The sequence below is a fragment of the Paenibacillus barengoltzii G22 genome, from assembly GCF_000403375.2.
In the GTDB taxonomy this organism is placed as follows: Bacteria; Bacillota; Bacilli; order Paenibacillales; family Paenibacillaceae; genus Fontibacillus; species Fontibacillus barengoltzii.
On the sequence record NZ_KE159655.1, the window covers coordinates 584455 to 642125 of the forward strand.

Annotated in this window: 53 protein-coding genes, 1 tRNA gene and 1 pseudogene (2 of these 55 only partly in view); 10 read left to right on the forward strand and 45 right to left on the reverse strand. The window is 50.7% G+C overall.

Annotated elements, in window-relative coordinates; translation table 11 throughout:
* On the forward strand, positions 1-41 hold the 3' portion of the coding sequence (locus tag C812_RS20410) for a family 4 glycosyl hydrolase (RefSeq protein WP_016314545.1). 1357 nt of this gene lie to the left of the window's left edge; 41 of the gene's 1398 nt are visible here — the last part of the coding sequence; its start codon lies off the left edge, out of view; the stop codon is at positions 39-41.
* Positions 42-340: 299 nt separating this feature from the next.
* On the opposite strand, the gene C812_RS20415 is transcribed toward C812_RS20410, so the two are convergent.
* From C812_RS20415 to rpsF, 25 genes are all read right to left on the reverse strand, one after another.
* Positions 341-1147 carry an MBL fold metallo-hydrolase gene (locus C812_RS20415; RefSeq protein WP_016314547.1) on the reverse strand — a complete coding sequence of 269 codons (807 nt, stop codon included), beginning with the start codon at positions 1145-1147 and terminating at the stop codon, positions 341-343.
* Positions 1148-1156: 9 nt separating this feature from the next.
* Complete coding sequence (gene yycI / locus C812_RS20420; RefSeq protein WP_016314548.1) at positions 1157-1906, reverse strand: two-component system regulatory protein YycI; 750 nt, start codon at positions 1904-1906, stop codon at positions 1157-1159.
* Between the two features lie 330 nt (positions 1907-2236).
* Positions 2237-3619 (reverse strand): YycH family regulatory protein, encoded by a 1383-nt coding sequence (locus C812_RS20425; protein ID WP_016314549.1) that lies wholly within the window; start codon positions 3617-3619, stop codon positions 2237-2239.
* Positions 3616-5439: a cell wall metabolism sensor histidine kinase WalK gene (gene walK / locus C812_RS20430; protein WP_016314550.1), complete on the reverse strand. Its 1824-nt coding sequence runs from the start codon at positions 5437-5439 to the stop codon at positions 3616-3618. The genes C812_RS20425 and walK overlap by 4 nt, the downstream gene beginning before the upstream one ends.
* 1 nt (position 5440) lies before the next feature.
* On the reverse strand, positions 5441-6160 hold the full coding sequence (gene yycF, locus C812_RS20435) for a response regulator YycF (protein WP_028539288.1): 720 nt from the start codon (positions 6158-6160) through the stop codon (positions 5441-5443).
* 251 nt (positions 6161-6411) lie between these two features.
* Positions 6412-7959: a M23 family metallopeptidase gene (locus tag C812_RS20440; protein ID WP_016314552.1), complete on the reverse strand. Its 1548-nt coding sequence runs from the start codon at positions 7957-7959 to the stop codon at positions 6412-6414.
* Between the two features lie 243 nt (positions 7960-8202).
* On the reverse strand, positions 8203-8901 hold the full coding sequence (locus tag C812_RS20445; protein WP_016314553.1) for a hypothetical protein: 699 nt from the start codon (positions 8899-8901) through the stop codon (positions 8203-8205).
* Between the two features lie 174 nt (positions 8902-9075).
* The gene (locus C812_RS20450) at positions 9076-10362 is read right to left on the reverse strand and encodes an adenylosuccinate synthase (protein WP_016314554.1); all 1287 of its coding nucleotides are present in this window, start codon (positions 10360-10362) and stop codon (positions 9076-9078) included.
* A gap of 354 nt (positions 10363-10716) precedes the next feature.
* Positions 10717-12384 carry a methyl-accepting chemotaxis protein gene (locus tag C812_RS20455; protein WP_051135034.1) on the reverse strand — a complete coding sequence of 556 codons (1668 nt, stop codon included), beginning with the start codon at positions 12382-12384 and terminating at the stop codon, positions 10717-10719.
* 107 nt (positions 12385-12491) lie between these two features.
* The gene (locus C812_RS20460; protein WP_016314556.1) at positions 12492-14153 is read right to left on the reverse strand and encodes a pyridoxal phosphate-dependent decarboxylase family protein; all 1662 of its coding nucleotides are present in this window, start codon (positions 14151-14153) and stop codon (positions 12492-12494) included.
* Positions 14154-14515: 362 nt separating this feature from the next.
* The gene (dnaB, locus tag C812_RS20465) at positions 14516-15877 is read right to left on the reverse strand and encodes a replicative DNA helicase (protein ID WP_009223372.1); all 1362 of its coding nucleotides are present in this window, start codon (positions 15875-15877) and stop codon (positions 14516-14518) included.
* A gap of 1 nt (position 15878) precedes the next feature.
* Positions 15879-16322 (reverse strand): 50S ribosomal protein L9, encoded by a 444-nt coding sequence (gene rplI / locus C812_RS20470; protein WP_009223371.1) that lies wholly within the window; start codon positions 16320-16322, stop codon positions 15879-15881.
* The gene (locus tag C812_RS20475; RefSeq protein ID WP_016314557.1) at positions 16319-18301 is read right to left on the reverse strand and encodes a DHH family phosphoesterase; all 1983 of its coding nucleotides are present in this window, start codon (positions 18299-18301) and stop codon (positions 16319-16321) included. The genes rplI and C812_RS20475 overlap by 4 nt, the downstream gene beginning before the upstream one ends.
* An 11-nt stretch (positions 18302-18312) precedes the next feature.
* Positions 18313-19233, reverse strand: coding sequence for a DUF2232 domain-containing protein (locus tag C812_RS20480; RefSeq protein WP_016314558.1), 921 nt, complete (start codon positions 19231-19233; stop codon positions 18313-18315).
* 6 nt (positions 19234-19239) lie between these two features.
* A complete protein-coding gene (locus C812_RS20485) occupies positions 19240-19542 on the reverse strand; it encodes a MazG-like family protein (protein ID WP_028539295.1) in 303 nt (100 codons plus the stop codon).
* 88 nt (positions 19543-19630) lie between these two features.
* Positions 19631-20056: a CBS domain-containing protein gene (locus C812_RS20490; protein ID WP_016314560.1), complete on the reverse strand. Its 426-nt coding sequence runs from the start codon at positions 20054-20056 to the stop codon at positions 19631-19633.
* 169 nt (positions 20057-20225) lie between these two features.
* Positions 20226-21314 carry an LCP family protein gene (locus C812_RS20495; RefSeq protein ID WP_016314561.1) on the reverse strand — a complete coding sequence of 363 codons (1089 nt, stop codon included), beginning with the start codon at positions 21312-21314 and terminating at the stop codon, positions 20226-20228.
* 284 nt (positions 21315-21598) lie between these two features.
* Entirely contained in the window at positions 21599-22639 is a 1041-nt protein-coding gene (locus tag C812_RS20500; RefSeq protein WP_016314562.1) for an ABC transporter ATP-binding protein, read from the reverse strand.
* On the reverse strand, positions 22636-23664 hold the full coding sequence (locus C812_RS20505) for an ABC transporter ATP-binding protein (protein ID WP_016314563.1): 1029 nt from the start codon (positions 23662-23664) through the stop codon (positions 22636-22638). Before C812_RS20505 ends, C812_RS20500 begins: the two co-directional genes overlap by 4 nt.
* Positions 23631-24647, reverse strand: a complete 1017-nt coding sequence (locus tag C812_RS20510; protein WP_016314564.1) for an ABC transporter permease — start codon at positions 24645-24647, stop codon at positions 23631-23633. The genes C812_RS20505 and C812_RS20510 overlap by 34 nt, the downstream gene beginning before the upstream one ends.
* Entirely contained in the window at positions 24644-25615 is a 972-nt protein-coding gene (locus C812_RS20515; protein ID WP_016314565.1) for an ABC transporter permease, read from the reverse strand. The genes C812_RS20510 and C812_RS20515 overlap by 4 nt, the downstream gene beginning before the upstream one ends.
* 128 nt (positions 25616-25743) lie before the next feature.
* Positions 25744-27483 carry a peptide-binding protein gene (locus C812_RS20520; RefSeq protein WP_009223361.1) on the reverse strand — a complete coding sequence of 580 codons (1740 nt, stop codon included), beginning with the start codon at positions 27481-27483 and terminating at the stop codon, positions 25744-25746.
* A gap of 633 nt (positions 27484-28116) precedes the next feature.
* Entirely contained in the window at positions 28117-28386 is a 270-nt protein-coding gene (rpsR, locus tag C812_RS20525) for a 30S ribosomal protein S18 (RefSeq protein WP_009223360.1), read from the reverse strand.
* Positions 28387-28407: 21 nt separating this feature from the next.
* The gene (ssb, locus tag C812_RS20530) at positions 28408-28881 is read right to left on the reverse strand and encodes a single-stranded DNA-binding protein (RefSeq protein WP_016314566.1); all 474 of its coding nucleotides are present in this window, start codon (positions 28879-28881) and stop codon (positions 28408-28410) included.
* Between the two features lie 40 nt (positions 28882-28921).
* Entirely contained in the window at positions 28922-29206 is a 285-nt protein-coding gene (rpsF, locus tag C812_RS20535) for a 30S ribosomal protein S6 (protein ID WP_009223358.1), read from the reverse strand.
* Between the two features lie 331 nt (positions 29207-29537).
* On the opposite strand from rpsF, the gene C812_RS20540 reads away from it, so the two are divergent.
* The gene (locus tag C812_RS20540) at positions 29538-29735 is read left to right on the forward strand and encodes a YjzC family protein (RefSeq protein WP_016314567.1); all 198 of its coding nucleotides are present in this window, start codon (positions 29538-29540) and stop codon (positions 29733-29735) included.
* 274 nt (positions 29736-30009) lie between these two features.
* Here C812_RS20540 and C812_RS20545 read toward each other — a convergent pair whose 3' ends face one another.
* From C812_RS20545 to C812_RS20560, 4 genes are read right to left on the reverse strand one after another with little or no spacing between them, the layout of a single operon-like run.
* Positions 30010-31326, reverse strand: coding sequence for an MBL fold metallo-hydrolase (locus tag C812_RS20545; protein ID WP_051135036.1), 1317 nt, complete (start codon positions 31324-31326; stop codon positions 30010-30012).
* Positions 31326-33002 (reverse strand): ABC transporter permease, encoded by a 1677-nt coding sequence (locus tag C812_RS20550; RefSeq protein WP_036626225.1) that lies wholly within the window; start codon positions 33000-33002, stop codon positions 31326-31328. Before C812_RS20550 ends, C812_RS20545 begins: the two co-directional genes overlap by 1 nt.
* A 4-nt stretch (positions 33003-33006) precedes the next feature.
* Positions 33007-34137 (reverse strand): ABC transporter substrate-binding protein, encoded by a 1131-nt coding sequence (locus C812_RS20555; protein WP_016314570.1) that lies wholly within the window; start codon positions 34135-34137, stop codon positions 33007-33009.
* Between the two features lie 34 nt (positions 34138-34171).
* Positions 34172-35302, reverse strand: a complete 1131-nt coding sequence (locus C812_RS20560) for an ABC transporter ATP-binding protein (protein ID WP_016314571.1) — start codon at positions 35300-35302, stop codon at positions 34172-34174.
* Positions 35303-35506: 204 nt separating this feature from the next.
* On the opposite strand from C812_RS20560, the gene C812_RS20565 reads away from it, so the two are divergent.
* A complete protein-coding gene (locus C812_RS20565; protein WP_036626234.1) occupies positions 35507-36412 on the forward strand; it encodes a LysR substrate-binding domain-containing protein in 906 nt (301 codons plus the stop codon).
* Between the two features lie 129 nt (positions 36413-36541).
* Positions 36542-37403: pseudogene (locus C812_RS20570) on the forward strand (hypothetical protein).
* A 107-nt stretch (positions 37404-37510) separates the two neighbouring features.
* Here C812_RS20570 and C812_RS20575 read toward each other — a convergent pair.
* The 4 genes from C812_RS20575 to C812_RS20590 all read right to left on the reverse strand — a co-directional run bounded on the left by C812_RS20575 (position 37511) and on the right by C812_RS20590 (position 39148).
* Positions 37511-37601, reverse strand: a tRNA-Ser gene (locus C812_RS20575).
* A gap of 70 nt (positions 37602-37671) precedes the next feature.
* A complete protein-coding gene (locus tag C812_RS20580) occupies positions 37672-37914 on the reverse strand; it encodes a DUF951 domain-containing protein (RefSeq protein ID WP_016314575.1) in 243 nt (80 codons plus the stop codon).
* Between the two features lie 67 nt (positions 37915-37981).
* Positions 37982-38860: a mechanosensitive ion channel family protein gene (locus C812_RS20585; protein WP_016314576.1), complete on the reverse strand. Its 879-nt coding sequence runs from the start codon at positions 38858-38860 to the stop codon at positions 37982-37984.
* Positions 38861-38914: 54 nt separating this feature from the next.
* Positions 38915-39148, reverse strand: coding sequence for a putative Se/S carrier protein (locus C812_RS20590; protein WP_036626237.1), 234 nt, complete (start codon positions 39146-39148; stop codon positions 38915-38917).
* Positions 39149-39298: 150 nt separating this feature from the next.
* On the opposite strand from C812_RS20590, the gene yyaC reads away from it, so the two are divergent.
* Positions 39299-39907 (forward strand): spore protease YyaC, encoded by a 609-nt coding sequence (gene yyaC, locus C812_RS20595; RefSeq protein WP_016314578.1) that lies wholly within the window; start codon positions 39299-39301, stop codon positions 39905-39907.
* Here yyaC and C812_RS20600 read toward each other — a convergent pair.
* The 12 genes from C812_RS20600 to rpmH all read right to left on the reverse strand — a co-directional run bounded on the left by C812_RS20600 (position 39879) and on the right by rpmH (position 51806).
* Entirely contained in the window at positions 39879-40379 is a 501-nt protein-coding gene (locus C812_RS20600; protein ID WP_016314579.1) for a DUF4446 family protein, read from the reverse strand. The two genes, yyaC and C812_RS20600, sit on opposite strands and share 29 nt — an antisense overlap.
* A gap of 28 nt (positions 40380-40407) precedes the next feature.
* On the reverse strand, positions 40408-41571 hold the full coding sequence (locus C812_RS20605) for an aminotransferase class V-fold PLP-dependent enzyme (protein WP_028539971.1): 1164 nt from the start codon (positions 41569-41571) through the stop codon (positions 40408-40410).
* A 151-nt stretch (positions 41572-41722) separates the two neighbouring features.
* The gene (locus C812_RS20610) at positions 41723-42568 is read right to left on the reverse strand and encodes a ParB/RepB/Spo0J family partition protein (protein WP_016314581.1); all 846 of its coding nucleotides are present in this window, start codon (positions 42566-42568) and stop codon (positions 41723-41725) included.
* Entirely contained in the window at positions 42561-43322 is a 762-nt protein-coding gene (locus tag C812_RS20615; protein WP_016314582.1) for a ParA family protein, read from the reverse strand. The genes C812_RS20610 and C812_RS20615 overlap by 8 nt, the downstream gene beginning before the upstream one ends.
* Positions 43323-43602: 280 nt before the next feature.
* Positions 43603-44427, reverse strand: coding sequence for a nucleoid occlusion protein (gene noc / locus C812_RS20620; RefSeq protein WP_016314583.1), 825 nt, complete (start codon positions 44425-44427; stop codon positions 43603-43605).
* Between the two features lie 314 nt (positions 44428-44741).
* On the reverse strand, positions 44742-45464 hold the full coding sequence (rsmG, locus tag C812_RS20625) for a 16S rRNA (guanine(527)-N(7))-methyltransferase RsmG (RefSeq protein ID WP_016314584.1): 723 nt from the start codon (positions 45462-45464) through the stop codon (positions 44742-44744).
* Between the two features lie 3 nt (positions 45465-45467).
* A complete protein-coding gene (mnmG, locus tag C812_RS20630; protein WP_016314585.1) occupies positions 45468-47354 on the reverse strand; it encodes a tRNA uridine-5-carboxymethylaminomethyl(34) synthesis enzyme MnmG in 1887 nt (628 codons plus the stop codon).
* Positions 47355-47443: 89 nt separating this feature from the next.
* The gene (mnmE, locus tag C812_RS20635; RefSeq protein ID WP_016314586.1) at positions 47444-48823 is read right to left on the reverse strand and encodes a tRNA uridine-5-carboxymethylaminomethyl(34) synthesis GTPase MnmE; all 1380 of its coding nucleotides are present in this window, start codon (positions 48821-48823) and stop codon (positions 47444-47446) included.
* Between the two features lie 646 nt (positions 48824-49469).
* The gene (gene jag / locus C812_RS20640) at positions 49470-50207 is read right to left on the reverse strand and encodes an RNA-binding cell elongation regulator Jag/EloR (RefSeq protein WP_016314587.1); all 738 of its coding nucleotides are present in this window, start codon (positions 50205-50207) and stop codon (positions 49470-49472) included.
* Positions 50204-51103: a YidC/Oxa1 family membrane protein insertase gene (locus C812_RS20645; RefSeq protein WP_016314588.1), complete on the reverse strand. Its 900-nt coding sequence runs from the start codon at positions 51101-51103 to the stop codon at positions 50204-50206. The genes jag and C812_RS20645 overlap by 4 nt, the downstream gene beginning before the upstream one ends.
* A 75-nt stretch (positions 51104-51178) precedes the next feature.
* Positions 51179-51529: a ribonuclease P protein component gene (gene rnpA, locus C812_RS20650; RefSeq protein ID WP_009223342.1), complete on the reverse strand. Its 351-nt coding sequence runs from the start codon at positions 51527-51529 to the stop codon at positions 51179-51181.
* A gap of 142 nt (positions 51530-51671) precedes the next feature.
* Entirely contained in the window at positions 51672-51806 is a 135-nt protein-coding gene (gene rpmH, locus C812_RS20655; RefSeq protein ID WP_009223341.1) for a 50S ribosomal protein L34, read from the reverse strand.
* Positions 51807-52184: 378 nt separating this feature from the next.
* Between rpmH and gnd the strand changes: the two genes are divergently transcribed.
* The 5 genes from gnd to dnaA form a co-directional block, all read left to right on the forward strand.
* The gene (gnd, locus tag C812_RS20660) at positions 52185-53084 is read left to right on the forward strand and encodes a phosphogluconate dehydrogenase (NAD(+)-dependent, decarboxylating) (protein ID WP_016314589.1); all 900 of its coding nucleotides are present in this window, start codon (positions 52185-52187) and stop codon (positions 53082-53084) included.
* Positions 53085-53213: 129 nt separating this feature from the next.
* Positions 53214-53885 carry a GntR family transcriptional regulator gene (locus C812_RS20665; protein ID WP_016314590.1) on the forward strand — a complete coding sequence of 224 codons (672 nt, stop codon included), beginning with the start codon at positions 53214-53216 and terminating at the stop codon, positions 53883-53885.
* A 164-nt stretch (positions 53886-54049) separates the two neighbouring features.
* A complete protein-coding gene (locus C812_RS20670; protein ID WP_016314591.1) occupies positions 54050-55411 on the forward strand; it encodes a GntP family permease in 1362 nt (453 codons plus the stop codon).
* A gap of 55 nt (positions 55412-55466) precedes the next feature.
* Complete coding sequence (gene gntK, locus C812_RS20675) at positions 55467-57023, forward strand: gluconokinase (protein WP_016314592.1); 1557 nt, start codon at positions 55467-55469, stop codon at positions 57021-57023.
* 519 nt (positions 57024-57542) lie between these two features.
* Positions 57543-57671, forward strand: the 5' end (the start) of a protein-coding gene (gene dnaA / locus C812_RS20680) for a chromosomal replication initiator protein DnaA (RefSeq protein WP_016314593.1). Its footprint extends 1218 nt past the window's final position; the window shows 129 of its 1347 coding nt (coding positions 1-129); it begins with the start codon at positions 57543-57545; its stop codon lies off the right edge, out of view.

Sequence of the window (57671 nt, forward strand, 5' to 3'; positions counted from 1 at the left end):
TGAACAACACCAAGGCGTATTTGCCAGGGTGGGAACTATAATACAAAGACCGCCTGAGGGATGCCATCCCAACCAGGCGGTCTTCTTGTCTTCGCAATTAGTAAATGTAAATGTACGCGAAAAATCAAATACAATTCGCCATTTTCGGCGATTTCGACCGAATCTATTCGATTTTTCATACACATTCTCGCCTCAGAAGGGCAATCGACCGAATTCTATATGAAAAATCGAGTACAATTCAACGTTCTCCTCGATCCGTAACACAATCTACTCGAAAAATCATATCGATTTCAGCGAAAGCCCCCGCTTGACACTTGTCAGCCACCGATCCTCCCGCCGCCTACCGTTCGCTTACCACATCCCATGGCGTCGGCCGATCATAGTACGTGTCGCATAGCTTGAACTCACTGTCTTTGAAGAAGCAACCGCGATCCTCCATGGCGCTGCGAACCGCCATCCTGGCTAGATCAAGCATATTGTGCTCGCGGCTGAGGTGAGCCAGATACGTCCGTTTCAGACGGCCGTTCAGAATTTCGCTCATCAGTTCCCCGGTCGCGTCGTTGGACAAGTGACCCAAGTCGCCGAGGATGCGCCGCTTGATGTTCCACGGATATCGTCCCATCCGCAACATCTCGATATCGTGGTTCGCCTCAAGCACCAGCACATCGGCATCATATATTGCTTCCTTCACCTTGTCGCTGGCATAGCCCAGGTCGGTGCATACGCTCAGCTTCTCCTTGCCGTCGTAGAAGTTGTAGCCCACCGGCTCGGCAGCGTCATGCGAGATGGCGAACGACTCTACGCGAAGCGAGCCGAAATCACGGGTTTCCCCGGTCCCCAGGATACAGCGTTGGTCATCCGCGAGGTTCCCAATCGCCTTTTCCATAGCGGCCCACGTCTTCTCGTTGGCGTATACCGGCAGATTGTATTTTCGCGCCACCGCACCTAAACCTTTGATATGGTCCGAATGCTCATGCGTAACCAGAATGCCTGTCAAATCCTGCCCGCTTACCCCGCGCTCCATCATCAGCTCCTCGATGCGTTTGGCGCTAAAGCCGGCATCAATCATCAGTGTGACTTCCCCATTGGCCACCAGTGTTGCATTTCCCGTCGAACCGCTCGACAGCACCGAAAATCGGATCCCCATAGTCTCCCATTACTCCTTCGTTTTCTCTGTATTCGGACTAATGACATCACCGCTGATGCCCTGTACGTAATACTCCTTACCGCTCTCCAGCATAAATCGCCACGCCGGAGCTGCCGGCAGATGCGCGTCCGAATCGAACACCTCGCCGTAATAACCCAGTTCAACCTCCGTGACCACCGAGCCTTCCGGCAAGAAATTCTCAATCAGGTTGCCCAGCGCCTTGGAGGCGGAGAGCACACGCTGCGGCTTCTCCTCCTCCGGATAACTGATCTCAATCGCCCGACGCTGGTACGAAATGATCTTCTGATTGCTGCCTAGCAGCTTAAGCTCGATTTTGAAAAGCGGCCATTTCCCGTCCACCAGCGGGTGCAGAACGAACACGTCGGCGCTGCTCGCTACTTCATCATAGCGGTAATCCCCGATGTCCGGGATGCTGCCCTTGAGTGCAGCTGCTAACTCCCGCGGCGAAAAAATCAACCTGCTGTCCACCGGCACCGGCAACTCGACCATCTTGCCGCTTTGCGCATCGTCTAGGAAACGGTAAGCGATTTTGGGCAGCTCCGGCGTTTCCGTCGGAATTTTGGCCAGCACGCGAATGTTCTTCTCGTCCATTGCCTGCTGCGTGTTATTTTCCAGGGCGGTGATATCCAGGTTGGAGTCGGCCTGCTCCCGCAGGTCGTTCCACAGTTGATAACCCAACACCAGATTCAGCAACAAGAAGGCGTAAATCAACACGTTTTTCGCCCGTCCCCAATCCATGGTTCCCCCCCCCTTTCGTTAAAATCATGTTCACATCAATTTAACGGACCGTAGTGACGTTAATGATGGTTTTCCCGACGATTTCCCAACCGAACGGACTCCAGTGACCTTATTGCCCCTCAAGTGAAGTACATTGCTATCGTATCAACCGAATAGCGTCTTCTGGGGCCGTTAGCGTGAAGAGCCATCAAGTTTTCGTCCTAATAACGGCGCCTGAGTCCGTTAGAAGAACGTGTTTATCGTCTACATCTCAGACCTACACTACCTTCACCCTACCACCAGCACCAACCATGAACATCTGCCTCGGCATCACACAACCCCATGGGAGCACTAATTCGCAGCCGTGCTGGAGCCATCCCCAGCTTCGTCAGTCTCATCAGCTTCCTCCACATCTGCTCCTGCCTTCTCCACCGCTTCCAAGGTGAGCACCCGAGTCGCACCGTTGCTGAGCTCAACAACCCAAGTTGGCTTCAACAGCAGCCCTTGCTCGGTGAGTGAGGGCAGGTAGGCCGGATACAAGTTAGCAATACGCGCTTCCGCCTTCAGCGCCGCGATGCTCTCCCGCAACGCCTTGCCGCCGGGCAGAGAGACGACTTTCTTCTCCCAATTGCCGCCGGAGCCGTAAATCAACGACCGTTCATAGCCGGTGATGGTGCCTTGACGCATTTCCAACGAGATCGCTCCGTAATGGAACGTCGACAGGTCAAGGATCGGGAATGAGCCAAATTGCCCTGTGCCGTAATACTGCTGGAACACCACCCGATGCTGGTCTTCCTCAACGCCTTCCGTCGTTTGCTCCAACCGGTAAGTTCCATTCCAGCCGCCATGTTGGTTGACGAAGTCAATCGCCGACAGCACGTTCTTGCTTGGGCTGTTCTCGCCCGCTGAAGGTGCGGCCGGATCGGTGTAGTTGATCCAGTTTCGGTTCTGCTTGACCTGAAGGCTGCGTTTACTGTCGGTGTAGATTTCGGAGCCGTCTTTCTCCCGGATGTACCGGGTGATGCTCGGATCAAAGAACAAGCTTCGCTGCATCTGCTCCGTCGTATATAACCCGATGTTCAAGCCGGTTTCAACCAAATCAATCGACTTCTCGGGGACATAATACCCATCCGTTAACGTGTACGGCACCCAATCCTTACCGAAATCCACCTGTTGCTGCACGTCCTGCACCGTCAAGTCGGCTTTCGTTGCCTCGTAGACCACATCGCCTCGCGAGCTAAAGAAGAACACCCGCACCTGGTCGTCGCTGCCCGAGTTAAAGATCATCAACCGGTTCACGCTCTCCGCGTCAAACAACGGGTCCGGTGCGATCTGCATCACCTTCTGCAGCAGCTCCACAGGAACGCCTCCGCCAAAGTCCAGTTCCACACCGATATTCTGACTGCGAATTTCCGTCCATTTCATATTATCGATGTCATAGCGCTGGAACCCATCAAACTGACGGCCCTTCAGCCGACTGTAAATCAACTTGTAGAATGTCGAATCCGGATAGAACACAGTGTGCCGTTCCTCGCCCAAATGCACGACGATTTGCGCCGGAAAGAGCATCGCATCCGCTTCCAGGGTTGTCCCCATGTTCTCCGTACGGATATAGTCACTCCCGGACTTAACCACCGGATTGCTGCCCGGCAACTGATAGATAAGAAAATAACTCTGTACCAAACTGCACGCGACCAGCAAGGTCAGCGTCAGCGATTTGACCTTCTCTTTCACTGCGCTTCACCTCCTGGCTTCTCCGCCGGCAACGTAAAAGTCACCTTCGTCCCTTTGCCCAATTCGGACTGCAGAGATATGGTCCCGCCGTGGGCTTTTACGATTTCCCGGGCAATGGATAGGCCGAGGCCCGTCCCGCCCATATTCCGTGAACGCGCCTTATCCACGCGATAGAACCGTTCAAAAATCCGGTCCAGGTCCTTCTTTGGAATCCCGATCCCGTTATCCTGCACTGAAATGGCCAGTTGGCGGTCATCGGTTAAGCGAGCTTCTAGCGCTATGACGCCGCCCTCCGGCGTATATTTCATCGCATTGGAGAACAGATTGTCCAGCACTTGGTCAATCTGGTCGCGGTCAATCCAGGCCGTGTCCACGTCACTGGCAATAAACAACGTGGGCTTGATCTCTTTCTCCTGCATCTGAAAAGAAAACCGATCCACCACATCCTCCAGCATCTCCATCACGTTCGTCGGCTGCTTTCGCAGTTCGGCCTCATGCGAGTCGAACCGCGACAAATGCAGTAGATCTGTGACCAGACGGATCATCCGCTCGGTCTGGCTCTGAATCACGGACACGAACCGCGGTCCAAGCTCTGGATCCTCCATCGCGCCATCCTCCAGCGCCTCGGTATAGCTCTTGATCGTCGTCAGCGGCGTCCGCAGCTCATGCGATACGTTCGCGACAAACTCCCGCCGCGACGCCTCCAGCTTCTCTTGCTCGGTAACGTCCTGGAGGACGGCGATCGTGCCAATGATCCCGATTTCCCGCCGATGGATCGGTGTAAACGTCACCCGGATCAGGAAGACGTCACCGTCCGGCCCGGTATTCTCCAGGATCGTCGAATGCATCGTTCCTTGCTCCAGCACGTCCCGCTCCTCATCTGGGAGGTTCAACAGCGACATGATATCGGCCCGATCGAGATCCTTATCCGATGTCCCCAGCATCTCGCTCGCACGCCGGTTCATCAGGATGACCCGGCCGGTCTCGTCGGTGGCGATCACCCCGTCGCTCATGTTCGTGAGGATCGAAGCGAGCTTCTCCTTCTCTTCCTCGTTCTGCGCCAGCGCATCGCGCAGCCGGCTGGTCATATAGTTAAACGCCTTGCTAAGCTGACCGATCTCGTCATTGCCAAGCACCGGCATTTTCTGATGGAACTGCCCTTCGGCCACCGCCGTCGCCCGCCGCGTCAGCTCCTTAATCGGCGAGGTGATCGTATGCGCCAAAATCACGCCCAACACCGCCGTTAATCCCAGCGCCAACAAGATCCCGGAGATAAAAATATTGTTGATCCGCTCCATCGTACTGTACAGCTCGCTCATCGACGCGGCAATGTAAATGGCGCCAACGATCTTTCCGCCGCTGACGACCGGCTTGGCGACGACCTTCTTCCGGACGTTGTCCTCGTCGATGATGTACTCCTCATTATCGCGGATGCCTTGCAGGGCCCGGCTCACCACCGTCTGCGTGTTCTTCGTGCCCACGTAATCGGCATGGGACGGCTTGGACGTCGTCAGCACCTTGCCGCTCGCATCCAGCACCTGAATCTCGGCCCCGCCGATATTAAACAAGTTGTTAACCAATACACGCAAATTCTCTAACGATTCCTCCGCCGACTCTCCAGTCACGCCCAGGTTTTGTGCCGCCAACACGGAGAGCAGCTCCGCTCGCTCCTGCAGCTCCTTGGTGAAGTTGCTGGTCAGCGAGGTCTTCATCGCGCTCACGAAATACACCCCGATCAGCTGCATGGCAATCAGGATGAGCAGCACGTAAATAATAATCAGTTTTGCCTGGATCGTGCGAAAAAAAGAGGGCAGATTCATTCTAGAGTCCACCCGCCTTGGAGCTCCGCATCATATACCCCAACCCGCGCCGCGTCAAAATGTATTCCGGCTTGCTGGGGTCCTTCTCGATCTTCTCGCGCAAGCGGCGAATCGTCACGTCCACCGTGCGAACATCACCAAAATACTCAAAGCCCCATACCGCTTGCAGCAAGTGTTCGCGGGTCATCACTTTACCGGAGTTCTTCACCAGATAATGCATTAGCTCAAACTCCCGGTGTGTCAGGTCCAGCGGCTCGCCGTTCTTATAGACCGTATACATATCCGTGTCGATAAACAACTCGAACAGACTGATGCCCTGCTTCGTGTCCTCTGCACCTTCGGCCGCCGCGGCAGCCTTCTGCTGACGCCGCATCTGCGCCTTCACTCGAGCTAACAGTTCGCGGGTACTGAAAGGCTTGGTCACATAATCGTCAGCGCCCAGCTCTAGGCCCAGCACCTTATCGATCTCTCCGTCCTTCGCAGTCAGCATGATGATCGGAGTCTCGAGCTTCGCCCGCACCTCCCGGCATACGTCCATTCCATCCTTGCCAGGCAGCATCAAGTCGAGCAGAATCAAATCCGGTTGTTCGGAGAAGGCCAGCTGAGTGGCCTCAATCCCGTCGAAGGCAAGCACGACCTCATAGCCTTCTTTCTCCAGGTTAAATTTTAAAATATCCGCAATGGGTTTCTCGTCATCCACGACTAGAATTTTTCCTTGCATGAATCAAGTTCACCCCAACTTTCAGCCATGGGCTTTTGCTCCCTCTATCTTACCATATCTGGCACCGCATCAGCTATCTTCGGAGACGGTAACGATTGACTGCACGCGTTCATCTCCTCCCTGTATACCTATTGCCCTTATTTCCACCGCCTGATGCAACGGGATAATCCTCAAAGAAAGGGAGCCAAAACCTATACCCGCCAAAATCCACAAAAAAAGCCCATCTCCCTTACAGGAGACGGACTCACATCTTATAGATATTTCAACGGATTCTGAATGCTGCCGTTCTTATGAATCTCAAAATGCAAATGCGTGCCGGTCGAACGCCCGGTGCTGCCCATGACGCCAATCTTGTCGCCCTTCTCGACGACTTGACCTTTCTTCACGCTGATTTTGCTTAAATGACCGTACAACGTTTCATAGCCATTCTTGTGGTCGATGATGATGCAGTTGCCGTAACCCGATTTCGTCCCAACGAAGGAAACGACGCCGTCATCGGCGGCTAAGATGCTGCGGTTGGAGGAGACCAAATCAACGCCTTTATGCGTCCGTCCCCAACGTTCGCCGTAACTGCTTGTCATTTTCGCGCTGGATACCGGCCAAGCAAACTGCCCGGTGCCCTCACCCAACACAACCTTCGTGCCGCGTACAACGATCTTCGGCGAAGACTTCTTCGTGACTTCCTGGCCCAGCCATTCTTCATTGACCACGATGCCGTTTTCCTTCGTGATCCTGTACTCCATGGTCTTGAGGCCGCTGGAACCTGGAGAAATCACTTTCGTTTCTCCTGCGCGCATACTGGCATTCTTCTTAATGATCACCTGCGGTTCCGTAACAATTTCCTCTGTTACATGCTCCACCGTACGAACCGTTAGGGCCGGCTGCACCGCCTTCACGTTGAGCAACGTTCCAATTTGCAGCGTCAGCTCTTCAATCCCGGGATTGTTCGCAAACAACTCCTTCTGTGACACACCAAAACGGGCCGCGATCGACGAGATCGTATCCCCTTCCTGGACTTCATATTGAATTGCTGCCTCGTCCCCTTGAAGGATCTTTCGTACCGCTTCCTCTGGACTCATCACCTTGTTCGGATCGGCCTTGATCTCTCCCTGATTCACGTCTTCAGCGATTTCCACCGTTTCCAACGTTGCGCTGGAGGCCTTTGTTTTCGCTTGGGCTGACTTACTCCCGCCAGTTCGTTTCACTTTAGCAGCCAGCGTGCTGACAGCCACATCCGGTGCATATTTCGATTTCACCTGTTCCAGAACCTCTCGGGCGGCCGCCTGGTCCTTCACCACGGCGATCACTTTGCCGTCCACCTTCAGCTCCACACCTTTGGCGTACCCGGTTAGCATCCCGTACAGCTCGTCGAGCGTAGACTCCGCATCCACGTCAGCCTTGTAGGCCTGCTCCGGCTTGATGGTGATGCCCTCGGTATTCACTGCCATCTCCACATCCGGATATTTTTGCTTATATTCCTGCTCCTTACGTGCAATCAGAGCCTGTAATTGCGATTCACTTGCGATCGTGCCAATTTCTTTCCCGCCGACGTAAACCCGGTAATAAGATACCGTATTCGCCTTAACGTATTGCTGGCCTCCCCAATAGACCGCTCCGGCAATGACAACCACAGCGGCTCCGGCTAAGACAAGCTTGCGGGGCTTAAGAAGATCACGCCATTTTCGCCTGCTCTCTGGTTCGGATATCTCTGAATCGTTTTCCGGGCGGCTGTGTTGCTCTTGCGTCCGAGAATCGTTCACGCGCCACAGCTGCCAGCGTTTTCCCGTAAAACCTTTCATACCGATCTCCTTTTATCCATCGACTCGATTCGACTTGAAATGGTTTCAAAATTTTAACCTTTAATCACTATTGATTACTTTAACACAGTGGGGTGAAAATTATCAACTTTCGGTCAAAAGCAAAGAACCCGCTTAACAAGCGGGTTCTCACGGTTTGGTCAGTAAGCAAGCTAGTTTATTGAATTTACAATCCTGTGAATGTTAGCGCTGACATTCCCTTTAGATCAGGCAATTAAAGCGATTTTATTTTTTTAACAATTCCATGACCTTGGCGTATTCCGTTTTATCCAAATGTTTTGACAGAACCTGTTCAATGTTAATCATTTCCGTTTCCGTCAAACCACCTTCCAGGGCGACAGTCAACATTTGCATTTCCTCTTGTGGCAGCTTCTTCATAAGGATCGCAAAAATTTCCTCCTTCTGCTGATCCGGCAGTTCCTTCTTCTTGGCCACGAGATCATCCGGCGTCACGACCACCTGCTGATCCTCGCCCATTGCTTCTCCGCCACTCATTCCGCCCATCACCGGCAAAGCATCCTCCGGTGCATTTTCATCTGTGGTGTTGGCGTCCTTCCCCTCCGTGCCTGGATCTTTGCCGCTAGCCGGGGTTCCATTCGTCCCCGTTGTCGCCCCCCCGGAGCTACCACTCTCTCCACTGCCGCCAGAGGATGAATCCGCCACATCGTCCTTCGTCTTGTCCGCACGGTTGTCTACTTTATCCTCACCTTTTGCCTGATCCGTACGGTTTGAGGCACCGCCTAGTCCCAGCATGCCCTTCATCATCCCGCTAAAGCTAGGAGCTTCTGCGGTGATCGGCAGGTTATAACTGCTGAGTAAAGATTGGATATACGAATTGACGATATATCCCGTTGTGGCCACAGTTAATAAACTAACCGCTACGATCGTTACGCATAATTTCAAGATCCATCCGAACCATTTCATCGTTTGTATCCTCCCACTGCCTAAGAATCTAGTCTCTCAACCTTCAGTATGGACGGCAAAACCAGATTTCAACCTAAGCAAGGAACCGAAACTCGAAAAAGAAACCGCCGACCGAGGATGAACACATCGCTCGTTCGGCGGTTTAGAAATCGTCTGAATCGTCTATCTATTGAATTATTCGTAGATTGGCAACACCTGATTGGTTTGACTGCGGTTACGGCCAACCGAGAAAATCGCGATAGGCACACCGGTCAATTCCGAGATCCGGCGGACGTAATTCCGGGTTGTTTCCGGGAGATCCTCCAGCGTTTTCGCACCCGAGATATCCTCCGACCAACCTGGCATTTCCTCATACACCGCTTCGCATTCAGCAAGCACCTTGAGACTAGCCGGATAGTGGGTAATGATCTCACCGCGGTATTTATAGCCAGTGCAGATTTTGACGGTCTTGAGACCGGTCAACACGTCCAAGGAGTTCAGCGACAGCCCGGTCAAGCCGCTGACGCGGCGCGTATGGCGGACTACCACGCTGTCGAACCAGCCTACCCGGCGCGGACGCCCGGTAACCGTTCCGTATTCATGGCCCGTCTCACGAATCATGTCGCCCACTTCGTCGAACAGCTCGGTCGGGAACGGACCGTCGCCGACACGGGTGGTGTATGCTTTCGCCACCCCGATGATCTGATGAATTTTCGTAGGTCCTACGCCGCTGCCGTTGCAAACCCCGCCGGCCGACGGATTGGACGAGGTTACGAACGGATAGGTCCCTTGGTCGATGTCGAGCATGACGCCTTGCGCGCCCTCGAACAACACCTTCTGTCCGGCATCGATCGCATTGTTCAAAACCACCGACGTATCCGCGACGTACGGACGCAGGATTTCCGCATATTCCAGATACTGCTGCAGCACTTCCTCTACGTCCAGCGGCTGCCCGCCGTAAATGGTCTCGATCAGATGGTTCTTCTCCTTCATGATGTGACGCAGCTTCGTTTCAAACTCCTCTGGGTCCATCAAATCCGCGATCCGAATCCCGTTGCGGGAAGCTTTGTCCATATACGCCGGCCCGATCCCTTTCCCGGTCGTTCCGATCTTGTTCTCTCCCTTACGTTCTTCCTCCAGCTTATCCAAGACCAGATGATACGGCAAAATCACATGCGCCCGGTCGCTGATCACAAGATTCTTCGTGCTAAACCCGTTCTCTTCCACGTAGTTGATTTCATCGATCAGGGCAGCCGGGTTGATCACAACCCCATTGCCGATCACACAGCGTTTATTTTGATTAAAGATGCCTGACGGAATCAAGGTGAGTTTGTACTTCTTGCCGTCGATCAGAATGGTGTGACCGGCGTTGTTACCGCCTTGATAACGGGCCACCACATCGGCGCTTTCCGCCAAGAAATCCGTGATTTTACCTTTACCTTCGTCTCCCCATTGCGTTCCTACAACGACTACCGTTGACATGTACATTCCCCCGCTTGGTGCGTCAAGCACCTGTATTTGAACATTGCAAAAGACAGCCTTCGTCTTGCCGATGGCTTGCCGCCATCCTTAGGCTGATCCGACATTTTTCCATAATTGTACGCGCTCACAAACGCGCTGCTAACGTTAATCCGACCATCTATCGCTTTAACGCAGCAATACCAGTTTAACAGTCTCCATTTTTAAAGTCAAATTAAAAAGCGAACGATGCTTCTGTTTAATTTTACAAATGTTCGGAATTCCTGTTTTCAAAAAAGAAGATGCCTCGCCGAATCCAGGCAGAGCCTAGATTGGCAAAGGCACCTTCGGATCACTGAAACAACACGCAAATCTTGCTTAAATTTTAAAAATCGCCACAGCCTGCTGCAAATTCTCAGACAATACCGAGAGCTGGCGAATCGCCCCGGCGATTTCCTGCATGGCTGCGCTTTGTTGTTCAGACGCGGCTGCGACCTCCTCGGAAGAAGCGGCCTGCTCTTGGGTCACGCCGGAAATTTGCTGTACCGAGGCGGAAATGCTGTGATAGGAGTTTTCCACCAGCAGCAACGACTGCAGCAGTTGATCGGTGCGGGCCGAGAAATCGCTGATGCCCTGAAAGATTTCGCGGAAATTTTGATGTGTCTTGCTCATCCATTCCTGGCCCTCTTCAATTGCCCGGCTGCCTTCGCCGATGCTTTCTATAACGAGTCGGCTGTTTTCCTGCGTCCCGGCCACCAGTTCGGTAATCGACGAGGCGGCTTCAGCCGATTGCTCTGCCAGCTTGCGGACTTCGCCGGCGACCACGGCAAAGCCGCGACCCATTTCGCCAACGCGCGCCGCTTCGATGGAGGCATTCAACGCCAACAGATTCGTCTGCTGCGCGATCTCCGTAATCATATTGATCACTTCGCCGATCTCTCGGGAGTGATCCTCCAATTGTCCGGCCATCGTTTCCGAGTGTTGCATGACCTGTTCGATCTTGTTCATATGACGCAGTGTCTCGTCCACCATGTTTTGGCCCTCGGACGATTGCTTGCTGACCTTCTCGGCAATGGACTGCATCGTGTTCACATCGGCGACAACGCCGCTTAACTGTTGTTGGATTTCCTGCACCGAGGCGGAGCTATGAGTGATCGATTCCACGACCTCGTTAATGCCTTCACTCATATTGTTCATCGAAACCGCCACCTGCTGCGCGCTTTCGCTGGACTCTTTAGCAACTTGCATCAACTGGGCGCTGGTTCCCGATACCTCGAGGGACGAAGCGGAAATATGACCGATTAACTGTTTCATATTCGAACGCATCGTATCAAACGCCTCCGCCAACCGACCGACCTCATCGCGGCTGCGAATTTCGATCTCCTGGGTCAAATCCCCGGTCGCAAAACGATCCGTCACCTGCACCAGCGTTCGGATCGGCTTCGCAATCGTTCGGCCCAGCAGATAAGCGAACAGCAAGCCGATGACGAGAACGAGAATGGTGATCACGGTGCTGTACCGCAGCACTGCAGAGGCGGTTTCCGGGATGACAGAGGCATCAAGATCGATCCCCAGCAGCCCTGTGGTCGTACCGTTTGCATTTTTTAATGGAACAAATATCGATTTATGTACGCCAAACTCATCTTTATAAATGCTGCTAATCGTTTCTTGGTCGTTGGTAATGGCCTGTTTCATCTCATCAGAAAACGGATACTCCATATTATAGTCGCCTTCGGTGTCAGACAAAGCGATGATACGCTCCGTGCCGCCGTCATTGGACAAAATATACACGTTCTCCAAATTGTATAATTCCTTCAGCCGGTCCATCGCTTCACGGGTTTCTTGATACAGCGGGCTGTCGGTACCGTCGATTTCCAGCTTATTGCCTTCAATCCGCTCCAATTCGCTTTGTACGATGCGGATATTGCTCTCCAGCCGGTGATCCAGCTCGTTCTTCAGCTTGCCGCTCAGCGTGGAATTCACGATGGTGAGCAGCCCGATGAAGCAAAGCACCGCGATCAGGAGCAAACCTGTCGTACCTAACATGATCTTTGAAGAGATATGTCCGAACAGTAAACGTTTTATTTTATCTTTCACTGCGAGTTCATCTCCTGGATTGATTAATATGTTGCGGTCATTGTTTAGGTCATTGCTTAGTTCACTGCCGGTACGCCAGATGCTTCACATACCTCAGTTATGCATTCCTTCAAATACTGCACGACTTCATGCACATGCTCCGGCCGGGTATGCGGCGAAATCACGAAAAATTTGCTCACGTACAGCGGAATCTCCCGCCCTTCGGACGAGCCCACCAACAGATGTTTCTTCGTATCACCAAAGAACATCCGGTCGCGACGTTCCCCCAGTTTCTCGAACAACCGCTCGTTAAGCTGGTTGCTGCGCTCGATCTCCCGTGCGGAGCACGTCCCCTCGATTTCGTCGGCAAACCTCGGGCTTCCCGGCAAATAGATGCGAATCAGCGTAGAGATGCCCGGATTGTCTGGATTCGCAATGTCCGCCTGCGGAATTTCTGCTATCAGCTGCTCGCGGAACACCCGGTTCACTTCCAGGAACTGCCCCAACAAGCGCTGATACCCTTCTGTACCAAAGGACAGCAACAAGCTGTACATGCTGATCGAACTTGCCATCCGGGAGCATTCCAACGTATAGCCGGTATGGTATTCGCCATATCCCCGGTGACCTACGTACGGCGTATCCTCCGCATCCAGATCCATGAGCTTGAGATCGGCCGCATTTTTCAAGAGGAACAAACTGGAGACATACGGAGCCTGGCCCAGCTTCTGAAAATCAAAGCACAGGGAATCCGCGAGCGAGAGCATCTGCATTTTACGCCGGATCGGCTCCAGCATGGCGAGAACGCCTTCACTGAACCCCAGCGGATTTTGTTCCATATCGTAGTCATTAAAGAAGGCAAAGAAACCGCCAAGGGCAGAATCCGCATGGATATGCGGGCATGGCAAACCAAACCGTTCCGCGTTTTCCTCCGCGGTAGCACGAATTTGGCTGATATCGTCAATCCCAATCGCATCCGTCGTTCCGGTTGTAGCTACGATATATACCGGCACGCCCCCCATTCGGGAAACGGTCTCCAGTTTCCGTTTCAAATCGGCAATGTCCATCGAGCTGTCAGGTAAAGTTTTGACCTTCACCAGTCGATCGCTGCCCAGCCCGGTAGCTTCCACCGATTTGAGCAAGCTGTAATGGGCTGCCTCGGAACAGAAAGCGAACAGGTTGTTGGGAACCCCCCGCTTCAGTGCGTCCGGCACCGCTTTGGCAATCGCAATACGCAGACCGGAAAAGACTGCTCCCTGCCCGCCCCATGTCGTATATCCTCCACTGGTTGCCGCATCGTAGCCAACCAGCTTGGACATCATGGCGATGACCCGAACCTCTGCTTCGGCACCGGCTGGCCCATAGACATCCCAAAGGTTGTTCCCATTGACCAACATGGCCGTCAGCATCCCCAGCATGCCGGGAATCGAAGCCATCGGCAAAATATTCGTAAAAAAGTATTTCGTATGATAGGGATGGGCGTGCAGTAACTTGAGTAACTCTTCGTTGACATTTTCCATCGGAGCACCTTCTTTGGGGATCACGCTTTCCGCCGCCAGCCGGCCGTAAAAATTGGCATCCCGCCGTTTCTCCCCTTTCAGGTTAACGCCATCGGGATCCTTCAACTCATCCACGCCGCGAACCAGTTGTTCGATCAGATCTAACATTCGCTTCCGCTGTGCCGGATTTCCGTCTTCACTTGGGAACCAATCCCGCACATCTGGCTTGCCGTTCATTTCCATCTCCATCCTCTCCCCCATTTTATTTTTCTACTGGATTACGAGCCCCAAGAAGCTTGACCGATCAGTGAGTTGAAACTTATAATTACACCCTCTTTCCGCAATTTTCATTTCCTTACAGTTCTAAATTATACAGACATTCCTTAACGCGTACAGATAAGTCTCAGGCATATATTCCATGATATGGAATGTGTCGAAAATTGTTTAGATTTCTGTTTTAATCCCCTAGATTGTCCCATAATTGTCCCATAGATGAGAATGGAAGGTTCGATTGTTTAACTCGAAATCTATCCCAAACACGAAAAAAAAGGACTGACGAAGATCGTCAGTCCTTGGATCAAGAGGATTCCTGTTCTCAGTTCAGCCTAACCTGCGAACGCATCCGCATGCGCCCGCTCATAATTGGCGAACTTGTTAAAGTTCTTCAAGAACACCAACTCAACGGTCCCTACTGGGCCGTTCCGTTGTTTCGCTATGATGATTTCGATAATGTTCTTCTTCTCGGTTTCTTGGTTGTAATAATCGTCCCGGTACAGGAACGCTACGATATCGGCGTCCTGCTCGATGGAACCCGATTCCCGAAGGTCAGACATCATCGGACGCTTGTCCTGCCGCTGCTCAACGCCCCGGCTTAACTGAGACAAGGCGATCACGGGCACTTCCAGCTCCCGGCCAATTTGCTTGAGGGTCCGGGAGATTTCCGAGACCTCCTGCTGCCGATTCTCGCCGGGTTTGCCCCGGCCTTGGATCAGCTGCAGGTAGTCGATCACGATCATGCCCAGACCGCGTTCCTTCTTGAGCCGGCGGCATTTCGCCCGGATATCCGCCACGGTTACGCCAGGGGTATCGTCAATATAAATCTCCGCTTCCGACAAGGCCGCAATCCCCATCGTCAGCTTCGCCCAATCGTCATCGCTCTTGAAATCCCCGGTCCGCATTACGCTGGCATCGAGGTTCGCTTCGGCGCAGATCATCCGCTGCACCAACTGAGCTGCGGACATCTCCAGACTGAAGATGGCCACGGTTTCTTTCGCGCGTACGGCGACATTCTGGGCAATGTTCAAGGCAAACGCCGTTTTACCTACGGAAGGGCGCGCCGCAACGATAATCAAGTCACTGCGCTGGAAGCCCGCCGTCATGCGGTCCAAATCAACGAACCCGGAAGGAATCCCGGTGGTTGTCCCGCGGTTCTGATGCAGCGTCTCAACGCGCTCGAACACTTCCATCAGCACATCGCGAATCGGGATAAACCCGCTGCCCGAACGGCGGTTGGAGATCTCCAGAATACGTCGCTCGGCATCGCTCAGCATGTCGGCCACATCTTCGCCGCCGGCATAACCGTCGCTGACGATTTGCGTAGCCGTACGAATTAAGCGCCGCAGCATCGATTTCTCTTCGATGATCCGCGCGTAATAATCCACGTTGGCTGCCGTCGGTACGGCATGAGCCAGCTTGGCCAAATAACTGACGCCGCCGATCTCCTCCAGCTCACCGCGGTCCTTCAGCTTGGCAGTTAACGTCACAAGGTCAATCGGCTTGCCTTCCTCGCCGAGTTGAACCATCGCTTCAAAGATTAATTGATGAGGCTTATCGTAAAAATCCTCGGTCCGCACCCGCTCCATCGCGGTAATAAGTGCCTCCGATTGCAGCAGCACTGCCCCGAGTACCGCCTGCTCTGCTTCTAGATTTTGCGGGGGGATCCGGTCAAAAAACAGATCGCCGCTCATCTTATTCCTCCGTCACTTGAACCTTCAACGTCGACTTCACTTCGGGATGCAGCTTCACCGGCACTTGTGTTACGCCCAGCGTCCGGATCGGGTCATGCATTTCAATTTTGCGTTTATCCAGCTTCACGCCGGCTTTCTCCAGCGCTTCGGCAACCTGCTTGCTCGTAATCGCACCAAACAAGCGGCCGCCTTCTCCGGCTTTCGCTTTCAGCTGCACGGTCATCTCCTCCAGCTTCTTGCCGAGTTCGATGGCCTCTTCCTTCTCCTTCTGCTTCCGCTTCTGCTCCGCTGCTGTTTGCTGCTCCAACGTCTTCACATTCCCTTCGGTGGCCGGACGCACCAACCCCCGGGGAATCAGGAAGTTTTGCGCATACCCTTCGGAGACGTTTTTGATTTCTCCCTTTTTCCCTTGACCTTTGACATCTTGCAAGAAGATCACTTTCATTCGAACAACCCCTCTTCCTTCTCTATTTCATCCAGCACGGCGAGCAGTTTCTTCTCTGCTTCCGCCTGGGTGCCTTCCAATTGAACAGCTGCATTCGTTAAATGTCCGCCGCCGCCCAGCCGCTCCATGACCACCTGCACGTTCATGTTCCCCAGCGACCGGGCGCTGATGCCAATTAAGCCGTCTGGCCGCTCGCTGATCACAAAAGACGCCAGGACGCCGGTCATATTCAGCAGCGTATCCGCGACTTGAGCAATTAACATCTGTGGAATTTTGCGATTCGGCTCCGTCACCGCCAAAGCGATATGCCCGTGTATCATTCGGGCATGCTTGATGATATCGGCCTTGGCGATGTACTCCTGCAAATCTTCCTTCAACAATCGCTGCACCATCACCGTGTCCGCTCCATTTCGGCGGAGGAACGCTGCGGCCTCAAACGTCCGCGAGCCGGTATGAAGCGCGAAATGCTTCGTATCGACGGTGATGCCTGCGAGCAGCGTCGTCGCTTCCAGAGGGCTCAGCTCCACCTTCTCGTGAATGTACTGCAGCAGCTCGGTGACGAGCTCGCAGGCTGAGGAAGCATAAGGCTCCAGGTAGACGAGCACCGCGTCGGTTACAAATTCCTCGCCGCGGCGGTGGTGGTCCACGATGACGACGCGGCTTGCTTCTTCCACAAGCCGAGGCTCCATCGTCATGGAAGCCTTATGCGTATCGACAAGTACGAGCAGCGTGTGCTCGGTCATCAAATGCATGGCTTGCTCCGGCGAAATAAACCGCCGGAGCAAGGTCTCTTCTTTGCCGATGCGCTCCATCAGGCGCTCGATCGCCGGGTTCGGGCCATCCAGTACAATGTGGGCCTCGACCTTGTACATATCGGCAGCCTTCAGCACGCCGATGGAGGCGCCGATCACGTCGAGGTCCGGCACGCGATGGCCCATGATGATGACGCGGTCGCTCTCCTGCATCAAATCGCGCAAGGCATGCGCGATGACGCGGGCGCGGACGCGCGTCCGCTTCTCTATGGCGCCGGATTTCCCGCCATAGAACGAGAGCCGCTGACCGGCCTTGACTGCGGCCTGGTCGCCCCCGCGGCCGAGCGCCATATCCAAGCTGGACTGGGCGAGTTCGCCCAGCTCACTGAAGCGCTCGGCGCCAAAAGCGAGGCCGATGCTGAGCGTAATCGGCACCTTCAGGTCCGCGGTCATTTCGCGGACCTCGTCCAGAATGACGAACCGGCTCTGCTCGAGTTCGTCCAGCGATTTCTGATTCAGAATCATCAGATATCGCTCAGAGGACAGTCGCCGCAAGTACACGCGGTACTGTTTGGCCCATTCCGTAATCGCCGTCGCCACGCGAGCGATTAAGGCGGTGCGCTGCTGGTCGTCCATGCCCTGGGTGGCCTCATCCAGATTGTCCAGCAGCACGATCCCCAGCGCAGCCCGTTCGTCTTCGTACCGTCTGCGCAGTACCGCCAGCTCCGTCATATCATGGAGATAAATGATGCGCTCGTTCGCATCGACGGTAAGCTCATAGTAACGCTCCCCGACCATGACTTCTGCCGTGGTCCGAGCGCCCGCCGCATCCTTCTTGTCCCGACTTGGCAAGGGGAGCTGCGGCAGCAGCTCGGACAGCGGTTGGCCCACGACGGAATCTTTGTCGTACATGCCAGCCACGAACTGATTATGCCACTCAACTGTCCGTTCTTCGCTATACAGGATCAAACCAAACGGAAGCTTACTGACAGCCTCGCCTTCCACCCGTTTGATCCGGTAATTCAAATCGGTCACGTAGCGAATCAGCTCTTGGCGGAACTGCCGCTCCGCCCGCAGCATGCTGAAGGTCAGCACACTCACGAGACATAAGCAAACCAGTCCCAGGATCCAATTAAAGAAGGAGACGAAGATGACGAGCAGCAACTGGAGCATGAACATCCATACGGTCTGGTAACCGTACCAACGTTTTTGCAAAACATTTGGCATGCCTTCTCACCCTATCGTCTTGGTCTCGTAATCATATCCCGCAGCGGGAATGCAATGTCCAAAATCCCCACGATTCGAAGCGGCGGAATAAACAACAGCGCTACAATGAGCAGAATCGGAATCACCGGATTCCACTTGCGATGGTAGGCGGCAAAGAAGAAGAAGCTTGCCGTTTGCACCATGAAGAGAAATTGCAGCAGCGGCATCAGATTCAGCACAATCGTGCCCAAGAATCCTTGGCTTACTGCTTCTCCGCCAAACCACTGCAGCAATACGCCGATCAAATAGTACCAAATCAGCGAACGCGGCAACCGCCAATCACGGATCGGCGGCATCTTCGGCACCGCATGACCCAAGCTGGACAACGTAGGCCGGGAGATGGCATGGGCTACTGCAGCCATGAGCAGTGAGCAGACGATCATCGTAAAGGGAATCATCCGCACCGTCAAGCTGGAGAATTGCTGGCTCATCTCTGGCGACCAGACAATGGTGCCAGTCAACGAGCTGTCAGCGACATTCGTGAACGGAGCCATCGCCGCATTCACCAGGTCCTCAATCGCATTCGCCAGATTAAAGTTGAAGAAGACGGTGCTGATCAACAGTACCAGCAAAAACTCCAGCAAAATGGTGCCGGCTCCCGCCATGACCGTGCGGAACGCCGGGCTTCTTTTCTTATATAAATAGCCCATCACGATCGAAGGAACAATAAAATAGACGGCCTGCAACAAGATCAGCGGGCCGAAGATCAATGCAACCGCCAGCCAGACCACCGCGACGTGCACAAGAAACGCTCTTGTCGACAAGGTGGTGTACAGCAAAATACCCGGCACGATCAGAAAAAACATCGTGATCACGGTCAGCGGAGTTGCAAGTGACAACAGAAGCAGCAAATATACGGCGCTCCAGGCCACCGATGTCCAGCGTAACTTCAAATGGGTTCACCTCTTAGACATATGTTCTTCCAGGGTAGAAATATCTTGATACCAATCCTCGAGCTGGTGACCCTCCTGCTTATGTTTTCTCAGTTTCTCCAAGATACTGTCATCCATATCCCGATAGGAAACACCGAGTCTCCGCCCCAAAATATAACTGCTGACGATAAGGCTGGCAAGACTGTCCGTTACCCGTGTCGTGCTGCCTTCCCATAATGCCTTAAACAAACGGGATACGTGATCGACTACTTCCGTTTTGAGCCATTCAATCACTTTGGCACGCTTGGCTACATCCATTTCCCTTTGCATCTCGGACAGCTTCGACCCTCCCCGAAAAAAGCTTTATTCTTCATTATAGCATATAGCAAACGCGACAAAAGACGCAAACCTTTAGGATTTATTGGGTTTGTGCCGTATTTCGGGTCACGAACTTCTCGCAATATTCGATGATCTGACTACGCCGCACGATCCCAATAAACCGGCACCGGTCATCGACAACCGGCACGAAGTTCTGCACCTTCGCCAGATTAATCAAATCCTCCATATCGGCATCGATTCGTACCGGCTTGATGTCCATCTTCAGCGGCACGTCCTTCAGGAGAAATTTTGAAGCGGTCTCAAAAGTAATCTTGCCGCTCGAATTTTTCATGTGCCATAATAAATCGCCTTCCGTGACCGTACCGACATACACCCCATCGTGATCGATGATCGGCACGGCCGTATAACGGTGATACTCCATACGCTCCAGCGTCTGGCGTAACGTGGACTCCAACGTCATGGTGACCACGTCATTTTTCGGAAGCAGAAAAAACGCTATATTCATGAGAACGAAATCCTCCTCATCCTTTCATTCAGACTCCCCTATTTGATACGTTTCGAAACCGAAGTTGTTCCAGAACCGGCGGCATGAAAGCGGCAGCCGGTACTCCGGACTGCCGTTGTCTGAAATCAGGGTATATTCACATTATAATCTAAGGTATGATGCCCCACGATCACTCATTCTTGCTCGTATTTGCCGCCGTTCCCTGCGCGCCGTTTTGCCCCGCATCTGTCTTCTCTGCATCACGGGATTCCGGAAGGATCAATTCAAACGCCTCCGTATCCGGGTTCAGCCAATTGTCGATCATCTCTTTGGCGAAATCAACATCCTCTTCATTCGCTTTATCATAATAAACCCCATTGATCCGAATGCCTTTGCCTAAAATCGTAAAGCCGCTAATTTGCGGAGAAGTATCTCCCAACAAGACCTTCTTGGACAATTCGATGATTTGGCTTGGCGGCAAGTCGGTCTTAAAATTATCCCCCATCAGGTTGATTAATTCAGGGATTTTTGTCACTTGGTTCAGCTTTAACATCCGGTTCACCATGGCGTTCAGGAACACCTGATGTCGTTTTGTCCGGTTAAAATCACTGTCTTCCCGATAACGGACGAAGTTGAGCGCCTCCGTACCGTCGTACAACGGTTTATTTGCCTTAATCGTAAACTTCTCATGATCCGCTTGTTTATTGACAATATCCTTCGTAATCGGCAGCTCTACACCGCCCAGCGCGTCCACGATGTCACGCACCCCTTGGAAGTTCACGGCTGCATAGTAATCCACCGGATAGCCGATGAAGTTCTCCACCGTATCCTTGGCCATCTTCTCCCCGCCAAACGCATACGCATGATTAATCTTATCTTCCTTACCCTTGCCGACGATCTCGGTATACGTGTCGCGCGGGATGGAGATCAGCAACACCTTGGCATCCTCCGGACGCACCACCGCATAGATCATCGTATCGGAGCGAGCGGGCTCGTTATTCCGTTGATCCACACCTAACAGCAGAGTGCTGAATGGCTTCATCTTCTCTTCCACCGGCTCCAGCGGACGGGGCTCTTCCCCTTCAATTGGCGAATACGAGCGTTCCAACGTCTGCTCAACTTTGCCTGACAGGAACAAGTCAAAGGCCATCACGGCAAGCGGCTTGCGGAACAAATATCCCCCGGCCCCCGCCACCAACAGAACTATGAGTACAATCCACGCGATTTTCTTGCGTTTATTCTTCGATTTCATCTTCTTTCTGCTACGACGTTCGATCATGGTTTTTTACGCCTCCATCGCCATTCTGGTTGATTTCCTTCTCTATCTGCCATATCACTACGTTTTTACTCATCCTTGCTTAACTTATCTATCATTTTTCAAAACAACTCTACCGCTTTGTACTATAACACATCGAGGAAATCGGGTACAACAATGCGGGATATGTAGATGCTGGTCTACTAACCAATGAAGCTTGGACGAAAAAAGAAGGGAGGCCCGCTCCTACCGGAGATCGGACCTCTACCGTCATGAACCAGCCTGTTTTTTTGCGAGAAGGCGTCTGTTTAAGCCAACACGGTCTCCGGTTGCAACGGGAAGTGGCAGGCCACTTGGCGTCCGGGAGTTGCCTCAATCAATGGCGGTTCCACCTTGGCGCATTGCTCCTGGGCAAACGGACAGCGGGTGTGGAAGCGGCATCCGGAAGGCGGATTTGCGGGAGAAGGAACATCCCCCTGTAGCACGATCCGTTCCCGCTTCCGACCTGGCGTCGGCTTTGGAATGGCCGACAATAAAGCGGCTGTATATGGATGCAGCGGAGAATTGAATAACGTCTCCGTTTCTCCGACCTCTACCAGCTTACCCAAATACATGACGCCGACCCGATCGGAGATATGCCGAACGACGTTAAGGCCATGGGCAATGAAGAGGAACGTCAATCCGAGCTCACGTTGCAGCTTCATCAACAGGTTAATGACCTGTGATTGCACGGACACGTCCAGCGCCGATACCGCCTCATCCGCGACGATAAACTTCGGATTCAGAGCTATTGCCCGGGCAATACCAATCCGTTGCCGCTGACCGCCGGAAAATTCGTGCGGATAGCGATTGCGCCGGCTGGCATCCAGCCCTACCAATTCCATGAGCTCCACGACTCTAGCATCTATTTCCTTGGAAGATAGGTTGCGATGAACGCGTAAAGGTTCGCCGATGATGTCTTTTACTAGAAAACGAGGATTTAGGGAACCGAACGGATCCTGGAAAATAATCTGCATCTCTTCCCGAAGCTTCCGCAGCTCTTGCCCCCGTAAAGAATGAATGTCCCGCCCCTGGTAGATGACTTCTCCTTCCGTGGCTCCTTGCAAGCGAAGAATGACACGTCCCAGCGTTGACTTGCCGCAGCCGGATTCTCCGACGAGCCCGAAGGTCTCCCCTTTTCGAATCGCTAAGGATACGTCATCTACCGCTTTCACTTGACCAACGACCCGGCTGAGCAAGCCTTTATGAATCGGGAAATACTTCTTAATCCCGCGGATATCTACCAGAATCTCATCGGACTTCAAACCGCTCGGTCGCTTTACTTCTACATTCGCCGTTTCTGTCGTCATGCGGGTTTCACCTCATCTCTGCTGCTGTGGTCATCGCTTTTGCTTACCGGCTTATCCTCATAGAGCCAGCAGGAAGCGCGATGATCTGCTCCGATCATAAACTCCGGTGGTTCCTTCTGCCGACAAACCTCCTTCGCATGCGGGCAGCGGGGGTGGAACCGGCAGCCGGAAGGCAATTGACCGATTGGCGGGATTGTCCCCTGGATCGTGTACAGTTCTCCTCCCCGTTCCCCTTCAAATCCAGGGATCGATTGGAGCAACCCTGTGGTGTATGGGTGACTGGGTTGATTGAAGATATCTTCCACTGGACCTTCTTCAACGATCGCCCCCGCATACATAACAGCGACCCGATCTGCCATTTCCGCAGCTACGCCCATATCATGGGTAATCAGCAGAATGGACATGCCGAGCTCGGCCTGCAGCTTCCGCAGCAAATCAAGGATTTGCGCCTGTACCGTCACGTCCAGCGCGGTCGTAGGTTCGTCAGCAATCAACAGCTCTGGGTTGCAGGCTAAGGCAATGGCAATGACGACCCGTTGGCACATGCCGCCCGACAATTCATGGGGATATTGCTTGGCGCGAATTTCCGGCGCAGGGATGCCTACGAGCTTCAACAGGTTAACAGCCATATTCCAAGCCTCATCCGCATCCTTATTCTGATGCAACCGCAAGCTTTCGGCAATCTGTTCCCCTACCGTAAATACCGGGTTTAACGCCGACATGGGATCCTGAAAGATCATCGCAATTTGGTTGCCGCGGATCTGCCGCATCTCTTCCTGTTTCTTGGTGGCTAAATCCTGACCTCGAAACTTAATGCTGCCATCCATGATCACTCCGCCGGCATAATCAATCAGCCGCATGATGGCGAGTGAGGTCACGCTCTTTCCGCTCCCCGATTCACCAACTAAGCAAACCGTCTGTCCCTTTTCTATGGATAACGAGATCCGGTCGGTCGCTTTCACAACCCCATTTTCCGTTAAGAAGCCCGCCGTCAGTTTCCGGATTTCGAGAAGTTTCTCCGCCATTTTGCCAGCCTCCTCCGGGATTTATTCAGATTCTGTCTTGGATCCAGCGCATCGCGGATGCCGTCCCCGATGAAGTTCACCGCCAGAACGACGATCAAGATGCATAAGCCGGGATAAACTGCCTGCATTTTATCAACGAGCATAAATTCTTGCGCATTACTTAACATCAATCCCCAGCTTGTTGCCGGTGGTTGGATGCCTAAACCAAGGTAAGACAAAGCCGATTCGCTCAAAATCGCCGAACCAACCATCAAGGTTGCGTTAACGATAATCGGAAACGTAGAGTTCCGTAATAAATGACGGAAAATAATGCCTGTATTCGATACCCCGATGGCACGCGCAGCTTCAACGTATTGCATTTCCCGCAATTGAAGGAAATTCCCGCGCACCAACCGTGCAATACTCATCCAGCTGGTAAAGGCCAAAATCATAATCATATATTTCATATCCGACCCAAAAATCGCCAGTACCAAAATGTTAAGGAACAACGTAGGTACCGAGTTCATCACATCGACGATCCGCATGAAGACCGTATCGACCCATCCGCCGAAATAACCGGATAACGCACCGATAATCGAACCGATGATGACCGAAGCTACGGCGACGGAAAAACCAATTAATAAGGAAATTCTTGCACTATACAGCAGTCTTGTGAACACGTCACGTCCTAATTCATCCGTGCCTAACAGGTGCCCATCGGTCCCTGCTGGGAGATTCGGGAACATCAGATCGATCTTGGCCGGATCATACTTGGTAAGCCAAGGGGCAAAAATCGCAGCCAGAATAAAAATCAGTAACACGACTAACCCTGTCATTGCATAGGGATTATGCGAGAATTTTCTCCATAATAGGCCCCAAGGACCCAGCGGCTTCTTGGCTGGAAGTGCAGCTACCGCATTCTGGGGATCCGATGCATGACTTGGTTCAGGAGTTGGCACGTCGGGAGATGTTCCCGGCGATATCGTTACCTTGAGATCACTCATGCAGCTTTCGTCCCCTTTCCACCCAATTTAACCCGTGGATCTACAATGGCATATAAAATATCCGCGAGTAAGCTACCAAGGATAACCATAACCGAAGTAACGATCGTAATCGCCATCAGAACAGAATACTCCCGTGCCGTAGCCATCTCGACATAGAGGCGCCCCATCCCCGGCCAGTTAAACACGTTTTCCGTGAGGGCAGCGCCGCCGACAAGCAGCGGTAAATCCAGTCCTAAAATGGTGATGATCGGAATAAGCGCATTCCGTAAGGCGTGTCGGAACACAACCTTTCTTTCCTTAACACCCTTTGCCCGAGCCGTGCGGATGTAGTCCATTTCAAGGACCTCCAACATACTTGCACGGGCATACTTAATATAAGAAGCAAGGAATCCTAACGATAATACCGTGATGGGAAGCACTAGATGCAGTAATAGGTCAAGCAGGCTGTCTTCCTTCCCCCTGGAGTGCATGTCCGATAGGGGAAGCCAATCGAGGCCTAGTGAGAACCACTGTTGCAAAAGTATACCGAACCAGAAGGTTGGCATCGCAAATCCGATATAAGAAATAAAGGATGCCGTTTGATCAGATAATCCATATTCTTTTGTACTGTTATAAATGCCCCAAGGGAGCGCTATAATCAAGGTTAACAACCAAGCGGAGCCCATTAAAACGAATGTATTCCCGATACGAGGCCACAATAAATCCGCAACTGGCAAATGGTTTTTGAACGTATATCCTAAGTCACCTTGCAGCAAGTCCCCAACCCACCGGAGATATTGAACGGGTAAGGGTTTATCTAGACCGAGATTATGTTTTTGCTGCTCGAATGCTTCCGGCGATAAACCCGGAGCAAGGAAGACTTGCGTTGGTCCCCCTGGAGCGGCATGGATCAGCAAAAACGTCACGACGGTGATCAAGAAAATGACCAAGACCGATTGCAGCAAGCGACGGATCAGATATTCTGTCATCTTTTATCCTCCTAAACATAGTTAGGTATAGAACCACAGGATAAAAATAGAGCTTGAAAGGGAGAAGGAGAAAGAGAATACTCCCTTTCCCCCTCCTGCGGTTCTATTTCCTGTATCCGCTCTTCTTCTTATTCCGTTACCCACCAGTTGATCAGATGGAAGTAGTATCCGTAGCCCAACGATGGTTCTGGACGGTCTTCTTCTTTCCAATGAACTCTTGGACCCGTACCGATGGCGTTACCATATTGATAAAGGAAGACATATGGCAAGTCTGTAGAGATTTCCTTCGCCAGTTCCTTATAGATCGCTTGACGTTCCGTTTGATCAACTGTGGAGTATCCGTCTACCCACAATTGGTCGAGCTTTTCGTTCTTATACCAGCCGGTGTTTTGACCTGCCGGCGGGAAGTATTTCGAGGAATAAATGCTTTCTGCATCCGGATCCGGGTTGTTCAGAGACCATGCCAACAAAATGGCTTGATACTTACCTGGGTTGACGTTCTGATCGATCCATGCGGCAAAGTCGATGCCTTTAGGCGTAACTTCGATACCAACATCTGCTAAGTTTTGCTGGATAATCGCAGCCACTTGTTCACGGCGGCTGTTACCGGCGTTATATTGCAGTTCGAAAGAGAAGCGGTGACCGTCTTTCTCAAGGATCCCGTCTTTGCCAGGAACCCAACCGTCTTCTGCCAGCAATTGTTTTGCTTTCTCCGTATCATAGTTATAGTTGACAGCAGCATCCTTCGGATCCGCCCAAGTGTCCGGCAGGAACGGAGCGTTCATCAGCGCACCGACACCTTTCAAGACATTATCAACCATCCCTTGACGGTTAATTGCGTATGCAATCGCCTGTCTTGTCTTTTGACTTTGGAACAAACCGTAGTTGTCCGGGAAGTTCTTCGGATCGAAGTTAAACCCGACGTATTCGTAAGTCGGACCCGGTTTTTGGATGACGTTAATATCCTTATTCGATTTAACAGCTTCAACCTGCGTCACCGGAATGGCGCTGATATGGTCTGCATCACCTTTCAACAAGGCTTGAACTTGGGTGTTTTGGTCGGCATAAATTTTATAGATGACTTGATGAATATGCGGCTTCTGCGTACCCCAGTAGTTTGGATCGAGATCCAACGTGTGGCTTTCGCCTTGTTTCCATTCTGTCCACTTCCATGGCCCGTTCGTTACGGTTTTCGATGGATCTGTACCATATGGATGTTGTTGAAGTTCCTTCACAGGAACATCCTTCAACACATGATAAGGGACCAAATCGGTAACCAGCGTATATAAGAACGGAGCGTAAACGGATTGCAACTTAATGTTGACGGTCAAATCATCCACTTTTGTAACGCTCTCTACCTTATCGAAGGAGCTGATCGCTGGGGAACCCGTTTCTGGGTTACGAATCGTATCAAATGTAAATACGATGTCGTCGGCCGTTACCGGCTGCCCGTCACTCCATTTTGCGGTATCTTTCAGCTTCACGGTATAAGTTAAACCGTCCTCAGAAATTTGTGGAGGCTCGGCTGCCAAAGACCAAGGCTCGACAACTACATTTCCTTCACGGTCTAGATCGTACAGTTTGGAGAAAAGGAACTGCTCCACATCTCCGGAAGAAGTATCACCAATAAAGATAGGATTTAAAGTAACAATATCCGAAAAAGTTGAAAGGACAATTGTACCTCCGTCTACCGGCTCATCTGCCGATGGTTCTGTTTCCGGTTCCGTTGTGTTTTCTGGAGTTGTGTTGTTCTCTGTCGGAGTCGGCGAATTGGAAGCTGTGTTATTGGTACTGCAACCTGCAAACAAAATACCTACGAGAGATAAAATAAGTAAGATGGACCATAATCTTCTCTTCTTTGCCACCATGTGAGTTGACTCCTCCTTGTTTAATTGTTGAGAACGTGCAGTTCGCCATGCCTTTCCTCTTGCCAGGATGTTCCTTTCGACCTCCCCCTTCATCACTCTCTAGTTGCTTCTCACAGTGCGTAATCCTGGACAAAACAACTCACTTACGCCCCTATGGCTCTATCTCCCCATGACTTATACCCTAAAAACAGAGACACAACGTCAGCCGTTTGTAACAAAGTGTGACATAGGTTTGATATAAACCATCGGTTAATAAGCATCTTAAGCCGGTCCCTATCAGGGATATGCACCAGTTCAATTATTGATCATAATACATGTGAAAATATCTTACGTCAATAATTTTTTTAAACGTTTGTTGGCCCCTAATTAACCCTGATTTACTAGTATTTTATAGAAATAATTAATATAAAGCGTTTACAAAAAATTTAACGTTAATTTTTCTTACTCACACTTTACTGTTTATGTTAACAATTTTCGAGTTTATTCTATTTTTCTCGTCATATATCGACGTTATTTTATATCGATTCACTTGGATTTTACCGAATGCGAAGCTCTATGACTTAAGTCCTTTTTGTATAGAAACAAAAAAACAACCGAACCTTAGGGTTCGGTTGTTTTGCTAGCTGATTACGCTTATTCCGTTGTGTATGGAAGCAATGCGATTTGACGGGAGCGTTTGATCGCGATCGTCAAAAGGCGTTGGTATTTCGCGCTAGTGCCAGTTACACGACGAGGCAAAATTTTGCCGCGCTCGCTGATGAATTTCTTCAACAGCTCCGTATCTTTATAGTCAATGTGAGTAATTTTATTCACAGTGAAGTAGCACACTTTACGACGTTTGTTGCGGCCGCCGCGGCGAGCCGGTCTTTTGTCGTCTCCGCCTTCTCTTTGCTTGAAGCTCATGCTTTTCAGTCCTTTCCGTTGTTAAAATGGCAAATCGTCATCCGATATATCGATCGGTTTCCCGTCGTCGGAGAAAGGATCGTTCTGATTGCTGCGCGAGAATCCTCCGCCACGGTTGCTGTTGCCTCCGAACGGTGATTCTTCCCGCGTACCGCTGCCACCTGAACCGCCCTCGCGGTTCGATTCCAAGAAACGGACATTATCGGCAATAACTTCGGTTACGTATACACGTTTACCTTCGTTATTTTCGTAGTTCCGTACTTGAATACGTCCTTCAACAGCCGTTAACCGCCCTTTACGCAAATAATTCGCGCAAGTCTCGGCAAGCTGTCTCCAGGTAACAACCGGGATGAAGTCCGCCTCACGTTCGCCCCCTTGCGAGGTGAACGGTCTGTCCACAGCAAGAGTAAACTGAGTTACCGCTACGCCAGCTGGCGTATATCGCAGCTCCGGATCCCGGGTAAGACGTCCGATGAGAATGACACGGTTCAACAATCAAATCCCCTCCTTCGGGCAATGGTTACTCAAACTTGAATTAGGCTACGTCTTTCGTGATGAGATAACGGATAACCTCGTCGGAAATCTTCAAGATCCGTTCCAGCTCAGCAACAACTTCTGGAGCAGCGGTGAAATTCACGAGAACGTAAATTCCATCACGAACCTTGTTAATCTCATACGCAAGCCGGCGTTTGCCCAAAACTTCATGTTTGGTAATTTCACCGCCGTTTTGGATGATGCCTTGGAATTTTTCGACTGTAGCTTGAACAGCTTCTTGTTCAACGTCAGGACGAATAATGTACATCACTTCGTATTTGCGCATTCTGATTCACCTCCTCTTGGACTATGGCCCCCAATACGTATTTTCGTTTAGGAGCAAGGAGCGAGAGTAAACTCGCACCGTAATAGTATATCAAATCCAATGTCGGCACGCAAGGATCAGATCAAGTTCCCACAACTTGCCTTTGCTATTGATCACCATGTGCCCATACGATACTCATGTCGATCGCTCCCATGCGCTTTACCATGCAAACCGCATCCTCCCTCAAATTACGCTGCCTGTAAATAATTATCGGTCCATAAAGATACATGAAAAAAAACGCATGACAAACAATATCCATGTAGTCTAATGCATTGCAAAGGAGGAACGCAGTATGGGTGAACAAACTGAATTCGAGGAAGGCATGCGTGCTCCGAACCCGGGGGTTTACGTTGAGGTTGGCGAGGCGCGCAGCTTTCATACGCAGATTAAAGATCCAAAACGGATCACATTGAACAGGGGCGATAAATTCCCTGAAACGACAAACAAGAATCGCAAGTGGAAGAAAGAAGAAAAGGCTCGGGTTCACTAATTTATTTTTTTCGTAATTGATGTGTATAAATCGAGGGAATCTGCACATAATACAATCGACGGCGACAAGAGAGGTGTGGTTCCGTTGGTCCAGATCGCTTTTCATGAGCTGTTAGGAGTCTAACTCAAGATTGGAGTAAGGAGAAACACCGCAAAGTTTTCGCTTTACGGCAAGGCTGCCTTCAGGGGCAGTAAATCCTATTCCTTGATGTGAGCATAGAATCTCCACAGTAACGCCGTCAGCAGGACCCTTCGGGGTCCTGTTTTCATTTGTTTTAGAACCCTAATTCTTCGCTTGGTTGCAGGGAATAAATATGTTGGCGGCCTTCCTCTAACAGTAATCTGCATACTTCGTCCGTTTTCACTTTGGAAGTATGTACAAGTAATGTCTTTAAAGCGGGAACCTCTGCAAGCATCCTTCTTACATCCCCCAGCCCTTGATGTACCTTGTAACGGATATGATGAACGCGGCAATCCGGTTTATTTATACCCCCCACCAGTATATTGTGAGCAAACGTATCACGCGCAGCATGTCCTGTAATCACGACCGCATGCTTGGGATCCCTGGCTACTTGATCGAAGTACCAGCGGGCTCTTGGGGATTCCATCATACCGTCATTGGTGAAAATGACACATGGCCCCTTCTGACCTAAGGCTTGAAGACGTTCCTCATTATTCTTCGGTAAAATGATTCTATGTCGGCTGTTATCCAGCGCCTGTCGAATTCGTTCGCTCATTCCAACCTTAAGCCATTCCGGCTGTTCCAGCAGCCGCTGCAGACCAGCCCATATTTTCTCTTCAACAATGATGTTATAGGATTCGAACTGCTCGCAGGCCCAAATCAGCATATCCTGGCCTCTTCCGTAAGACGGCACAGGTAACAGCAGATGCCCGCCTAGTTCCAGTGTCCTTTGAGCAACCTTGGTTAGATGAAACAGTTTGTCTTCTTGAGATTCTTGATCATTGCCATAGGCATTATCTACAATGGCTAAATCGGCAGGATCCTCCGGCCCCAAGTTAGCTCCCCTCTCGTTTTCCTTAGGTGAGTCAACAGCCAGCAGCAACGACTCCGAGCTATAGTCACCCGAGAAATAGACTTGGTGATCCTCCACCTCGAGCCGCAGCCAAATGGAACCAGCCAAATGGCCGCTCCTCCCCCACTTCACCCGGACAGAGGCTGGATGCATGCCCAAATCTGCCCATTGCATGGCGGGAGCCAGATCCTCAAGATAGCGGAAATGCAGTGCTTCAATATGCTCTTCCGTGTATGGGAGCTTGGCGCCTCTGCCATTCACATAACTGCGCCAGTTGGCGAAATAGCTGCTTATTTGATCAACGGTTGGCCTGGTCGTCCAGATCGGACCTTTATAGCCGTGCTTATATAGTAACGGAAGTGCCATCGAATGATCCTCATGAGCGTGCGACAGAAAAACCGCCGTTAGTTGAGGAATGACCTCAGGATCGAGCAGCGGATACTGGCCTTCGTCTTCTTTTTTTACGCCGCAGTCCAATAATATCCGATGATGGTCGCCGACAAGTAAATAACAGGAGCGGCCATGTTCTCCGGCCCCTCCCCATATATGAAGTTTCATCATTTTGCATTCCACTTTCTTCTGGAGCCCAAGCTCTCGATAATTAATAACATCAAGGTGGTAAAACCAACCGAAACGACGGCCATCGCCATCCCTAACGAAACCTGCCCCTGCTCAAATTGAGCAAAAATGTAGGTGGCCGCGGTCTGAACTGAAGGTGGAAGGATTAAGAGTGAGCCCACCAGTTCCCGCGAAGCAATCGTAAAGGTCATCATCCAACCGGAAATCATCCCCGGTACAATCAAAGGCAGCATGATTCTTCTAAAAATATAAAGGGCGCGTCCACCAAATACCTGCCCAGCCTGAAATAAGGAACTGTCTATCTGGCCTGCAGCGCTTTTTACGTATTGAACGGTATAAGGAACAAATAAAATAACATACGTTAAAATAACCATGCCATAGGTGTTATAGAGGTGAATTGGCATCCAAGGTGAGTTCCATAACAGGATGAGGCCAACCACCATCACGATGCCAGGCACGGTATTCGGCAGCAGACTTAACAAGTCAACCGACCGCTGTCCAATAGTACGTGAGCGTTGAATCACCAGTGCGAACCAGGTGCCCAGCACCACAGCAACCGTAGAAGCGACGAAAGACAACCAGATGCTGGACATCAGTGCCTTCATACTCGGTGTTCCCCAGGTGAGCAGCTGTTTATAGTAATCGAACGTCCAGTTGTTCCAAGCCAGGCCCACACCGCGAAGTTTCATCATTGAGGCCGCCAGGATCGAGAAATAAGGAACCCCGATTGAGAAAACAAGCAGAAGCCCCACGAAAATAGCGCTAATCCAAACCGGCCAACCTCTCTCCCTCAGTGCGCCGTGGCGGCTGCCCTTCCCACCTACCATGCTGTAAGTAAAGCGGCGGCTCAATATGGATTGGACGTACCACATCAGCAGACAGGCCGTCAGCAGCAACGATGCCAGGGTTGTAGCTTTGCCGAAATCAATCGGCCAGCTGGAGATATATTGATGGATTTCCGAGGTCATGACCTCATATCCGATTCTTTTGCCAAAAGTAGCTGGTGTGCCGAACTCCGCGATAGTTTTAACAAAGATCAGCATGGCGCCCATGCCGTATGCGGACAGAAGTAACGGGGCCACAATCCGACGGAATCGGTACAAAAACGGGGCTCCCATCACAGCCCCCGCTTCTTCCATACTGCCTCCAATTCGCTCAAGCGCGCCGCGCAGCAGCAAATATAGAAAAGGATAAAGATGCAGGCTCATAATCAGTACCATGCCGCCAAAGGTGAAGAAGTAAGGCGTAATTCGGGATAGAGACGGGATCAGCTGCTCCAGGTATCCGTTCTTCTGCATAAATAGAATCCAACCCATGGATCCGATGTAAGGCGGCGTCATAAAAGGAATGAGCAGTACAATGTCCAACCACTTCCAGCGGCCGATCCTTGTAGCAGTCATTATCCAAGCCAGGGGCAAAGCCAATACCGTAGTACCAGCTATGACACAGATCCCAAGCCAAATGGAGCTAAACATTACACCGGCCAGTCCCGATTTCGCCAGCGTACGGAAAGGAGCTGACCACTGCAGCTCCCCGTTTCGATACACCGTTTGAATGAAGATTTCAATCAGTGGAACAACAATCATGACGGTAAGAACCAACAGGGCCAATCCGATAAACCAGACCCTGGCGGATTTGAGTGACAAGTACTTCATCATTTTATTTGAACAGCTGTGTAAATTTTTCAGTGATGTCTGCGCCGTTCTCGTTCATCCAATTCCAGTCCACTTGATACTGTCCAATTTCATCCAGATTGGCCCGGTTTTCCGCTTTGATATCCGTACGTCCCGGCAGAAGGGCTGCATCGGAAACCATTTTTTGAGCTTCATCAGACAACAGGTAATCAATAAATGCTTTGGCATTGGCTTCGTGCTGAGTTGATTTCAGAATGAGTGCAGGACGCGGGCTGACAACGGTCCCTTCCTTCGGATACACGATGTCAACCGGCTCGCCTTTTGCTTTCGCCTTATAGGTCATGTAGTCAACCGCAGCAGCTACGATGCCTTTAGCCCCCGTAATAACCGGATCCAATGCTTCCTGGTTAGCTCCGGCCATAGCGACGCCATTCTTCTTGTAGTCCTCGAACAAGGACCACCCGCTGTCTCCTTTAACACTTAGGTAACCGGTCATAAAGTCGAGCGCAGAACCGGACAACGACGGATCAGGGATGTTTACTTGGTCTTTGAATTCAGGTTTGGCTAGATCTTCCCATGATGTTGGCGGGGTCTTCACCAGATTGGTGTTATAAGCGATGCCCAGCGCTGATGCACTTGTGCTAAAGTAATTGCCTTCAGCGTCGGACCAATCCGGATTCAGCTTATCAGCATTTACGGCTTCCGGATAAGGGAGCGTTAATCCTTCCTGCTTCAAGCCTTGTGCAGATGGAAGAGAAGCCAAGATCACAACATCCGCCACCGGGTTAGACTTCTCAGCCTCCAGCCGGGCTAAAATTTTACCGGTCGTGCCTTGGAATACCTCAACCTTTACACCGGTTTTCGATTGATAACCTTCAATCAGTTTTGTTGCCAAACCTTCCGGCCCTGCTGTGTACACCGTCAGTTTCTTATCTGCTGAATCGGAAGTACTGTTGCTTTCATTAGAGGCCGGTGCAGAAGCAACCGTTGATGCGGTATTGGTCGAAGCAGAATTGCCATTGTTCGAACTAGCTGCTCCCCCTGAAGTTGTGTTACTGCCGCAGCCCGTCAATGCTAAGCCGAAAGTGAGCATTAGAGCAAGCGCGCTGCCTGTCCCCCATTTCCCCTTTTTCTTGTTAGGAATGTGATTCGCCATGTTTCTTTTCCCCCTTGATTTATACTGTTATCCCTTATTTCCCAGCGATAGCTGGGCTTTTGCCGTAGCCTATCCCTACGACTTTTGCGGCGCTATTCAAACTGCCGACTTTGATATTCCCACTACCTTGGTTAGCCTGATCAATCTCCAAAAAACTTGTAACCCGGCCCTTTGGCAGGTATACATTTAAACGGCTTCCTACCGGAATTCGGCTGTGATGATAAGCCGTCCAAACCTCCTGTCCCTCAGCTTGAATGTGCATCTCATACCGATCCCCCATGTAACTAACCTGCAGGACCTCCACCTCATAAGGCTGGCGGCTCCCTTCTCGATCCTGCTCCCAAAAGAGGTGCTCCGGTCTAAACATTGCAGTTGCAGCAGACTTAGTTCTGGATGCCAGCTCCAAATGCGAGCCTGGTTGGCTAGAATGCCTTAACCAGTTGGATTTACCGATAAATCGGGCTACAAACGGATCTGCTGGCTTTCCGTACACCTCCTCTGGTGAACCGGTCTGCAAAATGCGTCCTGCATTCATCACCACAACCTCGTCGGACATCGACATCGCTTCAACCTGATCGTGTGTGACATAAAGGGCTGTCAGGCCTAAGTCTCTAACGAGCGCCATCATTTCAACACGCATCTCTTCACGAAGTACGGCATCCAGCGCGCTCAGCGGTTCGTCGAACAAGACAAGACGGGGACGCACGGCCACCGCCCGGGCAAAAGCGACCCGTTGCTGCTGTCCGCCAGACAACTGATGTGGGTACCGCTGTTCCATGCCGCCCAACTTAACCTTCTCCAATGCTTCCAATACCGTTTCGCGAAGTCCATTCGTCTGCCGACTTGTCCGCAAACCAAAGGCTACATTTTCAAACACCGTCATGTGCGGCCATAAGGCAAAATCCTGAAAAACCATACCAAATCCGCGTTTATGCGGCGGTGTCACCTTGCTTCCCGGTCCGTCATACAAAACTTCATCACCAAAAGAGATCAAGCCCTGATCCGGGGTTTCTAATCCAGCGATCATTCGTAGCAGCGTTGTTTTCCCACAACCCGAAGGACCAAGCAAAGTAGTAAACCGGCCTTGCCTAACCTTCAAATCAGTGGGGTATAAAGCAGTTGTAGAGCCAAAACGCTTTTCCAACCCTTTAATATATAAATCCATTAGGTTCCCTTCCTTGCCCAGTTAACTGGTAAACGGGGCCATGCCGCTTACATTCCTTAGTTTACCTACCGATTTCAATACCTGTGTTATAGCAATGTAAATGCAAAATTAATTTTTTCAATGATTTGTTTTAACATTCATAGATTAAATATATAGACATGGGCCCGTACAATAAGGAAGGAATTGAGAGGTTAAATGGAGATCATGAATCTAAATCTGCTCAAGCTGCGAATCGTCGAACTGCTTGAGAAATACAACAAGATTACAACCGTGGCTGAGATCTTAGACCTTAAACAACCAACGGTTACTTTTCACATGAAAAATATGGAGAGGGATTTCGGTGTAAAGCTGTTTGATACCCGTATGGGGAAAATCATTTTGACAGACGCGGGTTATGCCTTGCACCATTACGCTATTAAAATCGGGGCCTTGGCTTCCGAAGCGCAGCGAGCTGTTATCGAGTTTGATGCCCTAAGAAAGGGCCATCTCCAGATCGGGGCCAGCTACGTGCCGGCCACTTATCTTCTGCCCGTAATGATTCATCGTTTCTCCAATGAATATCCTGGTATACACATCTCCTTGTCCGTCAAACCAGCGCCGGTGATCCGGGAAATGCTTGAGAAACACCAAATTGACTTAGGTATTATTTCAACGGAACCCTTTATATCGGCGGAACTGCAAACGGAAGCCATCTGCGAAGACGACTTGGTGCTGATCTTATCGCCAGATCATGTTCTGGCCGCACAGCCTGAACCCACTGCGGATCAAATTGCTTCTTCCCCCTTTATTTTGCACGGTATGGAGTCCAGCACCCGCCGCTTTGCGGAAAAATGGCTTGAAAGCAACCGCCTGCGTCTTCCCTTCTCACTGGAGCTTGATTCTCTGGAAGCCATTAAACAAGCGGTGATGCTTGGCAAGTATGTTTCTTTCGTTTCTCGAATGTCAGTTGAGGATGAGGTACAACGCGGACTACTGCAAATGAGAAAGATACCCGACAATGAGGCCAAACGTTACGTCTATATGGTTACTAACCGAAATCGCCATCCTTCTGCACTGTTGCGCAAGTTTACCGCCCATCTGTCTCAATGCCTAAATCCTGAGCAGCAATAAATCTTGGATGCCCTAAAGAAAATGTTTCTTTTTTTTACCAGAACATAAAACAGCTCTGACATCCTCCTTATACAACCTCTTTAAAGTGAAGTCTGTAGGCATTCCCCACTTTAAAAAGGAGTGAAAATCATGAATATCAAAGCTAAGATTGTCAAATCAATGACCGCTACCGCATTAACTGCGGCTGTTCTGCTGACAGGCTGGCAAACCGCAACGGATGTCCAGGCAGCTTCCAACGCTGTCCCTTCTTACGAAGTAAAATTCCTGCTGGATGCCGGGAAAGTGCTAAACGCCGACGGCTCTCTGCAAAGCTCCGTAACCAGCGAATTTCACATCACAAGTCCTGCTGATCAACAGCTCGTGGGAGTATTTTGACACCCATGCGCAGGATTTGAACGGCTCAGGCTGGAATGTCAGATTCCGCAAGAAGGAAGACAAGAAGAAATACGAACTGACCTATAAGAAAAGATTCACCGTAACAAACGGGGACATCAATGCCGCACTTACCGCAGCGAATCAAGCCGGCTTTGATTCCTCTGATGATAACTATGAGGCTGAAGTAGACTGGGGCTACAGCAAGCAGACGCTGAGCTTCTCAAATGATAAAGAAGAATCTGCATCCAAGGGACTTACTATCCCGTCAGAGAGCAAAGTATTGGACATGCTGGTAGACAACATTCCGGGTAAGCTTAAAAATACTAATGGGTCCGGCTGGGGGAAAGACATGCTAAAAAGCTCCCGTGCCCATGGTCCAGTAATCGTCAGTAAATATGAAGGTGAGTTTAACGGTCTTGAAACGGATATCGAAGTCATGCCAATTCGAACCGAAGACGGTACAGGTATGGAGAATTTGATCGAGATCTCTTTTAAGACGGACAGCTACGACGAAGCTGCATTAAATCGAACCAAGCTGATGAACACGCTGGAAGCGCAAGGTTGGCTCGTTCATGCCGATTCCCTTAAAACCAACCTGATTCTGAACCGGTACTAAGCACTTATGTCACAAAGTCCTATGGGACAATCCATTCTTAGCAAAGCAAAAAGGCCCTCTACGTTCATCACGTAGAAGGCCTTATCATTATCTGTTGAGTTATTAAATGGCGGAGAGGGTGGGATTCGAACCCACGCACGCCTTGCGACGCCTAGTTGATTTCGAGTCAACCCCCTTGGGCCTCTTGGGTACCTCTCCACAGCAAGAATGATTGTACCATGAATTCATCCGAAATGCAATAGAGAGGATCCTTCATCTCATAAATTACTTATTCCCCAGAAGGTAATTGCTCATCCGACGCCATATTATCGGGTGTTGGAGCAGCGGACCGAAGCACCTTACGCATATTTTTCTCGAACTTGGCCCGAGGCACCAACACGCTGTGTTTGCAGCCAACGCATTTAATGCGGATATCCATGCCCATCCGAATAATCTCCATTTCATTGCTCCCGCAAGGATGGTTTTTCTTCATCTGTACGATATCGCCTAATTGAAAGGATTTCCGCTCCATCACACATTCCCCCGATCTATTCTTAAATTTTTAATTAAATCCCAATAAATTGAAGCGAACCTTAGATCTATGCACGCCCTCGCTGGTTCTCCATTTCTTCTTGCTCCAGGGCTTCTTTGGCATACGCCTGAATCTGGCGCTCCACTTCCGATCGAATGGCTGGCGCACACTCCACCGCAATTCGAATAACATATTCGCTCGAAGTTAACGACTGAATGCCCAGTACATTCGGAACTTGAGGGATCTCCTCCTGCTCTTCTTTCAGGCGCTGCATGGCCCTTTTCAGCAGCTCTACGCTGTCCTCCAGCTTCCTGGAGTTGCTAAACGGCAAGTCAACCACCGCTAATGCGGTCCCCACGGAATAGTTCGTTACGTTCGTTATCATTCCGTTCGGGATGATGTGAACCTCCCCCGTCCAGCTTACCAGCCGTGTGGAGCGCAGTCCAATCATCTCCACCGTTCCCTTCAGACTTCCGGTTTGAATGACATCGCCGACAGCAAACTGATCCTCCAGAATGATAAAAAAGCCGGTAATTACATCCTTCACCATGCTTTGAGCACCAAAACCAATCGCCAAGCCAAGAACTCCGGCACCCGCCAGCAGCGGTGCCAGATCGAACCCAATCTCCCCCAACACTAACATAACCATAATAAAATTGCTGGTGATGGTGGTGACATTCTTGAGCAGTTCGCCAACGGTAACTAACCGTCGCGGGTTCATATGTAACCGGCTTTTCTCCCTCTTCTGCAACGATCGATCGATTATTCGAAATAAAATTCGAACAAACAATCGGGTAAGGACGAAAATTAAAATGATTTTAATCCCTGAAAAAAGCACATCCGTCCACATATCCATATCTGTAAACCAATCCCATAATTTATCCTTCCAAGTGGTCACCGTTTCGGCCGCATCCTGGATCACTTCCGATTCATTCGCCAGCAGCATATCTATCAATCCTTTGTGAGTTTCATCAATATATGAGTCAAAAACCGCAATGCTCTAAAGCTTGATGCTATGATAGCTCATCCCGTCGTGGGAGTAAATCCCTCGAATCTCTACGGATTCCGAAGTGATGATTTGTTTCACCACGTCTAACGACATTTGCGGAAAACGAATCGATAACGCACATCCTGCCGTGATTTCTTTGGGGGTAGGAAACAAATCGATCTCTACCTCAGCGTACTCCAGCAGCATCTCTGCACGCAGTGCCTGCTGGGTTGAATCAAACGCCATCACCAACCATTCCTCTTCCACTCAGATTCCTCTCCTTTTTGCTCATTAAGACTTTGGTACGAGTATATAATACGCATTTCTTCCATATACTATCTACTAAATCTTTAAAGTGCGGATACGCACTTGATCTTCAGCGGAAAGGAAGATTCCATGTCACAGATTCAACCGACCATTCCAGGACAAGAAATTCCTTATTTAAAAATCCCTCATACCGAACCCGGCATTCATTCGGCCATCATTCACCGGTTGCTTCTGCATTTTGGACAGGTTACCCCAGGACAAGACATCGTTGTCGTCTGTATCGGGACCGATCGTTCCACCGGAGATTGCTTAGGCCCTCTGGTTGGCAGCGCGTTGGCGAAGTATCGCTGCCCGTATTTTCACCTCTACGGTACACTCGATGAGCCTGTACATGCTATGAATCTAAAAGAAACGTTAGATGAAATCCACGCACGATTCCCTGACCCTTATATCATCAGCATAGACGCTTGCCTCGGTCAAACATCCAGCGTTGGATCGATTCAAGTAGTGCAAGGCCCCCTCCGTCCTGGCGCAGGGGTAAATAAAGAATTACCGCCGGTCGGCGATATCCATCTTACGGGCATCGTCAATGTCGGCGGCTTCATGGAATACTTTGTTTTGCAGAACACACGTCTCAGTCTAGTTATGCGTCTTTCAGAAATTATATCAAAATGCTTGTATACCGCGATCAAAGAGTGGACTCAGGGTTCTATTTCTTTAGCCCGGCAAGAGCTATAGCTTCCCGTTCTTCCGGAGAGAGCGCATGCGGTGACTCCCCTTTTTCCAAGCCCTTAGCATATACAAATGAACCATCGCGGTTGTACAGGCCCGTTAGGACTACGCCATCTTGCTGATCATTAATGATCGCAATGGAGAAGCTCAAGTCGTTCCCCTTTTCACCGAAAGCATTGTAGCGTTTGATTCCGATTTTTGATTTTTGCATAGGCATCCACTTTTGAATTTGTGTGAGTTGCTGCTTCTGTTCTTCCTGGACATCTTCGATTTTGTCCTGCTGCATTTTTAAATCGATGAGCAAGGTCTCCAGGTCTTGTACGCCGGCACCTTTCATCATCAGTTCGTATCTTCGTTTCATCTTACGAAGCTTACTTCCCTGAATCAAATTCCAGATCAACATCCAAAGGATCAGGAGAACGAAACCTCCAACGATCCAGACTAGTTGCTCAAAGATGAGATCATTCCATTCCCGCATGCGACTTTCTACTCCTCTGTGCTTGAGATCAGTTCATCAACTTATGAATTGCATCCACTAACTTCTGAAGATCTGCCTCGGTCGTCAGATAACCTACACTGGCGCGAACGGCTCCGCCTTCCAGTGTGCCGGCCGTTTGATGGCCTAACGGCGTGCAGTGATATCCTGCACGAACTGCGATGCCATATTCCCGATCCAGCACAAAGGCGACCTCCGAGGCATCTCGTCCTTCGATTGTAAACGATACGATACCCGTTCGAGGCTGACCGATCTCTGGACCGATCAGACGAACACCAGGAACCTCATACAGTTCCTTCATTAAAAATTGGGTTAACTCCCACTCGTGACGATGAATCTGCTCCACACCACGTTCCAGCACGGTTTCCACGCCAGCACCTAACCCGGCAATCCCGGGCGTATTCACCGTGCCAGCTTCATACCGGTCAGGACGTACCGACGGCTGTTCAAGTTCTTCGGATTGACTGCCTGTTCCCCCATGCATTAGCGGTTCTAGATCAAGATCCGAGCGGATGTATAATCCCCCAGTCCCCTGTGGACCAAGCAACCCTTTATGCCCTGGAAAGGCAAGCAAGTCAATCCCCATTTCCTGAACATTCACCGGATAGCACCCTGCCGTTTGCGCAGCATCCACCAATAAAATCGCTCCGTGTGCATGAGCTATCTGGCTTAAAGCTTGAACCGGTAAAATACATCCCAACAAGTTCGAACTATGAGAGCATACAAGTAAACGTGTGTGAGGGCGAAAAAGTTTCTCCACCTGCTCCAAATCTAATCGACCGTAAGCATCCACCTCAGCATAATCTACTTCGATGCCTGCAGTCCGCTTCAAAAACTCAAGAGGACGTCTTACCGAATTATGTTCAACGGTGGTCGCCACCACATGATCCCCTGGTTTTAGCCATCCTTTAATGGCTAAGTTCAAAGCCGAAGTTGTGCTGGAGGTTAACACAATATCATTGGGATTGGAGACTCCAAATAGCTGGGCCAGCTTGACACGCGTTTTGTACAACACCCTTCCTGCTTGGAGCGCCATCCCATGATTCCCTCGTCCTGCATTAGCAGCTGGTCCGTTTAGTATTTCCAACATCACTTCTCCTACCCTAGGAGGTTTTGGCCAAGATGTCGCCGCATGATCCAAATAGATAATGGATTTTCCCTCACGCAAACACATTCCCTCCTTTGGATATTGGTGTAAGTTTGGATTAGAGTTTCAACCTCACCATTCATTCCAGTTCAATCGAATGCCAGACCAAGAAATGACATACCCTCCTTCTGCAGCCCCCACTTTAGGAGCTATCCAAAAGTTGGATATGTCATTTCATTTATCCCGAAGTTAACATATCGAGCAGCCGTTGCAGATCCTGTTGGCTGTAATAGTTAATTTCGATTTTCCCTTTATCTTTATTCGCTTTAATTTTGACTGTCGTCTTGTACCGTTCACGCAGACTCTCTTCCACTTCTTCGATATAAGGGTCCCGTTTCTTTCCAGCCGGTTTTGGTTTTTCCTGCTTTTTGCGATCCAGTTGTTGCACCGCATTCTCCAGATCACGAACGCTCCATTCATGATCGATACATTGCTGAGCCAACTGCTTAATTATGTCTGGATCCTTCAACCCAACCAAAGCTCGGGCATGTCCCATCGATAATGTTCCACGTGAAACATATTCCTTCACTTCGTCCGGCAAGGAAAGCAATCGCAAAAAGTTCGCGATATGAGAACGAGACTTTCCTACCTTCAACGAAAGCTCTTCCTGTGTGAGCTGGAATTGATCCATCAGCCCTTGGTACGCTACCGCCACTTCCATCGCGTTCAAATTTTCACGCTGCAGGTTCTCGATTAGCGCAATTTCCATAACCTGTTGGTCTGAAAAACTCCGAACAACCGCCGGGATGGTTGTATTACCGCAATATTGTGAAGCACGGAACCGGCGCTCCCCTGCGATAATTTCATAACCTTTAAGTACGCTGCGTACAATAATTGGCTGAATAACCCCATGTTGCCGAATCGATTCGGCCAATTCCCGTATAGCCTCCTCATCAAAGGTCTTGCGTGGTTGATACGGGTTGGCACGTAGTTGGTTAAGTGGGATCTCTATAACCTTATCATCTTCCTGAATAGACAGTGCCGGGATCAGAGCATCCAATCCTTTGCCCAATCGTTTACTCATAAGATACCACTTCCTTTGCCAACTCAAGATATACTTCCGCACCCTTCGAACGAGGGTCATACGTAATAATGGATTGACCATGGGACGGCGCTTCACTTAAACGCACATTACGTGGAATCACAGTTTTATAAACCTTCTGCTGGAAGTACTTCTTAACCTCTTCAATGACTTGAATACCCAGATTTGTCCGGGCATCAAACATCGTTAGTAAGACCCCTTCGATTTGCAGCGAAGTATTTAAATGCTTTTGAACCAATCTCACCGTGTTTAATAGTTGGCTAAGTCCTTCCAAAGCGTAATATTCGCACTGAATAGGAATGAGAACGGAATCAGCGGCGGTCAAGGAGTTAATGGTAAGAATTCCTAGCGAAGGCGGGCAATCAATCAAAATATAATCGTATAAGTTCCGAATCGGTTGTAACGATTTCTTAAGTCTGACTTCGCGCGAAATGGTGGGAACCAATTCGATTTCAGCCCCAGCGAGTTGAATCGTAGCCGGGATGATATGCAAATTTTCAATCTCCGTATGTTCAATTGCATCTTTTGGATGAACCTCGTTAATGAGTACATCATATATGCAATTCGCAACATCCGCTTTATTAATGCCAACACCACTTGTCGTATTCCCTTGGGGGTCAATATCGATCAGCAGTACTTTCTTTCCGATGGCAGCTAATCCCGCTCCCAAATTGACAGAAGTCGTCGTCTTACCGACGCCCCCTTTTTGGTTCGCTATGGCGATGATTTTAGACAATCCAGTTCACCTCAATATAATAGAAGAATCTCTTTGTAGTACTCATGTACGCATTCTAGGCTGCAGCTACAAAAAGACCTATAGCAATGCGTGGTGAATACACCTGCCGGTCGATATCGAGAGATGAGCAGCTATGAACCGATATATCCACCCCATGTACATAAGGATAATCATTATCCACATGTGCATAGATAGTTCAGCAATCGCATGTTCACAACTATTCAAGAAAGACCGAAAAAGAAGCTGACCAGAACCTCGCGGTTAGGGTCAGCGAGCGAGTTTATGAACGTTTCGGGATCTGAATCACAATTTCATAATGATCCTCATGATCCTTCTCTTCCGTTTTAATTTGCAAACCCGAACCTGTAACCATATCAATCGACTGGCGAATCGTATTAAGAGCCAATCGAACATCCTTAGTAAAGGAGATTCGTCTCGAAGGAGACTTTTTGTTTTTAGCTACTTCCTTATAAAAGGCAATGCGGGCTTCTGTCTGCTTTACATTCAGCTCTTTGCTGATGATTTCACCCAACACCTTCAGCTGCAGCTCTTCCGAGTCCAAGGATAACAAAGCACGCGCATGACGCTCTGTAATCTTCCGTTCCATCAGCGCATTCTTTACCTCATCTGGAAGCTGAAGCAGCCTGATCTTATTGGCGATCGTGGATTGGCTCTTCCCAAGACGTTGAGCCAAGCTCTCTTGCGTCAATTGATGCAAATCGATCAAGTTTTGGTAAGCCATCGCCTCCTCAATCGAAGTCAGCCCTTCTCGTTGGAGGTTCTCGATCAAAGCAATAGACGCGGCTTGCGAATCATTGAAATCGCGCAAGATCGCAGGAATGGACTCGAGGCCCAGCTTTTTGACGGCACGCCAACGACGCTCTCCGGCAATGATCTCATACTTATCATTCCGATACCGTACGACAATTGGTTGAATCACGCCATGAGTACGGATCGTTTGGCAGAGTTCATCGATTTTCTCGTCGTCAAAGATCGTCCGCGGCTGATAAGGACTGCCGACAATTTCCCCCACCGGAATTTGTCTCACTTCATCTCCGCTATTTCGTTCGGTTAGCCCAAACAATTTAGAAAATTGTTCTTTCATTCCGTCGATTACCACCTAATTTCAAAGTGACATAAGGCTAAGCCTTACGGATCATCCCCGTTGGATGACATTGCTCTAAACGAAATGCACGTTCGTTAAGGGTTTGTCCACCAAATGAACCGTGGCTTCAAAACGTCCATCCAACCCTCAACCAACCCGATATATCTATTCTACCACTTTTTCCTCTATAATCCTATTCTCTAATTTAGAGAAGTTATAGAAAAGAGATAGGATAAGCGTGCAAACGGACAAAAAGCCCCCTTAGCGATGTTTCACGTGGAACATTTTGCTAAGGGGGATACCTCTATAATCGTTTAAACCAACGGTGTTTTCGCTGGTATTCCTGCTTTTCGCGGATATTTCTTTGGCGTAGGAGACGTTTTTTGGATCAGCACCAAATGACGTTCGGAGTTCTCCAATGGAAGAGAAAATGCCGGCGTGCTGACCCATTTCCCTTTCAGCTCGGATAAACTTCGGGCCGCTTCCTTCACTTCATCCTCTGGATTACTCCCCTTCATCGCCACGAATAAGCCGCCGGGTTTCGCAAATGGTAAACAGAACTCGTTAAGAATCGCCATACGAGCCACCGCTCGGGCGGTAACCAAATCGAAGGCATCACGAAGGTTTTCCTGGCGTCCTAAATCTTCTGCACGTCCATGAAGCAGACGCACCTGGGACAACCCTAATTCATCCACCACATGCTGCAAGAACTGAATCCGTTTGTTTAACGAATCTACGATCGTGAGCTGTAGATGCGGAAAACAAATTTTTAGAGGAATGCCGGGAAACCCGGCGCCAGATCCGATATCCGCCATGGATTCGATCTCCCCCATCGGGACATGAAAAGCCAGGCTAATCGAATCATAAAAATGCTTGATATAGACCTGATCCCGTTCGGTGATCCCGGTGAGGTTCATTTTTTCGTTCCAGGAAACTAGTTCTTCATAATAACGTTCAAATTGCTTGAGCTGCTCCTCCGACACCGCAATGCCATGTTCCTGGAGCAGCGAGCAAAACTGGGCTTGTATCGAATCCAATAGTTACCCTCCCGCAGCCGTGACCCGGTTATAATGCTCTAAATACACCAACAAAATGGAAATGTCCGCAGGCGTAACCCCTGAAATCCGCGAAGCTTGCCCAATGGAGATCGGGCGAATTTTGGACAGCTTTTGCCGCGCCTCGATGGCCAGGCCTTGAATATCGTCATAGTTGATATTTTCAGGGATCTTTTTCTTTTCCATTTTTTGTAATCTTTCAACGTGGATCAATTGCTTCTCGATATAACCGGCATACTTGATTTGGATCTCAACCTGCTCCTGCATTTCCTCATCCAGCTCAACCTCTGATGGAAAAATCGAAGCGATATGCGTATACGTCACTTCCGGACGGCGCAAAATCGTCAGCAAATTGCTTCCGTCTTGAATGGGGGCAGAACCAATCGACTCCAGCAGCGGATTGATTTCAGACGGGCGAATCTTTGTCGCCTTCAACCGTTCAATCTCCTGCTCGACCTTCTGCTTCTTATCCAAAAACCGAGCATACCGCTCTTCCGAAATCAATCCAATTTCATAACCTAGCGGCGTCAAACGCAAATCGGCGTTATCGTGGCGGAGCAGCAACCGATATTCTGCCCGTGAAGTCAGCAAACGGTATGGCTCATTGGTTCCCTTGGTCACCAAATCATCGATCAACACGCCAATGTAGCCTTGCGAACGATCAAGCACAATCGGCTCCTTGCCTTGCACCTTGCGCGCAGCATTAATCCCGGCCATGATGCCTTGTCCCGCCGCTTCCTCATAACCGGACGTACCGTTGATTTGCCCCGCCGTGAACAACCCCGGCAATCGCTTCGTCTCCAGCGAAGGCCACAGCTGCGTTGGCACTACCGCATCATATTCAATCGCATAACCGGTCCGCATCATTTGCACATTTTGCAAGCCAGGAACCGAACGCAGCATCTGCAGTTGAACTTCTTCCGGCATGCTGGTGGAGAAGCCTTGTACGTAGTATTCCGACGTGTTTTTGCCTTCCGGCTCCAGGAATATCTGATGCTTTGGCTTATCGCTGAAACGTACGATTTTGTCCTCGATGGAAGGACAGTAGCGAGGCCCTGTGCCTTCAATAACCCCTGAGAACATCGGTGCGCGATGCAAGTTATCTGTAATAATTTTGTGAGTTTCCTCGGAAGTATACGTCAGCCAGCAGGGCAGTTGTTCATTGTCCGAACTTTTAGTCTCATAGGAAAAAAACTTCGGCTTCTCGTCCCCCGGCTGAATCTCGGTTTGCGAGAAATCAATCGAATCCTTATGCACCCGCGGCGGCGTCCCTGTCTTGAAGCGAACGAGCTCAAAGCCCAAGTCCTTCAAGTTTTGCGCCAAATGTACTGAAGGTTGCTGATTGTTTGGACCACTTTCGTACATCAGCTCGCCCATAATGATTTTCCCGCGCAAATACGTACCGGTCGTCAGTACTACCGCTTTCGCACGATACTCTGCGCCGGTCTTCGTAATGACGCCCACACACTGGCCGTCCTCCACGATGAGCTCCTCGACCATCCCTTGGAGCATCGTGAGATTAGGCTCCTTCTCCAACGTTTCCTTCATCGCGTGCTGATACAAGAATTTATCCGCCTGCGCGCGCAGCGCATGAACGGCCGGGCCTTTCCCGGTATTAAGCATCCGCATTTGGATGAACGTCTTGTCAATGTTACGGCCCATTTCGCCGCCCAAGGCATCAATTTCACGGACGACGTGGCCTTTAGCCGGACCTCCAATCGAAGGATTGCACGGCATAAAAGCAACCATATCTAAATTGATCGTGACCATCAGCGTCCGACAGCCCATCCGCGCTGCAGCCAAAGCCGCCTCACAGCCTGCATGCCCCGCACCGACCACGATCACCTCATAATTTCCGGCAGCGTAACCCATCTATCGTCAACCTCCTTTTCCTTGCACCATTCAAAACGCTATCCGTATCATCATACCATGAACAGGCGCTGCTGATACGAAAGACCTCTTTATTTCCCCAAACAAAATTGCGAAAAAATCTGATCAATCAACGCATCCGGCGCCGAATCCCCAATCACTTCACCTAATTGCTCCCACGCCAGCCGAACATCGATCTGCAAAATATCGATCGGAATGCCGCTGTCCGCCGCTTCATAGGCATCTGCCAGCGATTGCTTGGCCTTCTTCAGCAAAGCGATATGCCGCACGTTGCTGACATACGTCAAATCATTGGACTCCAGCTCCCCGCCAAAGAACATCCGGGCAATGGCGTCCTCCAGATGATCCAGCCCTTCCTCCGTTTTGACCGACAACTCGACGATCGATTCCTCGGAAAAATAACGCCGGACCACCTCCCGATCCAACTGCTGCGGTAAATCAATCTTATTTAAAAGCACGATCGTGGACCGCCCCTGCAGTTGCTCCATTAAGGCAATCTCGTCCTCATGCAGCGCTTCGGCGCTGTTGAGCACGAGCAGGATCAGGTCCGCTTCGCTCACCGCCGCTTTGGAGCGCTCCACGCCGATCTGCTCGACGACGTCCATCGTCTCGCGGATCCCCGCCGTGTCGAGCAGCTTCAGCGGAATATTATTGATCGTCACATATTCTTCGATCACGTCCCGGGTTGTGCCCGGGATGTCAGTGACGATCGCTTTATTTTCGCGCGCCAGGGCGTTCATGAGCGAGGATTTGCCGACATTCGGGCGGCCGACGATCGCCGTCGTAATCCCCTCGCGCAGAATCTTGCCCTGGTTCGCCGTCTTCAGCAGCGCGTCGATGCCTTCCGACACCTCCGTGCACTTCTCCTTGATAAACGCCATCGTCATCGATTCCACGTCATGCTCCGGATAATCGATGTTCACCTCAATATGCGCCAACGTCTCAATTAACGTGTGCCGCAGCTTGCTGATTTGGCGCGACAGCTGGCCTTCGACCTGCTTCAGCGCCACGGAGAACGCCCGATCCGACTTGGATCGGATCAGGTCGATGACCGCCTCCGCCTGCGACAGGTCGATCCGCCCGTTCAGGAACGCGCGCTTCGTGAACTCGCCCGGCTCGGCGAGGCGAATCCCGCGTTGCTGGAGCAGCAGGTCCATCACGCGCTTAACAGAGATGATCCCGCCGTGCGTACTAATCTCCACCACATCTTCCGTGGTGAAGGAGCGCGGCGCGCGAAAGACGCTGACGAGCACCTCTTCGAGCTTCTCGCCCGTCGCCGGGTCCACGATAAAGCCATAGTGTACCGTATGGCTTTCCGCCTCCGGCAGCGCCGTCTTGGAGCGGAATAGCCGCCCCACTTCGGAGATCGCCTCCGGCCCGCTAACGCGAATCACGGCGATGCCGCTTTCGCCCACCGCCGTCGATATCGCAGCAATTGTATCACTAAGCATGGGTTTCACCTCGCTAGTAGTTTGTTATATCTCAATGAAGAGGGTTCGTAAATTTCATAGTTCCACTCATCGTCTGATCCTACGATCACTGTTATCCGCAGATTCATACGCCCCTCTTCAGCATCATTCACTCACCTTCGAAACCTCCACCCTCATTGCCCTGCTCTAGCGTGAGCGCATCTCCGCAGGAGACAGCGCCTCCTTGCTCACAGTCCCTCCGAAAACACCGCCGTCTCGCCTCGCTCCCCTTCTAAGCATGAGCCCTCACAGCCAGCAGGAGCTCTGAAGTAGAGGTGGGCCCCGTAGGGGCGAAAAGCGACTCCAACCTCAACGTCCCTCGGGTGAGCCGAAAGCAGCAGTCATGAGCATTACGGTTTTCGAGGTAGCCCAAGTGCTCCCCTAGTAAGACGTACCCCGAAGGGAGAAAAAGCGTTCCTTGCACCAACGTAGAGCGCATCCCCGAAGGGGACAGCGAGCAGGAGCGCCTCTTGACCTCCTACGTTCTTCCCCTTTGCGGGAGACCAGAGGGCCGCAGGCCCTCGGGCGCCCTCCCTTACGGTAAGGGAGGGGTGGGGAGGGTTGAGTCCACCCTAAAAAAAATGACGCTTCCCCAGCTTACGCCGAGCAAACGTCACCTGCGTCTCATTCATTTGCTGTGCTTCAGAGTAATAACGACCCTCCGGTTGGGCTCTTCACCTTTACTATAAGTTTTGACCTCCGGGTGATCCTGAAGTTTGGAATGAATCACTTTGCGCTCCTGCGGCGACATCGGCTCGAGCGTAACCTCTTTACGCGTTCGAACGACCCGTCCGGCCAATCTAACGGCAAGGTCCTCCAGCGTCTTCTTCCGGCGCTCCCGGAAGTTCTCCGCGTCGAGGACGATGCGAATAAAGCTGTCCGAATAACGGTTAGCGATGATATTCGCCAAATATTGCAGAGCGTCGAGGGTTTGCCCTCTGCGCCCAATCATTAAACCTAAATCCTGGCCCGAAATGTTAAGCACGGTATGGTCTTTGCTATGGGAGATTTCGACTTTGACATCCAAGCCCATATTCTCCCCGACTTCCCGAATGAATGACGCCGCCTCCGCATAGGGATCCTTCTCGCTGCCCGTACTCTTCTCCTCCACCAAGGAAGCAGATGAGTGAGACATCGAAGGGGTCCTATTTGAGGAAGGTACTGATGCAGGTTCAGGTGCAGGTGTAGGTGGTTCAAGCAAAGTCAGCTCAACCTTCGCTTCCCTCACCCCAATCAGCCCAAGGAATCCTTTTGACGGCTGCTCTAACACGTTCACGGCGACTTTATCCTCGGTGGTGCCGAGCTTGGCCAATCCTTGTTTAACAGCATCTTCAATGGTTTTTCCCGACGTCACAATTTTATTCATTTCGATTTTTTGGCCTCCTTGGCACCCCTACCGGGATGACCGGCTTTTAGATTGGAGCCGCCCCGCTTCTTCCCTGACCCGGAAGAAGAACCGTTGCCTCCGCCTGCCGTAGCGGCAGCTGCGGACAAAGCTGGATCTTTCTTGCGGTAGATAAAGTAGTTTTGCGCGATCGTATACAGGTTACTGAAGATCCAGTACAACGGCAACGCAGCGGCGAAATTGTACGCCATCACAAAAATCAAAATCGGATAGACCCACATCATAAACGCCATTGGGCCTTGCATCCCTTGCGGGTTCATACTCGACATCATCTTCGTTTGAATAAATGTCGTAATCGCAGCGATCGCCGGCAGGATGAATAATTTATCAGGCTCCCCGAGCTGCAGCCATAAGAAGGAATGCTCCCGGATTGCCGAGTTGTAATAAATCGAGTTATACAGCGCAATGAACACCGGCATTTGAATAAGCAACGGGAAGCAGCCCGCCATCGGATTCACCTTGTGTTCCTGAAACAACTTCATTGTCTCCTGCTGTTGCTTCTCCGGATTATCCTTATATTGCTCCCGGATTTTCTGGAGCTGCGGCTGAATGGCCTGCATCGCCTTGGAACTCTTCACCTGCTTTAAGGTCAGCGGCAGAATCAAGGTCCGTACAATCAGCACCATAATCAGAATCGCTATTCCATAAGCGCCGTTAAACCATTCTGCAAACGTATCCAGTGCGAGCGAGAAATAATAAACCACATTAGCGGTCCACCATGATCCGTTTGTCTTCATATCAGCCGTCGTGGTTGCCTGATGTGCATTCGAAGGCGCACAGCCTGCGAGAACCGCCACCATCACGGCCGCCAGAAGGAGAAGAAGCCATCTTCTTCGGTTAGTCATCAATCGCGACACTTCAAAACCCCTCTCTTAACCTATCCATTCAACGTAAATCATAACATATTTGAAGAGACAAAGAAACAAGCCTGCCTAACGCCCGGAATCCCGCAGCAGTGAAGCTTTCCGAAGCACATGGAGCACGCTTTTTTCGAGGTCCTTATATTCCATTCCGACAGCCCCGTTCCGCACGATCAAGATCAGGTCGACATGGTCGCGAATCTCGGCTTCATGCAGCCGGACGATCTCCTTCAGCATTCGCCGCATCCGGTTGCGAACGACGGCATTTCCGATTTTTTTACTAGCCGAAACCCCCAGCCGAAAACGTTCAATCTCCGGTTTATTCGACCAATACACCACCAGTTGGCGATTCGCAAAGGATTTGCCAAACCGGTAGATCCGGTTAAAATCGGCGCGGTTTCTCAAACGAAGTTGTTTATGCACGAGCTATCTCCTTGATTCAAACTTCTACTTCGAGGTGGTTCAAAATCAGCTATCAAATAGTATAGACCAAACATCGCCGTAACGATCGCACAAGGCTCAAAATATAAAAAAAAAGACCACCGCGGTGGTCCTTACGCACGCTTTACGCACTCAGTACTTTTCTGCCTTTGAGACGACGAGCAGCGAGAACCTTGCGGCCGTTTTTCGTGCTCATTCTTTTACGGAAACCGTGAACCTTTTTACGTTTGCTCACATTCGGTTTGAAAGTTGGTTTCATCTATCGCACCCCCTTACAGGAATATCATCAATATCTTTATGTTACCCATTTTCATATCCACAGAAAATGCCTTCATACATTTAACCACACCGCCTGGGAAAAGTCAACCGAACTTCCCCTTCCACCCTTCTTCTTTTCCGTTATACACAATCCACAGCTTCCGGGTTTCAATCTTCAACGCCCCAGTTTTCCACAGGCCTGACCGAGATTTTTTTCGAATAGAAGTTATTCACATGTGGAAAAGTATTTTCAGCTTGATTAGACTATTTTTCGCCAAAACGCTTTCATAAATATGGTTTACAGCCGAATCGAATCGGAGTATATTCAAATTGTAAGTTGTATACAAGTATACAAAAAGGATAGCGAGGTGTTTTATAGATGAAATTAGGTATGGTTGGGCTAGGAAAAATGGGCTTCCATCTCGTTCTGAACCTGCTGGAGCATGGACATGACGTGGTGGCCTACGATATGAATTCCCAGTCCGTAGCAAACGCCGCTGAGAAAGGCGCGGTTCCCGCCGCCAGCCTGGAGGAACTCGTAAAATCTTTAGAATCACCCCGAGTCGTTTGGGTGATGGTCCCGGCCGGTGCGCCGCTGCAATCGGTTGTGGATCAACTAACTCCGTTGCTAGATGCAGGTGACGTTGTCATCGACGGAGGAAATTCACATTACAAAAATTCGCTGGAACTCGCCCAGCAACTAGCGGAACACGGGATTCGCTTCCTGGATGTTGGAACTTCCGGCGGCGTAGAAGGTGCGCAGCAAGGCGGCTGCTTTATGATTGGCGGAGAGGAAGAGGCCTTCCGTCTGGTTGAGCCGATCTTCCAAGATATCGCTGTATCCGGCGGTTATCTATATACAGGCCCGTCCGGCAGCGGTCATTTTCTCAAAATGGTCCATAACGGAATCGAGTACGGCATGATGCAAGCGATCGCCGAAGGCTTCGAATTGCTGGACAAAAGCCAGTACAACTACGATTTCGAGCAAGTTGCCCGCGTATGGTCGAACGGTTCGGTGATCCGCAGTTGGTTGATGGAACTGACGCAGAGCGCTTTTGCCAAGGATCCGAAACTGGAAGGCATTCGCGGTGTGATGCACTCCTCCGGTGAAGGCAAATGGACGGTGGAAACCGCACTGGATTTGCAAGCGAATGCGCCGGTGATCGCCATGTCCCTATTTATGCGTTATCGTTCACTTCAGGAGGACACTTTCCACGGCAAGGTTGTTGCAGCGCTGCGCAACGAATTTGGCGGCCACGCGGTCGAATCTGCGAAATAACTGCTGAAAAATTGCTGAAACCTAGCGCGAGTTTCCCCCATCTTTACGATTTTCATGCTATGATCGAAGTATTTAAAACTTCACGATCATTAAGCGGGGATCATATCCCTTGGATAGGAGAAATATCGCATGCAATACCCTTCTTCTTGGTTAAAAGGCAGCTCGCTGGGTGAGTCAATCGCCGCGGAGCTTCGCCTGCAGATCATTAGCGGTACGATCAAACCGGGCACCGTTCTGTCCGAGAACCGCATCGCCGCGGATTTCGGCACGAGCCGTTCCCCGGTTCGCGAAGCACTGAAAACGCTCTCTAATGAAGGGCTGATCAACCTTCAGCGCATGGGGGTGGTGGTAAACGGCCTCAGCCTGAAAGACGTCGACGAATTGTACGATGTTCGTTATCTGATCGAAAGCTTCGCCTCGAAGCAGGTGGCGGAAAATCCAGAAGCGCTGCTCGCCCCGCTCGCGCAAATCATCGACAAAATGGAGCTTGCCGGCAAACACCGGGATATCGCGGAATTTGCTTATCAGGATCTCTGTTTTCACGAGACGATTATCGCTGGCGCTAACCATACGCGCATCATGCATCTATGGACCAGCATCCGCCAAATTGTCATGACGGTGATGCTGATTACGACGCGTGAGGTGTTGTCCCAAAACGATGACAAAATTAACTATGTGATCGGCAAACATCGCAAGCTGCTGCAGGGATTGGAATCCCGTGACCCCGGGATTATCGCACGGAACGTGGAAGAGTACTTCGCTGACTCCCACCGCACGCTGCATACGAGCCTTCCACAATAACTAACCGAAGCGGCCTATCGGCCCTTTGAACCGGCTTTGCTGTCGACAAGTATACAATAATCAAATTTCGCTGGTTTTGATCATACTAAGAGCATTTCCAGCACGATCATTTATGAAAGCGCTGAACTAATTACATCAAGATGACCAAAAGAGGAGGAATTCCTTTGGACACCCTGTTTGGTATGAACCATAACGCTACGCTCTTATTTTGGACACTGCTCACCATCGTTTTTTTGATCGTGTTAATCTCCAAATATAAATGGAATCCCTTCGTGACGCTGCTGATCTCCGCCCTGCTGCTTGGACTTCTGGCGGGGATGAAGCCGCTGGACGTGGTCAGCTCCATCACAAGTGGTCTTGGCGGAACGCTCGGCACGATTGCCATCGTCATTGGTCTTGGTACGATGCTGGGAAAAATGATGGCCGAATCCGGCGGCGCGGAGCGCATTGCCACCACGCTGGTTGACCGATTTGGCGAGAAGCGGGTGCACTGGGCGATGATGCTCGTTGGTTTTATCGTTGGCATCCCGGTATTTTTTGAAGTTGGTGTTATTCTGCTAATTCCAATTGTTTTTACCGTTGCTAAGAAAACAAAAATGTCCTTGCTTCAAATCGGTATCCCGATCTTAGCGGGGTTGTCCACTGTACACGGACTCGTCCCGCCGCACCCGGCGCCGATGATCGCCATCGATGCTTATGGCGCAAATCTCGGCAAAACGCTGTTGTATTCAATTCTGATCGGCCTGCCGGTAGCGATCGTAGCGGGTCCTCTGTTCGGTAAATATATCGGCAAACGGATTGTGCTGGAACCTCCGGCCGAGTTGGCGGAGCAATTCGCCGTCAAAGGGGATCGCAAGCTGCCGGGATTTGGGATCACGCTGTTTACCATTTTGCTGCCGGTCATTCTCATGTTAATTGGCTCTATTGCTGATATCCTCGATCCGGAGGCTACGCGTCCGATCACGCTGTTCTGTGAGTTTATCGGACACGAGATCATGGCGCTGCTGATCGCTGTCGTGTTCTCCTTCTTCTCCCTCGGCTACAGCCGCGGATTCAGCAAGCACGATCTCTCCAAATTCACAAGCGAGTGTCTGGCACCGATCGCCGGGATCGTGTTAATTATCGGTGCCGGCGGTGCATTTAAGCAGGTGCTGATCAACAGCGGCGTCGGCGAAGCCATTGCGGAAATCGCCACCGGTGCACACGTAAACCTGATTCTCTTCTCTTGGTTCGTGGCAGCTTTGATCCGTGTCGCTACCGGTTCGGCCACGGTCGCCATGACAACGGCAGCGGGCATTGTCGCTCCTGTACTGGCTATGACCCCCGGGGCGAACGTTGAGTTGGCCGTACTTGCTACCGGTGCAGGGTCGATCGTACTCTCCCACGTGAACGATGCCGGCTTCTGGATGGTGAAGGAGTTCTTTAATATGTCGGTACCGCAAACTCTAAAATCCTGGACCGTCATGGAAACGCTCCTGTCCGTCATAGGATTGTTGCTAATCCTCGTGTTGAGCTTTATTTTCTAAGGTAAACCTCATTACAATGGAAATACGAAAATTTGAAATAGAGAGAAGGTAGGTTATGGGTACCGTTACTCATATGATCGGCCTCGATATCGGAACGACCAGCACGAAGGCGGTATTGTACGAACGCAGCGGTCAAGTGATTGCTACGGCCAATGAAGAATATCCGCTGTATACCCCTTCCGCTGCCGTGGCGGAGCAGGATCCGGAAGAGATTTTTGCGGCGGTCATCGCCGCGGTAGGGAAAGTGATGAAAACCAGCGGCATCGCTCCGGATCAAATTGGCTTCGTCTCCTTCAGCTCGGCGATGCACAGCGTCATCCCGCTGGATAGTGAGGGCATACCGCTGATGCGCTGTCTCACCTGGGCCGACAATCGCAGTGCGGATTGGTCGGAGAAGCTGAAGAATGAGCTGGGCGGACACGAGATATATTTGCGCACCGGCACGCCAGTTCATCCAATGTCTCCGCTCACCAAGCTGCTTTGGCTGCGCCATGAGAAGGCTGATATTTTTGCAAAGGCGCGCAAATTCGTTTCGATTAAGGAATATGTCTTCCTTAAGCTGTTTGGGGAGTACGTCGTCGATTATTCGATTGCTTCGGCCACTGGACTATTGAACCTCGAACGTTTAGATTGGGACGAAGAAGCGCTTGAGGTAGCTGGCATTACGCCGGAGCATCTGTCCAAGCTCGTGCCGACGACACACGTCCTGCAAGGCCTGGCGCCTGACTACGCCAATGCCATGGGACTCGCTCCCTCCACCCGCTTCGTCATTGGCGCCAGTGACGGCGTCTTGTCCAATCTCGGGGTCGATGCCATCGACCCCGGCGTTGTCGCCGTCACGATCGGCACCAGCGGGGCAATTCGCACCGTGGTCGACCGGCCGAGAACCGATCCCAAGGGCCGAATCTTCTGCTACGCGCTGACGGATCAGCATTGGGTGATCGGGGGGCCGGTCAACAACGGCGGCGTCATCTTCCGCTGGGTGCGGGACGAATTCGCCGCTTCCGAAGTCGAAACGGCGAAACGGCTTGGGATCAGCCCGTATGACGTGCTGACCAAGATCGGCGAGCGCGTCGCTCCAGGCTCGGACGGCCTGCTCTTCCACCCCTACCTGGCCGGCGAACGGGCGCCGCTCTGGAACCCTCACGCCCGCGGCTCCTTCTTCGGGCTGACGCTGCATCATCAGAAGGAGCATATGATTCGCGCCGTGCTGGAGGGTGTCATTTACAACCTCTACACCGTGCTCCTGGCGATGGAGGAACAAATCGGTCGTCCTCAGAAAATTCAAGCCACAGGCGGCTTCGCCCGCTCCCCATTATGGCGGCAAATGATGGCTGATATTTTCGACCAGCAGGTCGTCATTCCGGAGAGCTTTGAAAGCTCTTGCTTAGGGGCTGTAATACTCGGTCTGTATGCTTTAGGCGAGATTGACTCCTTTGAAGTCGTCAAAGATATGGTTGGCGGCACCTATGAGCATTCGCCAAACCCGGAGCATGCGGCGATTTATAAGCAGCTGCTGCCCATCTACATCCGCATCTCGCGGAAGCTGGAGGAAGATTACGAGGCGATTGCCAAGTTCCAGCAGCAACAGCAACAACAATCTGAGCAGTAAAGACGCTCTGACATCCATACAAAAACGAATCCGACCGTCCCTTTGGGCGGTCGGATTTTTATTTTCTATATAATAGCCAGAACTTGCTCTCTATCCTCGATGGTTGAATTATTCACAGCCGAAACTCGAAGATTGAGGAGAGATCCGAATAAGCTGTGAATATTTTTTTTTAGATTTTGCAGCTGCCTGTCGAATTTTAAACAAATTATAAACAATATGTAGTGGTGTGAATGAGAATTATGCACAAGTTATTGAATTTGTGGATAAAAGCCGAGATCTCATTGAAAAACAAGCCTTCTTTTGCTATGATTATATTGTTTTCGTTGTGAATATCTCTGTTTATCCGCTGAATTATTAACAGGCTGTGGATAACATTGTGAACAATTCGAAAATAAATTATTTTATAATGATTATACTTTACTGAACATTGGGGATAAAATTCCCCTTTATTTATGTTTTTTCGACTTCTTTCTGCATGGCTTAAGCCACAATTGGAAGATTTAAAAGGAGTGACAGTCTGTGGACAGCCATACTTCGGAAATATGGCAACATATTTTATCTATTATTAATACGAAATTAAGCAAACCGAGCTTTGACACTTGGTTTAAGGCGACGAAGGTCGTCTCCTTAACCGATCGGTCAATTGTG

Excerpts from the sequence above, each read along its gene's own strand:
- C812_RS20605 (WP_028539971.1), bottom strand. The coding sequence starts at position 41,571 with ATGTGTTTGCGTGAGGGAAAATCCATTATCTATTTGGATCATGCGGCG.
- C812_RS20540 (WP_016314567.1), top strand. The coding sequence starts at position 29,538 with ATGGGTGAACAAACTGAATTCGAGGAAGGCATGCGTGCTCCGAACCCG.
- yycF (WP_028539288.1), bottom strand. The coding sequence starts at position 6,160 with ATGCAAGGAAAAATTCTAGTCGTGGATGACGAGAAACCCATTGCGGAT.
- C812_RS20545 (WP_051135036.1), bottom strand. The coding sequence starts at position 31,326 with ATGAAACTTCATATATGGGGAGGGGCCGGAGAACATGGCCGCTCCTGT.
- C812_RS20450 (WP_016314554.1), bottom strand. The coding sequence starts at position 10,362 with ATGTCAACGGTAGTCGTTGTAGGAACGCAATGGGGAGACGAAGGTAAA.
- C812_RS20440 (WP_016314552.1), bottom strand. The coding sequence starts at position 7,959 with ATGAAAGGTTTTACGGGAAAACGCTGGCAGCTGTGGCGCGTGAACGAT.
- yycI (WP_016314548.1), bottom strand. The coding sequence starts at position 1,906 with ATGGATTGGGGACGGGCGAAAAACGTGTTGATTTACGCCTTCTTGTTG.
- C812_RS20485 (WP_028539295.1), bottom strand. The coding sequence starts at position 19,542 with ATGCAAAGGGAAATGGATGTAGCCAAGCGTGCCAAAGTGATTGAATGG.
- C812_RS20665 (WP_016314590.1), top strand. The coding sequence starts at position 53,214 with ATGCAATACCCTTCTTCTTGGTTAAAAGGCAGCTCGCTGGGTGAGTCA.
- C812_RS20500 (WP_016314562.1), bottom strand. The coding sequence starts at position 22,639 with ATGACGACAGAAACGGCGAATGTAGAAGTAAAGCGACCGAGCGGTTTG.
- C812_RS20455 (WP_051135034.1), bottom strand. The coding sequence starts at position 12,384 with ATGTTAGGTACGACAGGTTTGCTCCTGATCGCGGTGCTTTGCTTCATC.
- gnd (WP_016314589.1), top strand. The coding sequence starts at position 52,185 with ATGAAATTAGGTATGGTTGGGCTAGGAAAAATGGGCTTCCATCTCGTT.
- mnmG (WP_016314585.1), bottom strand. The coding sequence starts at position 47,354 with ATGGGTTACGCTGCCGGAAATTATGAGGTGATCGTGGTCGGTGCGGGG.
- C812_RS20475 (WP_016314557.1), bottom strand. The coding sequence starts at position 18,301 with ATGCCAAATGTTTTGCAAAAACGTTGGTACGGTTACCAGACCGTATGG.
- yyaC (WP_016314578.1), top strand. The coding sequence starts at position 39,299 with ATGTCACAGATTCAACCGACCATTCCAGGACAAGAAATTCCTTATTTA.
- dnaB (WP_009223372.1), bottom strand. The coding sequence starts at position 15,877 with ATGAGCGGCGATCTGTTTTTTGACCGGATCCCCCCGCAAAATCTAGAA.
- walK (WP_016314550.1), bottom strand. The coding sequence starts at position 5,439 with ATGAATCTGCCCTCTTTTTTTCGCACGATCCAGGCAAAACTGATTATT.
- C812_RS20580 (WP_016314575.1), bottom strand. The coding sequence starts at position 37,914 with ATGGAGCGGAAATCCTTTCAATTAGGCGATATCGTACAGATGAAGAAA.
- C812_RS20495 (WP_016314561.1), bottom strand. The coding sequence starts at position 21,314 with ATGATCGAACGTCGTAGCAGAAAGAAGATGAAATCGAAGAATAAACGC.
- C812_RS20555 (WP_016314570.1), bottom strand. The coding sequence starts at position 34,137 with ATGGCGAATCACATTCCTAACAAGAAAAAGGGGAAATGGGGGACAGGC.
- C812_RS20550 (WP_036626225.1), bottom strand. The coding sequence starts at position 33,002 with ATGAAGTACTTGTCACTCAAATCCGCCAGGGTCTGGTTTATCGGATTG.
- C812_RS20505 (WP_016314563.1), bottom strand. The coding sequence starts at position 23,664 with ATGGCGGAGAAACTTCTCGAAATCCGGAAACTGACGGCGGGCTTCTTA.
- C812_RS20565 (WP_036626234.1), top strand. The coding sequence starts at position 35,507 with ATGAATCTAAATCTGCTCAAGCTGCGAATCGTCGAACTGCTTGAGAAA.
- gntK (WP_016314592.1), top strand. The coding sequence starts at position 55,467 with ATGGGTACCGTTACTCATATGATCGGCCTCGATATCGGAACGACCAGC.
- C812_RS20520 (WP_009223361.1), bottom strand. The coding sequence starts at position 27,483 with ATGGTGGCAAAGAAGAGAAGATTATGGTCCATCTTACTTATTTTATCT.
- noc (WP_016314583.1), bottom strand. The coding sequence starts at position 44,427 with ATGAAAGAACAATTTTCTAAATTGTTTGGGCTAACCGAACGAAATAGC.
- C812_RS20445 (WP_016314553.1), bottom strand. The coding sequence starts at position 8,901 with ATGAAATGGTTCGGATGGATCTTGAAATTATGCGTAACGATCGTAGCG.
- C812_RS20585 (WP_016314576.1), bottom strand. The coding sequence starts at position 38,860 with ATGCTGCTGGCGAATGAATCGGAAGTGATCCAGGATGCGGCCGAAACG.
- C812_RS20515 (WP_016314565.1), bottom strand. The coding sequence starts at position 25,615 with ATGACAGAATATCTGATCCGTCGCTTGCTGCAATCGGTCTTGGTCATT.
- C812_RS20510 (WP_016314564.1), bottom strand. The coding sequence starts at position 24,647 with ATGAGTGATCTCAAGGTAACGATATCGCCGGGAACATCTCCCGACGTG.
- jag (WP_016314587.1), bottom strand. The coding sequence starts at position 50,207 with ATGAATAAAATTGTGACGTCGGGAAAAACCATTGAAGATGCTGTTAAA.
- C812_RS20610 (WP_016314581.1), bottom strand. The coding sequence starts at position 42,568 with ATGAGTAAACGATTGGGCAAAGGATTGGATGCTCTGATCCCGGCACTG.
- mnmE (WP_016314586.1), bottom strand. The coding sequence starts at position 48,823 with ATGCTTAGTGATACAATTGCTGCGATATCGACGGCGGTGGGCGAAAGC.
- C812_RS20415 (WP_016314547.1), bottom strand. The coding sequence starts at position 1,147 with ATGGGGATCCGATTTTCGGTGCTGTCGAGCGGTTCGACGGGAAATGCA.
- C812_RS20590 (WP_036626237.1), bottom strand. The coding sequence starts at position 39,148 with ATGGCGTTTGATTCAACCCAGCAGGCACTGCGTGCAGAGATGCTGCTG.
- C812_RS20490 (WP_016314560.1), bottom strand. The coding sequence starts at position 20,056 with ATGAATATAGCGTTTTTTCTGCTTCCGAAAAATGACGTGGTCACCATG.
- rpsR (WP_009223360.1), bottom strand. The coding sequence starts at position 28,386 with ATGAGCTTCAAGCAAAGAGAAGGCGGAGACGACAAAAGACCGGCTCGC.
- rpmH (WP_009223341.1), bottom strand. The coding sequence starts at position 51,806 with ATGAAACCAACTTTCAAACCGAATGTGAGCAAACGTAAAAAGGTTCAC.
- C812_RS20600 (WP_016314579.1), bottom strand. The coding sequence starts at position 40,379 with ATGCGGGAATGGAATGATCTCATCTTTGAGCAACTAGTCTGGATCGTT.
- rpsF (WP_009223358.1), bottom strand. The coding sequence starts at position 29,206 with ATGCGCAAATACGAAGTGATGTACATTATTCGTCCTGACGTTGAACAA.
- C812_RS20460 (WP_016314556.1), bottom strand. The coding sequence starts at position 14,153 with ATGGAAATGAACGGCAAGCCAGATGTGCGGGATTGGTTCCCAAGTGAA.
- C812_RS20560 (WP_016314571.1), bottom strand. The coding sequence starts at position 35,302 with ATGGATTTATATATTAAAGGGTTGGAAAAGCGTTTTGGCTCTACAACT.
- rplI (WP_009223371.1), bottom strand. The coding sequence starts at position 16,322 with ATGAAAGTGATCTTCTTGCAAGATGTCAAAGGTCAAGGGAAAAAGGGA.